At 69.2% G+C, this 57,671-nt stretch carries 45 protein-coding genes (2 of these 45 only partly in view); 27 read left to right on the forward strand and 18 right to left on the reverse strand.

Annotated elements, in window-relative coordinates; translation table 11 throughout:
- Together BM355_RS01085 and tsaB are read left to right on the forward strand one after the other, a co-directional pair.
- Window positions 1-912, forward strand: partial view of a hypothetical protein gene (locus BM355_RS01085; protein WP_091693001.1) — the 3' portion only. 63 nt of this gene lie to the left of the window's left edge; the window shows 912 of its 975 coding nt (coding positions 64-975); its start codon lies off the left edge, out of view; it ends in the stop codon at window positions 910-912.
- 71 nt (window positions 913-983) lie between these two features.
- Window positions 984-1,652: a tRNA (adenosine(37)-N6)-threonylcarbamoyltransferase complex dimerization subunit type 1 TsaB gene (gene tsaB, locus BM355_RS01090; RefSeq protein ID WP_281247549.1), complete on the forward strand. Its 669-nt coding sequence runs from the start codon at window positions 984-986 to the stop codon at window positions 1,650-1,652.
- Between the two features lie 13 nt (window positions 1,653-1,665).
- Here tsaB and BM355_RS01095 read toward each other — a convergent pair whose 3' ends face one another.
- The 3 genes from BM355_RS01095 to BM355_RS01105 are packed head-to-tail and all read right to left on the reverse strand — an operon-like array spanning window position 1,666 to window position 3,705.
- Window positions 1,666-2,427 carry a hypothetical protein gene (locus BM355_RS01095; protein WP_091693007.1) on the reverse strand — a complete coding sequence of 254 codons (762 nt, stop codon included), beginning with the start codon at window positions 2,425-2,427 and terminating at the stop codon, window positions 1,666-1,668.
- Window positions 2,424-3,329 carry an ABC transporter ATP-binding protein gene (locus tag BM355_RS01100; protein ID WP_091693010.1) on the reverse strand — a complete coding sequence of 302 codons (906 nt, stop codon included), beginning with the start codon at window positions 3,327-3,329 and terminating at the stop codon, window positions 2,424-2,426. Before BM355_RS01100 ends, BM355_RS01095 begins: the two co-directional genes overlap by 4 nt.
- A gap of 19 nt (window positions 3,330-3,348) precedes the next feature.
- Window positions 3,349-3,705, reverse strand: a complete 357-nt coding sequence (locus BM355_RS01105) for a GntR family transcriptional regulator (protein WP_091693013.1) — start codon at window positions 3,703-3,705, stop codon at window positions 3,349-3,351.
- A gap of 274 nt (window positions 3,706-3,979) precedes the next feature.
- Here BM355_RS01105 and BM355_RS01110 point away from each other — a divergent pair, with 274 nt between their 5' ends.
- The 3 genes from BM355_RS01110 to BM355_RS01120 all read left to right on the forward strand — a co-directional run bounded on the left by BM355_RS01110 (window position 3,980) and on the right by BM355_RS01120 (window position 7,125).
- Window positions 3,980-5,419 carry an AI-2E family transporter gene (locus tag BM355_RS01110; RefSeq protein WP_091693015.1) on the forward strand — a complete coding sequence of 480 codons (1,440 nt, stop codon included), beginning with the start codon at window positions 3,980-3,982 and terminating at the stop codon, window positions 5,417-5,419.
- Between the two features lie 44 nt (window positions 5,420-5,463).
- Complete coding sequence (locus BM355_RS01115) at window positions 5,464-6,024, forward strand: GNAT family N-acetyltransferase (RefSeq protein WP_091693852.1); 561 nt, start codon at window positions 5,464-5,466, stop codon at window positions 6,022-6,024.
- A gap of 261 nt (window positions 6,025-6,285) precedes the next feature.
- A complete protein-coding gene (locus BM355_RS01120; RefSeq protein ID WP_143109371.1) occupies window positions 6,286-7,125 on the forward strand; it encodes a hypothetical protein in 840 nt (279 codons plus the stop codon).
- Between the two features lie 76 nt (window positions 7,126-7,201).
- On the opposite strand, the gene BM355_RS01125 is transcribed toward BM355_RS01120, so the two are convergent.
- The gene (locus BM355_RS01125; protein WP_091693019.1) at window positions 7,202-8,413 is read right to left on the reverse strand and encodes a PucR family transcriptional regulator; all 1,212 of its coding nucleotides are present in this window, start codon (window positions 8,411-8,413) and stop codon (window positions 7,202-7,204) included.
- Window positions 8,414-8,497: 84 nt separating this feature from the next.
- Here BM355_RS01125 and BM355_RS01130 point away from each other — a divergent pair, with 84 nt between their 5' ends.
- The 7 genes from BM355_RS01130 to BM355_RS01165 all read left to right on the forward strand — a co-directional run bounded on the left by BM355_RS01130 (window position 8,498) and on the right by BM355_RS01165 (window position 19,151).
- Window positions 8,498-9,559 carry a ferredoxin reductase gene (locus tag BM355_RS01130; RefSeq protein WP_091693022.1) on the forward strand — a complete coding sequence of 354 codons (1,062 nt, stop codon included), beginning with the start codon at window positions 8,498-8,500 and terminating at the stop codon, window positions 9,557-9,559.
- Window positions 9,560-9,658: 99 nt separating this feature from the next.
- Window positions 9,659-11,011 (forward strand): fatty acid desaturase family protein, encoded by a 1,353-nt coding sequence (locus BM355_RS01135; protein WP_091693025.1) that lies wholly within the window; start codon window positions 9,659-9,661, stop codon window positions 11,009-11,011.
- A 790-nt stretch (window positions 11,012-11,801) separates the two neighbouring features.
- Window positions 11,802-14,483, forward strand: a complete 2,682-nt coding sequence (locus BM355_RS01145) for an excinuclease ABC subunit UvrA (protein WP_091693027.1) — start codon at window positions 11,802-11,804, stop codon at window positions 14,481-14,483.
- Between the two features lie 132 nt (window positions 14,484-14,615).
- Entirely contained in the window at window positions 14,616-15,761 is a 1,146-nt protein-coding gene (gene tsaD, locus BM355_RS01150) for a tRNA (adenosine(37)-N6)-threonylcarbamoyltransferase complex transferase subunit TsaD (RefSeq protein ID WP_091693030.1), read from the forward strand.
- A 113-nt stretch (window positions 15,762-15,874) separates the two neighbouring features.
- Window positions 15,875-16,348 (forward strand): hypothetical protein, encoded by a 474-nt coding sequence (locus BM355_RS01155; protein ID WP_091693033.1) that lies wholly within the window; start codon window positions 15,875-15,877, stop codon window positions 16,346-16,348.
- On the forward strand, window positions 16,348-17,826 hold the full coding sequence (locus BM355_RS01160) for a hypothetical protein (RefSeq protein WP_091693034.1): 1,479 nt from the start codon (window positions 16,348-16,350) through the stop codon (window positions 17,824-17,826). The genes BM355_RS01155 and BM355_RS01160 overlap by 1 nt, the downstream gene beginning before the upstream one ends.
- A 59-nt stretch (window positions 17,827-17,885) precedes the next feature.
- On the forward strand, window positions 17,886-19,151 hold the full coding sequence (locus BM355_RS01165) for a hypothetical protein (RefSeq protein WP_143109372.1): 1,266 nt from the start codon (window positions 17,886-17,888) through the stop codon (window positions 19,149-19,151).
- Between the two features lie 114 nt (window positions 19,152-19,265).
- On the opposite strand, the gene BM355_RS01170 is transcribed toward BM355_RS01165, so the two are convergent.
- Window positions 19,266-20,474: a glutamate--cysteine ligase gene (locus BM355_RS01170; protein ID WP_091693856.1), complete on the reverse strand. Its 1,209-nt coding sequence runs from the start codon at window positions 20,472-20,474 to the stop codon at window positions 19,266-19,268.
- Window positions 20,475-20,670: 196 nt separating this feature from the next.
- On the opposite strand from BM355_RS01170, the gene BM355_RS01175 reads away from it, so the two are divergent.
- Window positions 20,671-22,329 (forward strand): ABC1 kinase family protein, encoded by a 1,659-nt coding sequence (locus BM355_RS01175; RefSeq protein WP_091693040.1) that lies wholly within the window; start codon window positions 20,671-20,673, stop codon window positions 22,327-22,329.
- Window positions 22,330-22,363: 34 nt separating this feature from the next.
- The gene (locus BM355_RS01180; protein WP_342715171.1) at window positions 22,364-24,133 is read left to right on the forward strand and encodes a glycoside hydrolase family 3 N-terminal domain-containing protein; all 1,770 of its coding nucleotides are present in this window, start codon (window positions 22,364-22,366) and stop codon (window positions 24,131-24,133) included.
- A 170-nt stretch (window positions 24,134-24,303) separates the two neighbouring features.
- On the opposite strand, the gene BM355_RS01185 is transcribed toward BM355_RS01180, so the two are convergent.
- The 4 genes from BM355_RS01185 to BM355_RS01200 form a co-directional block, all read right to left on the reverse strand.
- Window positions 24,304-25,005 carry a Crp/Fnr family transcriptional regulator gene (locus tag BM355_RS01185; RefSeq protein WP_091693043.1) on the reverse strand — a complete coding sequence of 234 codons (702 nt, stop codon included), beginning with the start codon at window positions 25,003-25,005 and terminating at the stop codon, window positions 24,304-24,306.
- A gap of 46 nt (window positions 25,006-25,051) precedes the next feature.
- On the reverse strand, window positions 25,052-27,052 hold the full coding sequence (locus BM355_RS01190) for a heavy metal translocating P-type ATPase (RefSeq protein ID WP_091693045.1): 2,001 nt from the start codon (window positions 27,050-27,052) through the stop codon (window positions 25,052-25,054).
- An 85-nt stretch (window positions 27,053-27,137) separates the two neighbouring features.
- A complete protein-coding gene (locus BM355_RS01195) occupies window positions 27,138-27,368 on the reverse strand; it encodes a heavy-metal-associated domain-containing protein (protein ID WP_091693048.1) in 231 nt (76 codons plus the stop codon).
- Between the two features lie 251 nt (window positions 27,369-27,619).
- Window positions 27,620-28,993, reverse strand: a complete 1,374-nt coding sequence (locus BM355_RS01200; protein WP_245760507.1) for a class I SAM-dependent methyltransferase — start codon at window positions 28,991-28,993, stop codon at window positions 27,620-27,622.
- A 42-nt stretch (window positions 28,994-29,035) separates the two neighbouring features.
- Here BM355_RS01200 and BM355_RS01205 point away from each other — a divergent pair, with 42 nt between their 5' ends.
- From BM355_RS01205 to BM355_RS01215, 3 genes are all read left to right on the forward strand, one after another.
- Window positions 29,036-29,527, forward strand: coding sequence for a hypothetical protein (locus BM355_RS01205; RefSeq protein WP_091693051.1), 492 nt, complete (start codon window positions 29,036-29,038; stop codon window positions 29,525-29,527).
- 103 nt (window positions 29,528-29,630) lie between these two features.
- Window positions 29,631-31,037 carry a M28 family peptidase gene (locus tag BM355_RS01210; protein ID WP_091693054.1) on the forward strand — a complete coding sequence of 469 codons (1,407 nt, stop codon included), beginning with the start codon at window positions 29,631-29,633 and terminating at the stop codon, window positions 31,035-31,037.
- A gap of 151 nt (window positions 31,038-31,188) precedes the next feature.
- Window positions 31,189-32,277 carry a hypothetical protein gene (locus BM355_RS01215; protein WP_091693057.1) on the forward strand — a complete coding sequence of 363 codons (1,089 nt, stop codon included), beginning with the start codon at window positions 31,189-31,191 and terminating at the stop codon, window positions 32,275-32,277.
- 133 nt (window positions 32,278-32,410) lie between these two features.
- On the opposite strand, the gene BM355_RS01220 is transcribed toward BM355_RS01215, so the two are convergent.
- The 4 genes from BM355_RS01220 to BM355_RS01235 are packed head-to-tail and all read right to left on the reverse strand — an operon-like array spanning window position 32,411 to window position 36,766.
- The gene (locus tag BM355_RS01220) at window positions 32,411-33,313 is read right to left on the reverse strand and encodes an iron ABC transporter ATP-binding protein (protein ID WP_245760508.1); all 903 of its coding nucleotides are present in this window, start codon (window positions 33,311-33,313) and stop codon (window positions 32,411-32,413) included.
- Complete coding sequence (locus tag BM355_RS01225; protein ID WP_245760509.1) at window positions 33,313-34,455, reverse strand: iron chelate uptake ABC transporter family permease subunit; 1,143 nt, start codon at window positions 34,453-34,455, stop codon at window positions 33,313-33,315. The genes BM355_RS01220 and BM355_RS01225 overlap by 1 nt, the downstream gene beginning before the upstream one ends.
- A complete protein-coding gene (locus tag BM355_RS01230) occupies window positions 34,452-35,618 on the reverse strand; it encodes an ABC transporter permease (RefSeq protein ID WP_245760510.1) in 1,167 nt (388 codons plus the stop codon). The genes BM355_RS01225 and BM355_RS01230 overlap by 4 nt, the downstream gene beginning before the upstream one ends.
- Before the next feature lie 44 nt (window positions 35,619-35,662).
- The gene (locus BM355_RS01235; protein WP_245760511.1) at window positions 35,663-36,766 is read right to left on the reverse strand and encodes a siderophore ABC transporter substrate-binding protein; all 1,104 of its coding nucleotides are present in this window, start codon (window positions 36,764-36,766) and stop codon (window positions 35,663-35,665) included.
- Window positions 36,767-37,322: 556 nt separating this feature from the next.
- On the opposite strand from BM355_RS01235, the gene groES reads away from it, so the two are divergent.
- Both groES and groL read left to right on the forward strand, forming a co-directional pair.
- On the forward strand, window positions 37,323-37,619 hold the full coding sequence (gene groES, locus BM355_RS01240; protein WP_091693059.1) for a co-chaperone GroES: 297 nt from the start codon (window positions 37,323-37,325) through the stop codon (window positions 37,617-37,619).
- Window positions 37,620-37,784: 165 nt separating this feature from the next.
- Complete coding sequence (groL, locus tag BM355_RS01245) at window positions 37,785-39,380, forward strand: chaperonin GroEL (protein ID WP_091693061.1); 1,596 nt, start codon at window positions 37,785-37,787, stop codon at window positions 39,378-39,380.
- 215 nt (window positions 39,381-39,595) lie between these two features.
- Here groL and BM355_RS01250 read toward each other — a convergent pair whose 3' ends face one another.
- The 3 genes from BM355_RS01250 to BM355_RS01260 form a co-directional block, all read right to left on the reverse strand.
- Window positions 39,596-39,904, reverse strand: a complete 309-nt coding sequence (locus BM355_RS01250) for a DUF1990 family protein (protein WP_091693063.1) — start codon at window positions 39,902-39,904, stop codon at window positions 39,596-39,598.
- Window positions 39,905-39,951: 47 nt separating this feature from the next.
- Window positions 39,952-41,922 carry a BCCT family transporter gene (locus BM355_RS01255; RefSeq protein WP_091693065.1) on the reverse strand — a complete coding sequence of 657 codons (1,971 nt, stop codon included), beginning with the start codon at window positions 41,920-41,922 and terminating at the stop codon, window positions 39,952-39,954.
- Window positions 41,923-42,232: 310 nt separating this feature from the next.
- Window positions 42,233-43,681: a dicarboxylate/amino acid:cation symporter gene (locus BM355_RS01260; RefSeq protein WP_091693067.1), complete on the reverse strand. Its 1,449-nt coding sequence runs from the start codon at window positions 43,679-43,681 to the stop codon at window positions 42,233-42,235.
- Window positions 43,682-43,961: 280 nt separating this feature from the next.
- Here BM355_RS01260 and guaB point away from each other — a divergent pair, with 280 nt between their 5' ends.
- Window positions 43,962-45,506, forward strand: coding sequence for an IMP dehydrogenase (gene guaB, locus BM355_RS01265; RefSeq protein WP_091693070.1), 1,545 nt, complete (start codon window positions 43,962-43,964; stop codon window positions 45,504-45,506).
- Between the two features lie 108 nt (window positions 45,507-45,614).
- Here guaB and BM355_RS01270 read toward each other — a convergent pair whose 3' ends face one another.
- Entirely contained in the window at window positions 45,615-46,325 is a 711-nt protein-coding gene (locus BM355_RS01270; RefSeq protein ID WP_091693073.1) for a hypothetical protein, read from the reverse strand.
- A 272-nt stretch (window positions 46,326-46,597) separates the two neighbouring features.
- Between BM355_RS01270 and BM355_RS01275 the strand changes: the two genes are divergently transcribed.
- From BM355_RS01275 to BM355_RS01295, 5 genes are all read left to right on the forward strand, one after another.
- Complete coding sequence (locus BM355_RS01275) at window positions 46,598-48,724, forward strand: acyltransferase family protein (protein ID WP_177227788.1); 2,127 nt, start codon at window positions 46,598-46,600, stop codon at window positions 48,722-48,724.
- Between the two features lie 9 nt (window positions 48,725-48,733).
- Complete coding sequence (locus tag BM355_RS01280) at window positions 48,734-49,879, forward strand: GuaB3 family IMP dehydrogenase-related protein (protein WP_091693080.1); 1,146 nt, start codon at window positions 48,734-48,736, stop codon at window positions 49,877-49,879.
- Between the two features lie 25 nt (window positions 49,880-49,904).
- Window positions 49,905-51,917, forward strand: a complete 2,013-nt coding sequence (locus BM355_RS01285) for a glycerol-3-phosphate dehydrogenase/oxidase (RefSeq protein ID WP_091693084.1) — start codon at window positions 49,905-49,907, stop codon at window positions 51,915-51,917.
- A gap of 9 nt (window positions 51,918-51,926) precedes the next feature.
- Window positions 51,927-52,997, forward strand: coding sequence for an SURF1 family cytochrome oxidase biogenesis protein (locus BM355_RS01290; protein WP_091693088.1), 1,071 nt, complete (start codon window positions 51,927-51,929; stop codon window positions 52,995-52,997).
- Between the two features lie 116 nt (window positions 52,998-53,113).
- Window positions 53,114-53,617: a DUF3817 domain-containing protein gene (locus BM355_RS01295; protein WP_423794348.1), complete on the forward strand. Its 504-nt coding sequence runs from the start codon at window positions 53,114-53,116 to the stop codon at window positions 53,615-53,617.
- On the opposite strand, the gene BM355_RS01300 is transcribed toward BM355_RS01295, so the two are convergent.
- Complete coding sequence (locus tag BM355_RS01300; RefSeq protein ID WP_091693092.1) at window positions 53,604-54,962, reverse strand: MFS transporter; 1,359 nt, start codon at window positions 54,960-54,962, stop codon at window positions 53,604-53,606. The genes BM355_RS01295 and BM355_RS01300 overlap by 14 nt on opposite strands.
- Window positions 54,963-55,067: 105 nt before the next feature.
- Between BM355_RS01300 and guaA the strand changes: the two genes are divergently transcribed.
- On the forward strand, window positions 55,068-56,648 hold the full coding sequence (guaA, locus tag BM355_RS01305; RefSeq protein ID WP_091693885.1) for a glutamine-hydrolyzing GMP synthase: 1,581 nt from the start codon (window positions 55,068-55,070) through the stop codon (window positions 56,646-56,648).
- Window positions 56,649-56,736: 88 nt separating this feature from the next.
- Window positions 56,737-57,671, forward strand: the 5' portion of a protein-coding gene (locus BM355_RS01310) for a DEAD/DEAH box helicase (protein WP_143109373.1). The gene runs 3,073 nt beyond the window's last position; only the first 935 of its 4,008 coding nucleotides appear in the window; it begins with the start codon at window positions 56,737-56,739; its stop codon lies beyond the right edge, outside the window.

Below are 57,671 nucleotides of genomic sequence, written 5' to 3' on the forward strand. Positions count from 1 at the left end.
GTGGACACCCTGGCCCGGCTCGTGGCAGGGGAGAGCCGGCGGGCCACGGTCTCCCCGGAGGACCCAGCCCGCGCCGGTGCCGAGGACCTGGAGCTGCTGCAGCGCGTCCACGCCCTGGGGCCTCTGGGTCCGTTCGCCACCGTGCGGAACCGCGCCGCCGTGGGGCGTCTGGTGCGGGAAGGACTGCTCACCCTGGACGGGCTGCTGGCCTCCGCCGGGGAGGAGTTCATGCGGCCGATCTCCACGGCGCACGAGGTCCTGGCGGTGCGGGGCCGGTGCGGTGGGCGCCGGACCCTGCTCCAGGGGTGGATCAGCGGTTCGGACGTGGCGGTGGTGTCCGGCCCGGCTGGTCCGGACCTGATGGCCGCCGTGGATCGGCAGGACGGCAGGGAGTACGCCGTGATGAGCCTGGACCGGGGTTCGCTGGCCTCGCTGGTGTGCCAGTGGGCCGGGGTGCGGACCTTCCCGGCGGCGCTCCCACGGGACCTGCTGCTGCCCGAGGAGCTCTTCACACAGCGGGTGGCCGACGGGTGCGCCCCGGTGCCGGGTCCCGAACAGCTCGAGCCCGTGCCGGGTGAGGCCTCAGTGGACCATGACGCCGTGACGGGGTGGTGGGGCGCACCCTGGTTCACCTGGGAGGTCACCTCCGCCCGGCACGGGGTCAACCTCGGCCTGATCAGCGCCCAGCCGGCGGGGAACTACGTGTTCGGCGGCGACCCTGCGGCCTCCGAGCGCGCTGGGATGTCCATGGTCCGGGTGGCCCCGGTGAGCGCCCAGAGTGTGTGGGAGGCGCTGTGGCTGCTCACCCACGGCGGAGGAGCGGCCGGTGCGGCGGGCAGGCCGGTGCTGGGCGGGACACCCCGGCGCGGTCCGCTGGGCGAGGCGCCGGTCCTCCCACGCTCCGTAGACTGAGGAACGTGTCCGCTCCCACTGACCCCACCCCCGAGAACACCGTCCGCTCCGGCTGCCCGGACGGACCTCTCCTGGCCATCGACGCCTCCGCCACCGCCAGCGCCGCCGTGGTGCACCGGGGTCAGGTGCTCGCCCGATTCGCCAGCACCGAGACCAACACCCATGCCGAGGTGCTCACCCCCGCTGTGCAGCAGGTGCTGGCTGAAGCGAACGTGGAGGCGAGGGAACTGGCCGGTCTGGTGGCCGGCGTCGGGCCGGGGCCGTTCACCGGGCTGCGCGCCGGACTGGTCACCGCCCAGACGCTCGGTTTCGCCTGGAACCTGCCGGTCTTCGGGGTGATGAGCCTGGATGCGATCGCGCTGCCAGCGGCTGAGGATGCGTTCCGGGCCGGTGTGGAGGAGTTCGTGGTGGCCACCGACGCCCGCCGCAAGGAGGTCTACTGGGCGCACTACGTCAGCGTGGGCGGGCAGTTCCAGCGCCTGCACGGACCGTTCGTGACCGCCCCGTCGGACGTGACCCCGCTGCCGGCCTACGGTGCCGGTGCGGGCCTGTATGCGGACATCCTGCACGCCGTGGAGGGCTTCTCAGACGCGGTTCCCGACGCCGGCCAGTTGGGCCTGGTGGGCGAGCTTGCCCTGCGCAGGGGGCGGGGTCTGATGCCGGTGGTGCCGCTGTACCTGCGGGACTCCGACGCCAAGGTCCCCGGCCCCCGCAAGAGAGCAGGGACCGGGGCGCGCTGAGGTGGGATGAGCGTCAGGGGGTGGCGCGGCGGATCAGCCCGTAGCCCAGGGCGGTCAGGGCAGCTGCTGCAGCGACCAGCCAGGCGGACAGGGTCAGTGGAGTCTGCTCCACGATCCACTGCCAGAGAGTGGGCAGGGCGTCGTTCTGGATGACCAGCAGCAGGATGGCCGCCAGCACCACCACCAAGCCGAGGATGATCAGCCAGAGCTGCATCACCGAGACCCGCTTGTAGAGCATGGCGCTGACGAACCCCACGAGCATGACCACCAGGCAGACCAGGGTGGCGAAGACGCCGGCACCGACCGTTCCGTTCTGCATCAGGTAGGGCAGGGCGAAGTTGTAGGCATGGATGCCGAACCCGTCCGTGGCCTGCTCCAGGGCGGCGCCGATCCCGAACAGCAGCCCGAAGCCCGCGGAGACCGCCAGGAAGGCCAGCGCCGTGCCGGTCATGTACACCCGGCGGCTGTAGCTCAGGGCCAAGCCGAACGGGAAGGTGTGACTGGCCGCGTATGCCGCCATGAACGCCACCGTCCAGATGGCCGCCTGGGATGCCCCGGTGTAGATGGGGCTGCCGGCGTTGACGCCCTGGTCCAGGATGGAGCGCAGCCACGCGGCGATGCCCAGGGCGATGAGCCACGAGACGACGAAGACCACCAGGGGGACCCAGACCATCTGCCGAACGATGAACTGCAGCCGGAATGCGCTGAGGATGCGGGAGCGGCGGGCCGGTGCGGGGGCCGGTGCTGGGGCTGTGGGTGCGGTGGACGTGGTCATCGTGCCGCCTCCTCGTTCTGGGTCTGGCGCTGGTCCTCACGGGAGGTCAGGTGGACCACCAGCTGTTGGAGGGAGACCGGGACCAGGTCCAGGTCCAGTTCGGTCACGCGGCGGCGTTCGGCCTCGGTGAGCGGCCCGAGCACGGTGGCCCGGGCCATTCGGCCCATGGTCTCGCGGTGCAGCAGCTCCTTGCCGGCGGTCATCTCGGCCACCGAGTCGGCATGGCCCACCAGGGTGACGGCCTTGCCGCGCAGCTCGTCCACGGACTCGTCCAGCATGATCCGGCCGTGGTCGATCACCACCACGTTCTCGATCAGATGGGCGATCTCGTCGATCAGGTGCGAGGAGAGCACGATGGTGCGCGGATGCTCGGCGTAGTCCTGCAGCAGTCGGTCGTAGAAGAGCTGCCGGGCCACCGCATCCAGTCCCATATAGGGCTCATCGAAGAAGGTCACCTCAGCGCGGGAGGCCAGGCCGATGATCACCCCGACGGCGGACCGCTGCCCACGCGACATCTTCTTGATGCGGGTCTTCTCCGGGACGCGGAACTCTCGGATGAGCTGCTCGGCGAACTCCTGGTCCCAGTGGGGGAAGGCGTCCCGGGCAGCCTGGAAGGCGTGCTTGGCCAGGGCGTCGTCCATATAGCGCTGCTCCTCCCGCACGAAGCAGATCCGGGGCAGAACCTTCTCGTTCTCATGCGGGGTCTGTCCGAACACCTCGACCTGACCGGCACTGGGCCAGTCCTGGGCGGTGATGATGGACATCAGGGTGGTCTTGCCGGCGCCGTTGCGCCCCAGCAGTCCGTGGATGACGTCCTGCTCGAAGGCGACGGACACATCGTCCAGGGCCGTGGTGCTGCCGTAGCGCCGTGAGACACCCCGGACATCGATCGCGGTGGCCATCTGGCACTCTCCTCTCAGGTCAGTGATGCCCGCTAGTGCGGATCATCTCCATGACCTCGGGGATGGTCAGTCCCACAGCGTGGGCCTCCGAGAGCATGGGGTCGAGGTAGGTGCTGGCGAAGCGCTGACGACGTTCCGAGCGCAGGCTCTGATGCGCTCCCTCGGCGACGAACATGCCCAGGCCGCGGCGTTTGGTCAGGATCCCGCGGTCCACGAGCAGGTTGATGCCCTTGGCGGCCGTGGCTGGGTTGATGCGGTGGAAGGCGGCCAGCTCATTGGTGGACGGTGCCCGCTCACCTTCGGCGAGGGTCCCGTCCAGGATGGAGCCCTCGATCTGTTCGGCGATCTGCACGAACAGCGCCTTGCCTTCTTCCACTGCGTCACCTCCTGCTGGGGCCTGGCTCTGCCGGTTCTGTCTGTCCGTTAGACTAGCGACAACACCACCTCAGTGGTTCATTACTCGACTAATGAACCATGGAACTGGGTTGAGGGGCAAGTCCTGGCCGCCGCTCCATCTCGGATCACGTGAACGATGGGTGTGGGTTCCCTCGGCGTGTCCCTGTCTGCGGCGTGCACGTGATCCGGAGTGGGGGTGGCGCGCGTCTACAGTGGGATGAGCTTTTCCGACACCCAGCTTTGGAGCACCCCAGATGAGCCATTCCGCGCAGTACATCCCGGCACCCGAGGACGCTGAGAACCCCTCCGCGTCCGAAGCTGGTGTGCTGGTGGACCAGCAGGACGCCGACCACTCGAGCTCAGGCTCGGGTGGGACGGGCACGGAAGGTGCCGGCCGTCGTCGGGAATCTGCGGGGACAAAGGACCCAAGCCAGGGTCCGTGGCGCGATGCGCTGGGCAAGACAGGTGCGCGCGCGGCCCAGCTGCTGCTGATCGCCGCCGTGGCCGCAGTGCTGATCTGGCTGCTGCTGCGCGTGAAGGTGGTGCTGATCGCCCTGCTGGTGGCCCTGATCCTCGCCTCGGCCGTGGCGCCGTTGGTGCGCTGGCTGGTGCGCAAGGGGTGGTCGCAGATGTGGGCGACGATCGCGGCGTTCGTGGGGATCGTGGCCCTGGTGGGCGGCGTCATCACCGGCGTGGTCTTCGCCATCCGCGGGGAGTGGGACTCCCTGGTCTCCTCCGCCGAAGAGGGCTGGCAGGAGGCGCAGGGCTGGCTGACCAACGGGCCGCTGCCGGTGGACACCCAGATGATCGACGACGCCGTGAAGCAGGTGACCGACTTCGTCACCAGCGGCTCCTTCGCCAGCGGACTGGCCTCCAACACGTTGACCGGGATCTCCGCGGCCACCGAGTTCATCACCGGGCTGGTGCTGATGGTGGTCATCCTGTTCTTCTTCCTCAAGGACGGCGGGAAGATCACCAACTTCGCCCTGCGCTGGTTCCAGGGCGAGACCCGGGCCAAGGTGGCCGAGTCCGCCGACCGCTCCTCCGAGGTGCTCGGCGGCTACGTGCGCGGGACCGCCACGGTGGCCGCGGTGGATGCGGTGCTGATCGGCATCGGCCTGATGGTGGTGGGCGTGCCGTTGGCCCTGCCGCTGGCTGTGATCGTGTTCGTGGGCGGATTCATCCCGATCGTCGGCGCAACCGTGGCCGGCGTGCTCGCCGCCCTGGTGGCCCTGGTGACCGTGGGCTTCGTGGAGGCGCTGATCGTGGTGGCGATCGTGATCGCCGTGAACCAGATCGAGGGCAACCTGCTCCAGCCCGTGGTGATGGGACGCACGCTGAGCCTGCACGCGCTGATCGTGCTGCTCGCCCTGACCATCGGCACCCTGGTGGGCGGCATCTTCGGGGCCATCCTCGCCGTGCCCTACACGGCCGTGGCCTGGGCCGTCATCCAGGTATGGACGGACCGGTACCAGACCGGGCACGACCCCGTGCTCGGCGACGACCCGTTGGATGCCAAGGACCGTGCGCGCTCCAAGGCCACGCTCGGACAGCGGCTGCGCTACCGGCAGATGCGCGGACAGGCCGAGACCGGCGGGGAGCTCGGTGCCGTGGAGCACGACAGCCGGGGTGAGCGGCGCGCTGAGGAGAGGGCTGACGCCGAGCGTGCTGAGGCCGGTCAGCGCGACGCGTGATCGATGACGTGACCGAGGGGGCAGGTGAGGGTCCGGCTGCTCGGATGCCGGCCGGGTTCCTGCTGCGCCCGATGACCCCGTTCGACCTGCCGGACGTCCTGGAGTTGGAGCAGCGGCTGTTCCCCCTGGAGGCCTGGCCGCTGGAGTTCTACCTGGAGGAGCTGGCTCAGGCCGGACCTGCCGGGGGAGTGGACGTGCAGGGACGGCCTGCCACCCGGGACTACCGCGTGGTGGTGCGAGACAGCTCTGGGGGTGCTGGTGCTGGCGAGGCTGCCGAGCGCGACGGGGAGATCGTCGGCTACGGCGGGCTGATGGTGGTGGGTGACGTGGCCGATGTGCAGACGATCGGCGTGGTGCCCGGCGCTCGCGGTCTGGGCCTGGGCGGCGTGCAGCTGCAGTGGATGATCGATGAGGCCCGGCTGCGTGGAGCCGAGGCGCTGCTGCTGGAGGTCCGCGCAGACAACGTCGGCGCTCAGGCGCTCTATGCCAAGCACGGCTTCGAGCACATCCACACCCGCCGCGGGTACTACCCCGGGGAGCGGGATGCCGGCGGGCGCACCCAGTCCGTGGACGCCCTGATCATGCGCCTGCCCCTCACCGACTGACTCCAACCCGGATCATGTGTACAACGGATGCCGGGTTCCTCGGCGTGTCCCTGTCTGGATCGTTCACGTGATCAGACGGGAGTGTGAGGTTGTGGATAGTCGCGGACGGGCATCTGCGGTGTGCGCGACGCTGGGGGAATGGAACACTCAGCTGCCCCCGCGTCCATACTCGGCTCCGTGTTCTCCGTTGGCGACGCGCACAGGGCCGGAGTCACCCGCCATCAACTGCGGCGACCGGATCTGACCTCTCCGACTCCCGGCTTGCGGATGTGGGCCGACGCGGAGCCGTCCTGGCGGGACATGGCTGTGGCGCTGTGCCGACTGGGCGGAGGCCAACACCTGAGCCATGTCACGGCCGCGCAGCTGTGGGGGATCTGGCTGCCGATCTGGATGCAAGACGGTGAGCAGATCCATGTCACAGGCCGGAAGGGGTTCAGCGGTTCCATGCGCCGCCCCGGGGTGGTGGGCCACCGGGCGAAGCTGGACCCGGCCGACGTGGTGGAGGTGGAGGGACTGCGCCTGACCACGCCCGCAAGGACCTGGCTGGACCTGGCCCCGCTGCTGAACGACCCTCTGGACCTGGTGGCCGCAGGCGACGCCCTGCTCCAGCGCTCCGATGGACCGCCGCGTCCAGACGGGGTGTTGGGCGCCAACCCGCTGGCGACGCTCACAGAGATCGATGCTGCGATGAGGCGCCGCCGCAGCGTCAGGGGGATCCAGGCAGCCCGTGAGGCCCGACCGATGCTGCGTGAGGGGGTGGATTCTGCACCGGAATCCCGTATGCGCATGGTGGTGGTGAGTGCTGGACTGCCGGAACCGGTGGTGAATCCTGTGCTCGTGCTGGGGTCGGGTGTGCGTCGCCAGCCGGATCTGGCGCTGCTGGAGTGGAAGCTGGCGCTGCAGTATGACGGCGGTGGCCACGCTGAGCAGGCGCAGGTCAACCGGGACATCTGGCGTGACGACGACTTCGACCGGCATGACTGGCGCACGGTCAAGGCAGGGCGTGACCTCTACACCGCCTATGGAGAGCAGGCTTTCCTGGACCGCCTGCGCCGGGCGATGCGTGCGCAGGAACAGCGAGGATTCGGCCCCCACCACTGATCATGTGTACAACAGATGTCGAGTTCCTCGGCGTGTCCCTGTCTGGATCGTTCACGTGATCAGGAATGAGGGCCGCTCACCGACTGAGTGCTCTCCAGCGCAGGGCCAGCTCGAGGTCGAACCGTGCGGCAGGGTCCTCCAGCGCGTCCCCGAACAGCTCGCGCAGCCGCCCCAGCCGGTACCCCACGGTCTGCGGGTGGATGCCCAGTTCCTGCGCCACCGGCCCACGTTGCCCCCAATGGCTCAGCCAGCTCAGCAGCGTCTGCTCCAGCACCTCGCGCTTGGCTTCGGTCAGCTCACTCAGCGGCGCCAGCGCCCGCTCGGCCAGCTCGGCCATCACCAGTGGCTCCGCGCCCAGGACCACCGCCGCCAGGTGATCCTCGGCCATCAGAGGTGACTGGCCGTCGTCGGGCCCCGCGGAGCGCCGTTGCAGCGCCACCGTGCGCGCCATGCGGTACGAGTGCGGCACCCCACGCCAGTCCACGCTGGTCCCGATCACCGCTCCGGATCCCGCCAGCAGCCGCAGCATCCTGGCCCGTTGGCCGGGTCGTTCAGGCGCAGGGATGAGCGCTGTGGCCTCGGACTCGCGCTCCACCACCAGCCCGCTCACCCCCAGCGCGGCACGCACTGCAGGAGCTGAGGCCACGGGCATCACGACGACGGCCAGTCGCCGGGGCGGGCGCCAGTCAGCGGCCCCGGAGAGACGGTCCAGCTCGTCCTCCTCCACACCGCCGCGCACCAGAGCCCCCACCAGGTCGGCGCGACGCAGCTCCAGCACGCCGGCGCGGGCGGACTGCTCGAAGGCGTAGGCCTGGGCGCTCACGGAGGAGAGCTCGTCGATGTACGCCCAGATCGACTCGCCCAGATCCACCACCACGGACAGGTCCATCTGCTGACGGGCGCATTCCTCGGAGAGCCCACGGAACGCGATCCGGGCGCTGGTGCGGTAGGCGGCCAACAGCGCGTCCATGGAGCGGCCCTGGCGGAACTCGCCGGCCCCGAGGTCGGCCACCAGGGCACGGGACTCCGCGGTCAGGGCCGGCCGGGAGGTCCCGGGCAGCGCCAGCAGGTTGTCCAGCGCGGTGATCACGCCGAGGGTGAGCTTGTCCCCGTACCGCCCGTCACCACGAGCAGAGGCGTAGGCGGGGATCTGCCGGGGGACGGTCTCGATGATCTTCTCCACGATCCCCGGGACGGCCGGGGCCAGCGCCTCCGAGAGGTCCGAGGGCAGCGACTCCCACGGCGGACTCCAGTCCAAGGGTGTTGTGGGGGTGGGGATGATGGTCATTCTTGTCTCCCGGCGATAGGTTCCTGGGCGCAATCGTACGCCCGAGGCGGAGAAGTTGATCTGGCGAGCGCATAGGCTGACGGTATGGCAGGACTTTCACTGATCAAGCGCATGGCCGAGGCACTGCTGCACCCGATGACCCCTCAGGACGTGCTCTCCCTGCTCGATCCCGTCCACTCCTCGCGTCAGCTGCGCGGCGTGGTCACCAAGGTCACCCGCCCCATGCCCGGCAGTGTGACGATCTCCTTCCGCACCGGACCCGGCTGGCGTGCGCATGACGCCGGTCAGTGGGCCCGGATCGGCGTGGATGTGGACGGCGTGCGCCAGTGGCGTTCCTACTCCCTCTCCGCTCCCGCCGGCGCCGATCCGGAGATCACCGTGACGGACATCGGCAAGGTCTCCGGCACCCTGGTGCGCACCACCAAGGTCGGCGACGTCCTGTTCCTGGCCCGCCCCGAGGGGGACTTCGTGCTCCCCGAGGAGCCGCGTCCGCTGCTGATGCTCACCGCCGGATCCGGTCTGACCCCGGTCATGTCCATGATCCGCACCCTGGTCCCGCGCCGCCCGGACGCTGACGTGGTCCTGATCCACTCCGCCCGTACCCCGCAGACCGCCCTGTTCCGCGAGGAGCTGGAGGAGCTGGCCGATCAGTTCCCCGGCCTCACGGTCCACCACCACTTCACCTCCGAGTCCGGCCGGCTGGACCTGACGGACACCGCCACCCTGGACGCCCTCTGCCCCGACTGGCGTGACCGCGCGGCCTACGCCTGCGGCCCCTCCGGGTTCCTGGACGACGCCGAACACCTCTGGGCCACCCACGGACCCACCGGCCCCGGCGCCCTGCAGATGGAACGCTTCCAGGCCGACCTGACCGGCGGGGAGGCCGGCGCCGGCGGACTGGTGGTCTTCGAACAGTCCGACACCGAGGTCCAGGCCCCGGGCGACGTCCCCCTGCTGGAGGTCGCCGAGGACGCCGGACTGCCCGCCCCCAGCGGCTGCCGCATGGGCATCTGTCACGCCTGCCTGGTGCCCCTGCGTTCCGGCCAGGTCACCGATCTGCGCACCGGCGAGGTCCACGGCGACCCCGGCCAGCTGATCCAGACCTGCGTGAGCGCGGCCGCCGGGCCCGTCAGCCTGGGCCTCTAGCCCTCCACCTTCCCGACGACGGCCTCTCACCGAGGGCCTTCGCCTCCCGTTCCCCGTTTCCAGACTTCCGACGTCCATCCCCTCACTTCAGGAGGACCCTTGACTCAGACCCTGCATCCCACCACCACCGAGACAACCGCGACGAGCACCGAGGAGCGCCGCACCACCATCCGCCGCTCCAGCGACCGTGTCCTGCCGGCCGACCGCCCGAACACCGTCAGCTGGGCACCGCGCGAGGACCAGCAGGAGGGCGGCCCGGCCGCATCCGCCTCGACGGCCACTGTCCCGGCCCTTGCTGCCGACTCGTCACCTGACTCGACCCCAGCGTCCGCCGCCCGGGTGCGCCCGGGGTCCCTGGCCGCCGTCGGGAGCCCTGCCGTGCGGCCCCCGGCCGCCGCTCACCTCTCCGATGAGCAGGTGGCCGAGCTGGCCCGTGAGCTGGATGCCGTGCGGGATGACGTGCTCTCTCGCCGAGGCGCCTCGGACGCCGCCTACATCCGCCGGGTCATCCGCCTGCAACGTGTGCTGGAACTGGCCGGACGTGGCTGCCTGCTCAACGCCCAGAACAAGGTGGCCTGGGTGGCCGGCACTGCCATGCTCACGTTCGCCAAGATCATCGAGAACATGGAGATCGGGCACAACGTGCTGCACGGGCAGTGGGACTGGATGCGCGATCCGGACATCCACTCCACCACGTGGGAATGGGACTTCGTCACCCCCTCCACTGCCTGGCAGAACACCCACAACGATTTGCACCACCGTTGGACCAACGTGATCGGCAAGGACCGGGACGTGGGCTACAACGTGCTGCGCATGGACGAGGACGAGCAGTGGCAGCCCCGCCACATCCTCAACCCGGTGATCAACGCCGGGCTGGCACCGGTGTTCGAGTGGGGGATCGCCCTCTACGACCTCGAACTGGACCGAGTGAAGGCCGGAGAGAAGTCCCGTGAGGAACTGATGCGAGATCTGCGTTCGGTGGGTGTGAAGGCCGCCAAGCAGTTCGCCAAGGACTACGCCGCCACCCCGGTGGCCGCGGAGCTGCTGACCGGCTCCGGCAAGGCCGCGCTGATCGGCACCGTGGTGGCCAACGGGCTGCGCAATATCTGGGCGCACTCGGTGATCTTCTGCGGCCACTTCCCAGAGGGCGCGGAGACCTTCACCGAGGAGATGGTGGAGGGGGAGACCCGCGGCGACTGGTACGTGCGGCAGATGATCGGCTCGGCCAACATCGACGGCTCCAAGTTCATGCACTTCATGACCGGCAACCTCTCCCACCAGGTGGAGCATCACCTGTTCCCGGACCTGCCCTCCAACCGGTACGCCGAGGTGGCGCCAAAGGTCCGCGAGATCTGTGCCCGCTACGGACTGCCGTACACCACCGGCCCGCTGCTGAAGCAGGTCGGCTCCGCCTGGGCCAAGGTGTTCCGCCTGGCCCTGCCCGGGAAGTGAGGCTGTGGTGGGATTGGCCAACCAGCGGTAGTAGGGCTGGCGAGAGGGCTGCCTCTGTCCGTCAAGGACCTCGTTCTCCTGCGCCAGCAGCCGGATCCGTTTGAGCGCCTGCCGCAAGTCGGCGGCCGCAGTCCGAGACCGGCCCGGCTTGGCACCCTCCTCGATGTCGGCGTGAGGCAACCACGTGCGCAACGTCATCGGGTGGGCCCCACATCTTTAACGATCTACTCGATGGTCACGCCGGTCTCGCGATCTCGAGCAACACGAACCAGGCCGTCACCCAGCTCGCTCGGGTAGGGCTTGGGGACAGAACCCTTCTTCCAGGCTGCCCTCCCGGGCAAGCCAGATTGGGATGACCTGACCTATGGATCAGGATGTCACTTACTCATGCAGCAGTCCCCCCGACGTTCTTCATCGATGGTTGTCGGATGGTCGGCAGCTATGACGCGCGCTCATTGACCGAGATGCTGGAATCCAGCCGTCGCGGAGGCCGCACTCAGGCGGCTTAGACCTGAGACCGGCCTCCGAACCGGAAAAAGGTAGGTCCGCGGGCAGTGCAAGCGCCGTCCCGCTTTGCTCTTGAGCTCTTTCCAGCGGCTGACGACGGTGATGACGGAAGTGGGTTTCCTTTCGTTGACCTCGACTATCGCAGAGCTCGGGCCACCCAGGCTCCATCCTCCATAGCTGTGCGTACCACCGCTCCCACAATGCGCGTCACAGACGGGTGGACCGTCTAGGACAGGTGCCTGATCCGACGCAATCGATAGGCCCCGTTGCTAATCTTCTTGGCATGGTCAAAACACCCGCGCCCACGTCGCGGGATCCCTCGCCCGTTCAGCAAGACGTGCGTGTTCTCGGCGCGCGCGAGCATAACCTTCAGAACATCGACCTCACGGTGCCCCGCGACGCGCTGGTGGTGTTCACTGGGGTCTCCGGCTCGGGGAAGTCCTCTCTGGCGTTCGGAACCCTGTTCGCAGAGTCTCAGCGCCGCTACCTTGAGTCCGTCGCTCCGTACGCTCGTCGCCTGATCGACCAGGCCGGCGTCCCGGACGTTGACTCCATCACGGGCATGCCGCCGGCCGTTGCTCTTCAGCAGCAGCGTGGAGGCCGTAGCGCGCGGTCTTCGGTAGGCAGCATCACCACGCTCTCATCCCTGGTGCGGATGCTCTATTCCCGGGCTGGCCACTACCCTGATGATCAGCCGATGCTTTACGCCGAGGACTTCTCCGCCAACACAGTGCAGGGCGCATGTCCTGAGTGTCACGGCATCGGCCGGGTGTACGAGGTCACCGAGGACAAGATGGTGCCCGACCCTTCGCGGACGATCCGCGAGCGGGCTATCGCCTCGTGGCCCACGGCCTGGCACGGTCATCAGCTGCGCGATGTGCTCGTCGCCCTCGGCTACGACGTCGACGTCCCCTGGAAGGATCTGCCGAAGGAGGATCGGGACTGGATCCTCTACACCGAGGAGACGCCGTACGTCCCGGTCCACTCGCGGCTGACTCTCCCCGAGGCCCGGGCCGCGATCGAGGCTGGCGTCGAGCCAAGCTACTCCGGCACCTTCGTCGGTGCTCGCCGGTACGTGCTCGACACGTTCGCGAACACCAAGAGCGGGTCGATGAAGCGGCGCGTGGCGCAGTTCCTCACGGTCGCTCCCTGCACTGTCTGCCACGGCAAGCGGCTGAAGCCGGAGGCTCTGTCCGTGACGTTCGAAGGCCTCGATGTCGCAGAGCTCTCCGAGCTGCCGCTCGCGGAGCTTTCGACGTTGATCGAGGAGGCAGTTGAGCGGGCCACCGGCGATCTCGACGGGACCGAGACGGCGGGTCAGGCACTGGATGAGACAGCCCGGCGCGACGCTGTGCAGCAGCGCGTCGACGCCGGGGGTTCAGCCCATGCGGCCGCCCCCGACGTGCGCAAGACGCCGAACCACTCGGTGGAGAAGCTGGCCGCGACAGCGCGATTGGGCGCAGAACTCGTCAACAGACTACGGCCGATCATCGATCTCGGTCTGGGGTATCTCTCCCTGGGCCGCACCACCCCCACCCTTTCCGGCGGCGAGCTACAACGACTGCGACTCGCGACCCAGCTGACCTCCGAACTGTTCGGCGTGGTCTATGTGCTCGACGAGCCTTCCGCAGGGCTTCATCCGCAGGACGTCACTGCGCTGCTCGGCATCCTCGATGGGCTCAAGCGCCGAGGCAACAGCCTGTTCGTCGTGGAGCATTCGGTGGACGTGATGCGGCACGCGGACTGGCTGGTCGACATCGGCCCCGGCGCGGGCGAGCGCGGCGGACGCGTCATCTACAGCGGGCCCACCGATGGCCTCGCAGAGGTGGAGGAGTCCGTCACCCGCGGGTACGTTTTCGGGGGCAGCGGCCTACCCCGGCGGACGCCCCGAGAGCCGCAGGGGTGGTTGCAGCTCGAGCACGTAACTCGCAACAACCTGCGCGACGTGTCGATCTCACTTCCGCTCGGGGTGTTCACCGCTGTCACCGGAGTCTCGGGATCAGGCAAGTCGAGCCTGGTCAGCCAGGCATTACCTGCGCTGCTCGGCGAGCGGCGGGCACGAACTGTCCAAGCGGAGGACGCTGCCGCCCCCGAAGAAGACGAGCTCCTGCTGACGGACGAGCCCGAGGAGCTCGAGGGAACGGTCCGGGGAGACCTCTCCGGGGTGCGCCGCGTCGTCAGCATCGACCAGAAGCCCATCGGTCGCACCCCGCGCTCAAACGTCGCCACCTACACCGGTCTGTTCGACCACGTGAGACGGAGGTTCGCGGAGACGCCCGAGGCCCGCGCTCGGGGGTACAAGCCAGGCAGATTCTCCTTCAACGTCACCGGCGGTCGCTGCCCTACCTGCAAGGGCGAGGGATCAGTCATGGTGGAGCTGCTCTTCCTCCCCTCGGTCTACACCGAGTGCCCCGACTGCCACGGCACCCGCTACCAGTCCAGCACTTTGGAGATCATCTGGCGCGGCCGCGACATCGCGGAGATTCTCGCCATGAGCGTCGAGGAGGCCCACGATTTCTTCCACGGAGAGTTCGACATCATGCGGTCGCTCGCGGCACTCATCGACGTAGGTCTCGGGTACCTGCGTCTCGGACAGCCGGCTACCGAGCTGTCCGGAGGTGAGGCACAACGTGTCAAGCTCGCTACCGAGCTCCAACGATCCCAGCGCGGGGACACTCTCTACCTACTCGACGAACCGACGTCCGGTCTGCACTGCGCCGACTCCGACCGGCTCGTGGCGCATCTTCAGACCCTCGTGGATGCAGGCAATACCGTCGTCGCGGTAGAGCTCGACATGCGCGTCGTCGCCGCAGCCGACCACGTCGTCGACCTCGGACCCGGCGCGGGAGACGACGGCGGCACGGTGGTCACCTCAGGAACGCCCGCGCAAGTCGCCTCGTCCGGAGTCGGCGCGTCGGCACCGTACCTCGAGGCGGCGCTGCAGAAGGCCGCCTCCCTGGGGTGAGAGTCAGCAGGCTTCGTGGCTGGTGACCGGCCCGGCGGACAGGGAACCATGGTCAAGCTCACGCCCCTGGACGGGCTCGGTCTGTTCCACGCTGTGGACGAGCTGCTCAACCCCCGTTCCTAGAATGGGGGCATGTCCGTATCCCGCTCCACCGCTCCCACGCCCACCGCACCGCTCGTGTTGGGCATCGAGTCCTCGTGCGATGAGACCGGATTCGGGATCGTCCGCGGAACCGAGCTGCTGGCCAACGCTGTGGCCTCCTCCATGGAGGAGCACGTGCGCTTCGGCGGGGTGATCCCGGAGATCGCCGCCCGTGCCCACCTGGAGGAGTTCGTCCCCACCCTGCAGCAGGCCCTGGTCACCGCCGGCGTCACCCTGGCGGACCTCGACGCGATCGCTGTGACCTCCGGGCCCGGGCTGGCCGGGGCGCTGATGGTCGGGGTGGCCGGTGCCAAGGCCCTGTCCCTGGCCACCGGCAAACCCCTCTACGGCATCAATCACCTCGTCGCCCACGTGGGGGTCGGCGTACTGGACGAGGTGCTGGGAGGCGAGGCGTCCGTCGTCGGGAACAACCGCGCCACCCTGCCCGCATCCCTGGGCGCCCTGCTCGTCTCCGGTGGCCACACCGAGATCCTGCGGGTGAACCGGCTGACCTCGGATGTAGAACTGCTCGGCTCCACCATCGACGACGCCGCCGGCGAGGCCTATGACAAGGTCGCCCGACTGCTCGGTGCCGGCTATCCGGGCGGACCGGTGATCGACCGGCTGGCCCAGACCGGCGACCCCACCGCATTCCGATTCCCGCGCGGACTGAGCGCCCCGAAGTTCGTGGGCACGGCCGAGGAGCCCGGCAAGCACCGGCATGACTGGTCCTTCTCCGGCCTGAAGACCGCGGTGGCCCGGTGTGTGGAGCAGTTCGAGGCCGCGGGGGTGCCGGATGAGGAGATCCCGACGGCGGACATCGCCGCATCCTTCCAGGAGGCGGTCGCGGACGTGATCACCTCCAAGGCGGTGCGGGCCTGTCAGGAGCACGGTCTGGACCACCTGCTGCTGGGCGGGGGAGTGGCGGCGAACTCACGACTGCGCGGACTGCTGGCTGAGCGGTGCGCGGCGGCCGGGATCGAGCTGACGGTGCCCCCGGTGCGGCTGTGCACGGACAACGGGGCCATGGTGGCCGCGTTGGGGGCGCAGCTGATGGCTGACGGCGTGGAACCCTCGGGACTGGACTTCGCCGCTGACCCCGGCCAGCCCGTGGAGCGGGTGTCCCTGCAGGGGTGAGTCATGTGGGGTGGGGAGTTCTCCCCATGGTGACCGACTGGGCCTGGCGATAGCCTGAGTTGAAAGGTCCAGACTCTGGACCCGCTGCAGCCATCTTGGAGGAACGACCAACTATGACCGAGTTCTGGATCAAACCGGACGAGTGCCAACGCGTTCTGGACGAGGTCCGCGACGTGATGCGGGATCGCGACAGGTACTTCCAACATGCGGACAGCGACCTGAACATCGTGGATCGCAACAGCTACGTGGACGCCGAATCCAAGAGAGGCGATTACGAGGCGTCTGAACTGGATCAGGCGTACCGGCAGTTCTTCCATGAAGGACTGTCACCGCAGTTCGACAAGATCGTCCAGATGATCGAACGGCGCATCGGGATCATGCAGGACGTCATCGACTACTACGTGTCAGGTGATGCAGAAGTCCAACACCGTTCCCAGAAACAGGGCAAGGACATGCCAGTGATCCTCAACGCGGATGGGACCGCATGGGACAAGCCGCCGTCTGATGTCGACGGGTCGCTGCCGGGTGGCCACTACCAGGAGGCTCCGTACCAGTTCCTGGACACGAACACCCCGGAGGAGGGCTGATGGCGAACTTCACGGCGATCTCCTGGGAGAACGCAGACACGTTCCACCGTTCGGACGCGCACTATCAGGGGCACACGGCCTGGGCCATGGTGAGTCCCACGACTGGATCGGCCGTCATCGCGGCGGGGCAGCTGCTGGGGCGCGTGACCGATTCCGCGGCCCTGTTCAACGAGGTCTTCGCGATCTGGACCCAGTTCGAAGATGCCTATGGAGGCTCAGACGCCTCACAGGTCGTCACGGCGATGTCCGAAGTGGCCCGCGAACTCGAAGCGTTCCAGTCGGCGACCAAGATGTTCTATGACGGTGTCGTCGAGTATGACGCGGCCGTGCAGAAGCACGATGGCAAGAAGTCCGACTACGACACGTGGGCGACCGACTGGACCGACCGGTATTCCCAATTCCTGGTTGATCAGGACAGGCCGCTCGACGAGTTCATGACGAAGTACCGCGTCCCGAAGCTCGAGCTCCACAGCCGCCTGGAGGCAGAGCGAGCAGAGAACGAACCGACCGCACAGAACATCCAGCTGGACATCGCCACGGCACGTCAGACGCTGGCCGACACTCTGAACGCGATCGATTTCGACGATCTGACGGATCTGCGTTTCACCATCCACTCCGCTGGGCTGGACAGGGTCGACTCGACCGAGGAGATGGAGTTCATGCTGCTGAACAACCATCTGTTCGGGGATCAGCTCTCCGCCGCCGACGCGAAGCGTGTCGCCGCGGAGATCGACATCGAATCCCTCCCCTACAGCTATATCGACGAGAACGGTGTCAAATGGATCCGGACCAGCTCGGGGGAACTAGTGGTGGTCGGCAGTGCCATGGACCCCAACCTGCAGCTTCGAACACTGGAAGCTCTCGCGAACGATCCAGCGACGAAGGACATCACCGTTGACCCGGTGGGGGGATCCAGTGACACGGACAGAAACCGCACAGACGGGTTGTTGACGCTGTCCGAAATCTTCACGGAAACATCGAACTACTACCTCCTGGAACCTGAGATATCGGGCGCAGGCATTGTCTTAGGTACGGCCGGCGGGCTTGCCGTGGTGGCCTTCACCGTCGTCTCCTGGGGACAAGCGGGAAACCAGCATGCCGCTGTCATGTCGTCATCACACTTTCTGATGACCAACGATCAGATCGAGGAGGCAGCGCAGTGGGCGGTTGACCGAGAGATGACAATTACAGGTGTGTCCTTGGCTGCGAGCGTGGCCATTGCATTCATCCCGGGAATTGGAGCGGTGGCCTCCTTCGGTGCCAATTTCGTCGCAGGGAATGCGATCAGCTTGGCCATGGACGCAGCCTGGGATAACGCGCAGACTGAATCCGAGATGATGCAGGAAGTTGCTGTGAAGGGTCTGCCGAACGCCTACGATCCCGACGAGCACGCTCGACTGATCGATGAGCGCAACCGGAGGTTCGGCACAGGGGCCGGTGGGGGAGGCGGTCGACCGATGATGAGGTCCTCCCAGTGACCACAGGCCAACGGCTGTCCTACATCCCACCAGGCTGGTCAGCTGCATTCACTTCTGGGATGGACATCCTCAAGATGGGTGGTCCCGAAGGAACAGGGATGGTTCCGACCGTCACTATCCGTCGGTGGTCGGACCTGATGCCCGGTCAGCCTCAGGTGGATCCACGCCAGGCGATTGACGATGGAGTTCTCCTCGCCACCGACCGTTGGGTGGGTGATGAATGGTTCGGGCTGCGCTTCGTGATGCTGACCCCTCTCCTGGGTGGGATGTCCGCAGCGGTGGTGCGCTGGTTGCTGTGGCCTACCGCAGAGCCCGACGGGGTCGATCCTGACGAGTCTGTACCAGTGCTGGATGTTGTCGGGACGTGCAGTCTGAGGCTGTACTCCTCGTGCCGGGAGCTGATGGACATGGTGGTGGCCGGTATCCCTTCTGACTGGGGTCCGGCCACTGTTGCCGCTGCCGCAGACGACGGGTTCGCCCAAGCCGTCCGAGCGGCGCAGAACGCTCCTCGGCTTCGGTCTGAACCCGGTCCATGGGGTTACTGGCCACTCACGGATGTCTCATCCACCACCTGGAGTCGACTTGCCGACATGAATGCGGACGAATGGAGGAGCGGACCGGAGGACCTGCGCAAGGATCTCCTCGATCTCGAGTTCATCGACGATACGGGGGAGCTCACCACCCGCGGCAACATCGCTAGGCACATCCGATCCCGGGAAGCAATGCGCACTCACCTGGATGTGTGGACCGCGAACAGGCATGCGCGGCCACTGCTGATCGAGCATCGTGGCCTTTGCGCAGTGGTCCGCGCGGCCCCGGCAGGACCTGTGGACCCCGGGCCCCGACTTAACGACTCCCCGCGGACGTCCCTAGGGCTCATGCCCGCTGAAAGCGTCGCGGAGATGATCTGTCTCGGCCTGCGCACCAGCACTCGGACCATGCAGGTGCCCGCGTCAGAGCCGGTCCACCTGGAGACTCTGGTGACCCACGTCCTCAATGGACCCGGAGCCGAAGTCGAGGGGACCATGCTCACCTCGATGCGCCAGGCCAGTGCCGCAGTCCCTTGGACCCTGTGGAGACTCAGTCAGGACGCCGTGCGCAGCACACCACACGACACAGCCGGCGCACCGTTGAGCTTCACGATCCTGGACGCCGGTCCCGCCGGGGTTTTCCGGCTGTTCAGGCCTGAGGAGCCAACAGAGCAGGAGGACCATGTGGTGCTGGCGCCATGGCCCGGCAGCGAAGTCCTGGCCAGTCTTCTGGAATTCTTCGGATGTCCCGGCCCCCCCGCCCAGCGAACCGCAGAGTCGAATCGCATGAGGTGACCGGCCGTCGTCGGGAATCCTGAACACGATCACGCCAACTGCGGTTCCGCTCGGCGAGTCGCACCAGTTGGCGTGCACGTGATCAGTGGGGGAGTGGGTCCGGAGCGCCCAGCATCAGCGGGAGAGGGAGTCGCGGGTGCGCCCGACGGCGTCACGCACCACAGCACGCAGCGGCGCCGTGGGATCGGGCAGGGCAGGCAGATCGATCCCTGCCCCGACGGCCTGAGCGGCCTGGCGCACCGTCTGCGCCGCGACCTGGCGCTGACGTGCCGCCGCACCGCCGGACTCCAGCATGGCGTGGATCCCGTCCAGCTCCGCCGAACAGCCCAGCCGCTCGGCCACCGGTGCCAGACGCTCCAGCTCGGCGCGCAGGTGGTCCGAGACCAACTGCTCCTCACCGTTCGCGTCCAGGATGATGATGGCCTCCAACCCGTACCGGGCCGCGCGCCACTTGTTCTCCTGCACATGCCACGGCGGCATGGTGGGGATGCTCCCGCCCGCCTCCAGGGTGTCGCTGAAGTCCTGCACCAGGCACTGGGTCAGGGCGACGATGGAGCCGATCTCCTCCACTGTGGCCATGCCGTCGCACATGCGCATCTCCACAGTGCCCAGCCGCGGCACCGCGCGCACATCCCACCGGCACTCGGTCACGTCATCGATCACGCCGGTGTGCATCAGGTCCGCCACACAGGACTCGAACCCGGACCAGTCCTGGAACTGGAACGGCAGCCCCGCCGTGGGCAGCTGCTGGAACATCAGGGTGCGCTGGGACTGGTACCCGGTGTCCGCACCTGCCCAGAACGGGCTGGAGGCCGAGAGCGCCAGGACGTGCGGGAAGTAGTTGACCAGACCGTCCACCACGGGCATCGCCTTGCGGACGTCATCCAGACCCACGTGCACGTGGACCCCGTAGATCACCATCTGCCGGCCCCACCACTGGGTGCGGTCGATCATCTTGCCGTAGCGGTCCTTCTCGGTGACCGGCTCGTCCGTGGGCAGCGCGAAGGGATGCGAACCCTGCGAGTACAGCTCCAGGCCCAGCGGGTCCGTCACCGCCTGCACCTCACGGGCCACTGCGCGCAGCTGCTCCACGCCCTCATCCACCCGGTGGCAGACCCCCGTGACCAGCTCCACCGTGTTCTGCAGCAGCTCCTGGGTGATCCGCGGGTGGTCCGTGCCCGGGGCCAGGCCGGCATTGCGGGCCACCTCCCCGAGCACCGTGTCCGCGTCCGAGCGCAGTGCCCCGGTCCCGGCGTCCACCAGGGCCAGCTCCCATTCCAATCCCAGGGTGGACTGCTCAGAGGGGGCGAAGGGCAGGTGCAGCGTCACGCGGGGCTCCAGAAGGACGAGGGGCAGAGACGCGTTCATCCTACGGTCCCTGCCGCCGCCTGCGGCGAGGTGATGCGGGAGGTGAGAGGCCGTCGTCGGGACGAAGGAGGCGTGGCGGAGGCGGACACAGCCCCCGGGGCAGCACGTAGTGTGGAGAACGGCACCTGACCCGGAAGGAGCCCCACACCCCATGTTCCAGGAACGCGCCGTCCGCTACCGGCAGATCGTGGAGATCCTGCTGCGCCATGGACTCGGCTATCTGGTGGGCAACGCGCCCCTGCCCCGGCTCAAGCCGTTCGAGGCGCTCAAGGCCGAGGCCAACCGTGAGAAGTACAGCCCCCAGGAGCACCTGCGCCTGGCCCTGGAGGAGATGGGTCCGGTGGCGGTCAAGCTCGGGCAGACCCTGGCCACCCGTGAGGACCTGACCCCGGAGAGCTACCGCCGCGAACTGGCCAAGCTGCAGGACAGCACCGCCCCCGTGGACGGGGAGACGATCGTGCAGGTGGTCGAGTCCGAACTCGGCGCCGGCGTGGACACCCTCTTCGCCCGGTTCGACCGGACCCCGTTGGCCAGCGCCTCCCTGGGGCAGGCCCACGCCGCCGTGCTGCAGGACGGCCGCGAAGTGGTCCTGAAGATCCGCCGCCCCGGCGTGGTGGACCAGGTGGAGCAGGACCTGGAGATCCTGCAGAACCTGGCCGCCACGGCCTCGCGCAGTTCACGCACCCTGGCCACCGTGGACCTGGTGGGCCTGACCGACGAGTTCGCCACCACCCTGCGCTCCGAGCTGGACTACCTCAAAGAGGGACGCAGCGCCGAGCAGTTCGCCCAGAACTTCGCCGGCAACCCAGCCCTGCGCATCCCGGCCGTGCACTGGGAGAGCACCACCTCGCGCGTGCTGACCATGGAGCGTGTGGGCGGGATCAAGATCGACGACGTGGCCGCCCTGGACGCCGCGGGGATCGACCGTCCCGCGCTCGCCGTCCGTGCCACGCAGATGATCGCCCAGATGATCTTCGAGGACGGCTACTTCCACGCCGACCCGCACCCCGGCAACCTCTTCGTGGAGGAGGACGGGCGGATCGCGCTGATCGACTTCGGCATGGTCGGCACCCTGGACGCCCAGCTGCGCACGGACCTGGGCACCCTGCTGGGGGCCGTGGTGCGCAAGAGTCCGCGGAGGATCGCCCACGCCCTGGTGGAAGTGGCCCCGGGCCGTCAGCCGGTGGACATGGCCGCGCTCACCCGGAACATCGGGCCGATCGTGAACCTGTACGCCGGCAAGACGCTCGCCGAGTTCAAGATGGGCCCGCTGCTGATGCGCGTGTTCGGCGTGCTGCGCCGGCACCACCTGCAGCTGCCCCGCGAGATCGCCCTGCTGCTGCGCATGATCATGATGGCCGAGGGCATGGGCGTCACCCTGGACCAGGACTTCCAGCTCGGCACCGTGCTCAGCCCCTATGTGCGCGCCATGCTGATGGACCGCTACGCCCCCACCGCCGTCATGCGCCGCCTGGCCGAGACCGGCACCGGGCTACTGGAGCTGGCCGATGACCTGCCCGAGCAGTTCCGCCGCCTGCAGACCATGCTGGACACCGGCGGCCCCGAGGTCCACCTCCGCGCCGACGAGTTCGAACCGCTCGTGGACCGGGTGGGCGTGGCCGGACAGCGCTTCGGCGCCGCTCTGATCGGTGCGGCGATCGTCCGTGGCATGACCCAGGTGGCCACAGCGGAGCCGGAACGACGACGGCGCTGGCACCTTCCAGCCCTGGGCACCGGCTTGGCCGCCACCACGGTCTACAGCGGGTACCTGGGCTGGCTGGACTACCGACGCCGCCGCGCCGCGCGCTGAGCCGGCTGCCAGCGAGCGGACCTAGCATGGGGGCGTGACTCTGCCCCGCACTCGTGTGCTCTCCGCCCTCTCCCTGTCCACCCTGCTGCTGCTCACCGGCTGCACCGCACCGGGCGGGCAGAGTCCGTCCACCTCGGTGACCGGGGGGACCGGAAGCGCTGGGCAGAGTGGTGAGGGGCCGTCGTCGGGAAGCCTTGAGGAGGAGCCTCAGACCGAGCTGGAGCGTCTGCTGGCGGCCGGGCCGGACGAGGAGCTGCGCTCGCGGGCCGCTGAGGCCGTGGCGCAGATGAGCCTGGACCAGAAGGCCGGCCAGGTGCTGGTGGGCCAGCTCGGCGCCGCCGGGACGAGCCCGGAGGAGCTGGAGCGGCTGCACCTGGGCGGGGTGATCGTGATGGGCGACGCCGTCCCCACCTCTGGGGGAGAGGCTGATCTGGAGGCGCTCTCGGCCGAGCTGACCGCTGTTCAGGAGGCGCTGCAGGCCGGGCGTGACTGGTCCGGCGTGGTGGCCGTGGACCAGGAGGGTGGACTCGTGGCCCGGGTGAAGGCCCCGCTGACCGAGTGGCCCACCCCGATGAGCTACGGGGCGGCGCCGGCCGGTGCAGGGGAGGACGCCGAGCCTGGTGCGACCGCCGAGCTGACGCGAGACGGGCACCGGCTGATGGGCGCCGAGCTGGCCGAGCTGGGGTTCACCGTGGACTTCGCCCCAAGTGTGGACGTGACCGTGGGGGCGGCGGATCCGGCGATCGGGGCCCGGTCCTTCTCCTCCGACCCGGAGGCGGTGGCGGCGCTGGGTGCCGCCGGACAGCAGGGGCTGCTGCAGGCCGGTGTGCTCGCCTCGCCCAAGCACTTCCCCGGGCACGGCTCCGTGGAGGACGACTCCCACGTGACCATGCCGGAGCAGGTCCAGAGCGTGGACGAGCTGCTGAGCCGGGACTGGGCTCCCTTCCAAGATCTGATCGCCGCGAGCCACCGTGAGGAGCAGTACGCCCCGATGATGATGATGGGGCACCTGGATGTCCCGGAGCTGGACCCGGGCGTCCCCAGTTCGGTGTCGTCGGCGGCGTACCAGGCGCTGCGCGGACTGGGCGACGCCGACTACGACGGCGTGGTGGTGACCGACGCGCTGAACATGGGTGCCCTGGTGGAGCGGTTCGGTCCGAACGAGGCACCGGTGCGGGCGCTCGCCGCCGGCGCAGACCTGCTGCTGATGCCCTCGAACGTGGTGGGAGCGCACGGCGCCCTGGTGTCCGCTGTGCAGGACGGAGAGGTGCCGGAGGAACGGCTGACCGAGGCGGCCGAGCGCGTGGTGACCATGCTGATGTGGCGAGATGCCGTGGCCGGTGAGGTGGCGTCGTCGGGACCTGATGAGGCGGCCAGGGCGGACCAGGGCGCCGATGCCGCTGGGGTGAGCGAGCAGGTCTCCGCCTCGGCGATCACCGTGGTGGACGGGGTGTGCGGTGAGTCGATGGTGACCGACTCCCTGCAGATCCGCGGGGGAGACGAGACCGACCGGATGCGGCTGGCCGATGCCGCGCAGGAGGCGGGGCTGACGCTCGGCTCCGGCCCGGTGGTGACCCTGGTGGGCTCGGCGCGCGGGGCTGCCCACGGGGACGTGGTGGTGGCTCTGGACGCCCCGTTCGGTCTGGCGGAGTCCCGCGCGTCCGAGGACGGTGCCCTGGTGGCCCTGTACGGGCGGACCCCCGGAGCGTTCGCCGCGCTGGTGGACGTGCTGACGGGTGAGGCTGAGGCGCCGGGTGCCCTGCCGGTGCAGGTCGGCGACTGGCCCGCCGGCACCGGCTGCTGATGAGCCGCCGCGCTGACACCGTGCGGTGCCGGGTGCCGGTGCGGTGCTGGGATGGGACGTGCTGGACGGCAGAGCCATCCGAACCGTGATGCACCGTCCCGGTGCATCCTCCCGCGGGCGGCACACCCTCATGGGGCACGAGTGCCGGGGCCGGGCGTCCCGCAGCGGACTCAGGCCTGCGCCACCAGGGCATCCAGGCGGTCCGGGTCGAGCAGCACCACCCGATCGGCCTGGACCCGGACCAGGCCCTGGTCCTTCAGCCGGGTGAGGGCCCGGCTGAAGGACTCCGGCGTAGTGCCGATCAGCGAGGCGACGTCCTTCTTGGCCAGCGGCAGCCGGACTGTGCTGGAGCTGCCGCGCTCCAGAGGGAGATCGAGCAGGTAGTCGGCCAGCCGGACGTCCACGTCCACCGAGCTCAACGCCAGCCGCCGTTCGGCCTCGGCCATCCGCTCGCTCACGCTGCGCAGCATCTGCAGGACGATGCTGGGGTGCTCGTGCATCAGCCCCGCCAGGGCGGCGTGGGTGAAGACGCACATGCGCGTGTCCGTCAGGGCCTCGGCCTGGTCGGTGGCCCGAGCCCCGGTGAGGAAGGACTGCTCGCCGATGGTCTGCCCGGGACCGGACACGCGGATCAGTCGCCGGCGCCCCTGGGGAGACCCCCGGGTCAGCGCCACCTGCCCGGTGTGCACCACGCTCATGCCGGCCGGCTCGTCTCCATCGGCGTACAGCAGCTCACCGCGTTGCAGCAGGCGGGGCCGGGCCAGCCGTGCCACCGCCTGCTGCTGATCGGGGGTGAGTCCTGCGAAGATCGGCACCCGAGCCACGCAGTTGTCCTCGTCCCGGCGGATCTCCCGGAGGGGCAGGGTGCGCATGGCACCTGATTCTGCCCCACCGGGTCCGGCCGGGGCCGCCGAACCCTCAGACCGCATCGGCGACCACCGCCTGAGGCGCCATCCGCTGGGAGCGAGAGGCCCTCGTCGTGCCCTGCCGGGTGCGCAGCAGGCGCATGGCGTTGAGGATGACCACCAGCACCGAGGCCTCGTGGACCAGCATGCCGATCGACATGGTCACCCCGCCGCCGAACACTCCGGCGAGCAGCAGCACCACCGTCACCAGGGCGATCGTGATGTTCTGACGCATCACCGCCGCGGTCCGCCTGGCCAGACTGATGGCCTCCGGGAGCTTGAGCAGGTTGTCGCCCATCAGGGCGATGTCCGCCGTCTCCACGGCCACGGCTGATCCCGCCGCGCCCATGGCCACCCCGATGTCCGCCGTGGCCAGCGCCGGGGCGTCGTTCACGCCGTCGCCGACCATGGCGACCGTGTGGCCCTCGGTCTGCAGCCGGGCCACCGCCTCGAGCTTGTCCTCGGGGAGCAGGGAAGCGTGGATCTCCTCGATGCCCGTCACCTCACCCATGGCCTCGGCCACCAGGCGGGTGTCCCCGGTGAGCATGACCACCTTACGGACGCCGGCCTCGTGCAGACCCCGGACCATCGCGGCGGCGTCAGTACGGACCTGGTCGGCCACCGCCACCACGCCGATCACTGTGCCGCCCAGCGCGATGATCATGGGTGTCCGGCCCGCCGCGGCGAGCTCATGCGCCTGGCGGCCGGCGCCGACCTCGTCCACCACCCCGTACTGCTCCAGCAGGGCCGCGTTGCCGATGAGCACCCGCTGCCCGTCGACCACGGAGACGATGCCCTTGCCCGGCACCGGGGTGACGGAGCCCGGGAGGCCGACGGCTCCCACGCCCTCCGCGCGGGCGGTGTCCAGGATGGGCCGGGCGAGCGGGTGCTCGGATCCCGCCTCTGCGGCGGCGGCCCAGCGCAGGACGTCTCGGCGGTCCATGGTGGGGGAGAGGACGACGACGTCGGTCAGCTCCGGGCGTCCCTCCGTGAGAGTGCCGGTCTTGTCCACGGCGACGGCGCTGATCCGGGCCGCGGTCTCCAGGAACTCGCCGCCCTTGATGAGGATGCCGTTGCGGGCGGCCCGGCCGATGCCGGCCACGATCGCCACCGGGATGGAGATCACCAGGGCACCGGGGCAGCCGATGACCAGCAGGGTCAGTGCCAGGACCACGTCCTGGGTGACCAGCCCGGCCACCAGGGCCAACACCATCACCGCGGGGGTGTACCAGGACGAGAAGCGGTCGATGAACGCCTGCGTGCGGGCCTTGGCGTCCTGGGCCTCCTCCACACGGTGGATGATCCGGGCCAGGGTGGTGTCGGCACCGATGCCCGTGGCCGTCACCTGCAGGAAGCCGCCCCGGGAGACGGTGCCGGCGAAGACCTGGTCCTGTGCGGACTTCTCCACCGGGATGGACTCTCCGGTGATGGAGGCCTCCTCCAGGGCGCCGGTGCCGTCCAGCACGATCCCGTCCACGGGGACCTTGGCGCCGTTCTTGACGAGCACGGTCTCTCCTACCTGCACCTGGCCGGCCGGGACGTGCACCTGCGCTCCGTCCCGCAGCACCACGGCGGTGTCCGGGGCTACGGCCACCAGCTCGGCCAGAGCCGACCGGGTCTTGGTCAGGGTGGCCGACTCCAGGGCGTGGCCCACGGCGAACAGGAAGGTCACGGCCGCCGACTCCCAGAAGTTGCCGATGACCACGGCGCCGAGGGCGGCCACGGACACGAGCAGGTCGATCCCGATCACCCGGGCGGTCAGGGCCCGGGCGGCCTGGAGCAGGATCCGGTATCCGGCCACCGCGGCGGCGGCGAGCATGGCGACGTCGGCCAGGGTGAAGGTGCTGGCTGCTGTATGGGCGTGCTCTCCGGCGTCGATCCACCACTGGGGGGCGACGGCGGCGTTCCACGCCCCGCCGGCCAGGTGCTGGAGGGCGAAGGAGAGCAGGATGAGGACTCCCGACACCACGGGGACGGCCCAGGTGCCGCGAGCCCATGTCCGGAGCCTGGTCATGGCGGTACGACCTTTCGAGAGATGAGGAACGGGGAGGGGAAGAGGGGCGCTGGGCGGGAGACGCGCGGGGCGGCTCAGCCGCCGGTCAGAAGGTGGACGGAGCCGCGGCGTAGCCGGCCTTGGCCACGGCGGCCACGAGGTCGTCCACGGAGACGCGCTCGGCGTCGTGGTCGATCTCGATCCGGGCCGAGGCGAAGTGGACCTTCACGGCCTCCACGCCGGGGAGCCGGCCGACCTGCTTCTCGATCTTGTGGACGCAGGAGGGGCAGGAGAAGCCCTCGGCGCGCAGGACGGTGTGGGTGGTGGTGGCGGTCATGGTGAGACCCCTTCCGGTGGCGGTTCTTCAATGGTCCATCAGCAGTTCCCTGCTGATGTCCTCAACCTACGAACGAACCGCAGCCGGCACCTTGACGCGCGTCAAGCCCCGTGACGGGCGCACGAGGACGGGCGCTGGCACGGACGGGGGCCGGCGCGGGACCCGGAACACGTCGACACCGTTCCCAGGACAGGAATCGGCCCCACGACCCCCGAGATGTCCTGGGAACGGTGTCCACAGGCCCGGCACTCTCAGACGGGGCGGACCTCGATCGCCAGGCGCTCCTGGCCCACGCGGGTCAGCACCAGGGTGGTGTGCCGGCCTGCGCCTGCCCCCTTGCCCTTCTGCCCGCTCATCAGCAGCCGCCGCACCTCTTCCGGCGTCACCGCCATGCCGCGCTTCTTGATGTCCAGCCGCGTCACGCCGGTGTCCTTGACCCACCGCCGCAGACTCTTCACGTGGTAGGGCATCACGGTCAGCACCTCGTACGCCCGCGCGAACGGCGTCTCCACCTGCTCATCCGCACAGAAGTAGGCGATGTGCTCATCCAGCAGTCGCCCGCGCACACCGCCGAACTCGCGCGCCACCAGGTCCGCCACCAGCCCTGCACGGATCACGGCACCGTCCGGCTCATAGAGCCAGCCACCCACACCCCCGACGCCGGCCACCTCCGCCGCGTGCGAGTCGCCGAAGTCCTGGGGCGAGGTGATCTCCGCGGGGCTGGCCGGATCCGGTCCCGAGCCCAGCACCAGGGCCGCCCGGCGCACGTTGGGCCGTGCGACCGCGTTGAACCACAGCACGGCCTCGGTCACCTCGCCGCCCACGGACACCCACTGCGCCTCACAGCCCGCCGGGACCGCGCCGTGCGGGATGCCCGGGCCCATCTTCACGCCCACGGCCACTCCGGAGTCGGCCAGCTGTTCCACGAAGGACAGCGGGGGAGAGAACACCTCCGGATCGAACACCCGCGAGGACCCGGAGGAGGAGAGCACCCGCCGCGCCGGATCCAGCCAGAACCCGTCCGGCGCACCCTGCGCCCCACCCTCAGCGACCTCGCCTGCCTCAGGCGAGGGGCCGCCGTCGGGAAGCTCTGCCGGCAGCGCGCCTGCCTGCTGCGCCCACTGGACCGCGTCCGCGCACACCACCTGCGCGGTGGGGAAGGGCATCAGATTGACCGTGGCCGCCGCCGCCACCGTGGGGTCACGCTCCACCGCGGTGACCTGCAGATCCAGAGACGCCATGGCCATGGAGTCCGCCCCGAGGCCGCAGCCCAGATCGGCCACATGCCGCACGCCTGCCCCCGCGAACCGGCCCGCGTGCAGCGCCGCGACCTGCAGCCGCGTGGCCTGCTCCAGCCCCGCCTGAGTCAGCACCATCGACTCCGCGAACGGCCCGAACTTCGCCTCCGCCTTCCCACGCAGCCGCAGCTGGGTCAGCACCGCCGAGACCAGCTTCGGCGCGTGCCCGTCCTTGCGCAGCCGCGTGGAGAGGGACAGCGCATCGGCCTCGCGGTAGGAACCCTCTGCGCTCAGCCGGTTCAGCAGCGCCCACCCCTCCGGCGAGAGGACGGGGGAGAGGTCGGTGGGGTCCAGGGACGGCTGGTCTGAAGAGGTTTCGGCGGGCACCACTCCACGCTACCGCCGCCCCGGACGAACTAGGCTGGGGGCATGCCTCGCCGCCCCACTCCGCGCATCGCGCCGCTGGACACGAACCCGTCTCTCCAGCGCGCCACAGAGGAGCGTCCCGACGACGGCTCCCTCACCGAGCGCTCCGGCCGCGCCGCGGGCGAGGGGCAGGACTACGACCTGTTCGGGGAGTTCGACGAGTCGGACCAGGACGGCCAGTACGGGGAGCAGACCTGGGCCTCGCAGCAGGCCGCCGGTGCGCCGCGCTGGGCCAAGTGGCTGCTCTACGGCTCCATGGCGCTGGGACTGCTGGCCGCCGGACTGCTGATCGCCACCGTGGTGATCCAGTCGCTGGTCTCCGGCAGCCTGGCGGTGGGCGGTGCGAACCTGCTGGGCGACTCCCCGGAGAGCGCCGAACTTCGCCGCGAACTGCTCTGGGGCCCCGTGAGCCTGCCGTTGGTGGTGCTGGGCGTGGCGTTCGTGGGGCTGTGCATCGGCGGACTGACGATCTTCCGCTACCGCCGGGCCCGCTGACCGGCGTCACCGGGTGCGTCTGCGGGCCGGTGCGAGATGCCCCGAGCCGTGACAGGATGTGAGGATCGTCACAACGCCGTGGCGTCACCATGGAAGGGATCCCATGTCTCACTCACACCCCCAGTCCTCACCGCAGCTCTCGCGCCGCGCCTTGCTCGCCCTCGGCGGAGCCGGTGCCCTCAGCACCATCGCCTGGCCGAGCTGGGCTGCTGACGGCGCCCGTCCTGGTGCGGTCCGCGCTCCGAAGCTGACCTCCGGGGACCGGCAGATCATCAACCAGCTGCGCCCCGAGAATGCCATCGAGCACCTGACCCACCTGACCGAGGGGATCGGCCAGCGCTACAGCGGGACACCCCAGGAGAAGGCGGCGGCCGACTACATCGCCGGCGTGCTGGACTCCTACGGGTATGACGTCCAGCTCCAGGAGTTCACCGTCCCGGACCGTCGAGTCGGCGAGCTCAGTGGACCTGCACTGGACACCAGCATCGCCTGGGGCGTGGGCTCGGCTGCCCGGGCCGCCCAGGACACCACCGTGCGCGGAACGCTCACCGTGGCTCCGTCCGGCTCTCTCGCCGACCTGCCACCGGACCTGCGCGGGCAGATCCTGATGCGCGTGGTCACCGTCACCGAGGACATCACGCCCCTGGCCGTGGCCGCGGCTGCCCGTGGTGCCGAGGCCGTGATCGCCACCCGTGTCGATGCTGCCTACCCTCGGCAGGCCTCCGCCTTCGCACCCACCCTGACGGCCGACGTCGGGATTCCTGTGGTGGGTGTGGGGCAGGTGCAGAAGCATGCGCTGCTGACTGCCCTGTCTCGGGGGCCGGTGACGTTGAGCCTGACCACCGTGCAGTACCTGAGCCCCACCAGCCAGAACGTGCTGGCCCGGCGTGCCGGGAAGAAGGGCGGTCCGCCCAGCAGATCGCGCCAGGAGGTCATGCTGTGCGCCCACTACGACTCGGTGATCGGCGCCCGGGGTGCCAACGACGACGGCTCGGGAACCGTGCTCTGCCTGGAGCTGGCCCGGACCATGCGCAACCTGCCCACCTCGTCCGACCTCTCGTTCTCGCTCTGGGGGTCAGAGGAGGTCGGCCTAGTCGGTTCCCGCCTCTACGCCCGTGGTCTGGACGCTGCGCAGAAGGCACGGCTGGCCGGCGTGTTCAACAATGACATGGTGGGCACCAGCTGGGATCCGGCCGAGAAGTACTGGGTGTTGGACTACTTCGGTGAGTCCAATCCGGTCAACGCCCAGGTGCTGGCTGCCGGTGAGCGGCTGGGCTACCGCGCGCAGATGAGTGACGTGACTCCGCGTGGGTCCAGTGACCACCAGTCCTTCTCCGAGGTGGGCGTGCACAGCGGGAACTTCTCCTGGCGCGGCGTGGAGACCCCCGCCCTGCTGGAGCCCGAGTACCACTCCGCCGATGACACGATCGCCGCGAACATCTCCGTGGAGCGGCTGACCATCTCCATGGAGATCCAGGGGGCGGCGGCACTGGCCCTGGCCCGTTCCTGATGCTCTGACCCCCTTCTCGGGACAGTCAGTGGGCCGGAGGGCTCGACACTGTCCCGAGAAGGGGGTCCCAGGGGTCCGCTGAGGCTGGATGTTGTCCACAGGTCGGTGAGCGGCTCGAGCGAGAAGCCGGTGACTTCACCAGACTGGCCGCATGCCCTCGCTCGTCACCGACATCCATGATCCCGCGCTGCTGATCGTGGACCATCATGATCGTCCGGCGGCGGCACGGGCGCTCTCCCGCGGGGCCCAGCGGGGCAATCTGGTGCGACTGGCCAGTGGGGTCTACACGGAGACCGACCGCTGGCTGACCACTCCAGCGTGGGACAGGTACCGGATGGCCATCGCCGCGCACGCGGCCTCACGGCGAGGCCAGGCCGTCTTCTGTCATCTGACCGGGGCGGACCTGTTCGGAATGTCATTGCTGGAGGTCCCCACGGACCTGCACGTCCGGGCCAGCACGCCGAGCAAGTCAGGAACTGTTGAACCCACTTCTCCCTACGTCAATCCCGAGGCCGTGCGGGCAGCGGCTGATCGCCTCAGCACCGATCCGCGGCACAGGCGCCTGCGCCACACTCTGCCGGCTCTGCCTCCCGTCCGCCGGTACGCCAACCTCCTGGGATGTGGCACGGGCCGGGACCAGTCGGTCCGGATCCCTGTCAGTCTCAGCGACGGCACCTACCTGCTGGATGTTCGGACGGATCCGCTTCCGACCGTTCTCGCGAGTGTTCTGTCCCAAGAGTCATTGCGGCAGGCGGTGCCGTCGGCGGATGACCTGGCCCGGCGGATGGGGCGTTCGTTCGAGCAGCTGGCGGCTCAGGCCCGCGAGATCCAGCCGCGGAAGAACGCCACGCGGCGATTCGACTGTGCCGTCGACTTCGCCGATGGACGGTCCGAATCCGTGGGTGAGTCCCTCAGCAGGGTGATCATCCATGAACTCGGGTTCGTGCTGCCGGAGCTGCAGGTCGAGTTCCGCTCGCCGAGCGGAGAGTTCCTGGGGCGTCCAGACTTCTGGTGGAAGCAGGTCCAGCTGATCGGTGAGTTCGACGGCATGACCAAGTACACCGGTGCCGTTGAACGGAACGGTCGCACGGCCGAGGAGGTGCTGGTGGCTGAACGCCGCCGGGAGCTCAAGCTGGCCGGTGCGGACCGGAGGGTGATCCGCTGGATGTGGAAGGACCTGATGAACGAGCGGGCGTTCGAGGCGCAGCTGCTCGAAGCCGGAGTGCCGCGGGCTCGTTGAGGGGTGCCGACTCGCATTCACCCCCTTCTCGGGACAGAACATCCTCTGAAGGGGGCGAGAGATGTCCCGGGAAGGGGGTGGGAGCAGGCCAGGTCAGGTCGGCGGCACTGCGCGGCCGGCCGAGCGCCCCGCATCAGCTGAAGTAGATGCCGATCTTCTTGCCGCGGATCTCCTCGACCAGGATGTCCACGTCGTAGATGTCCTTGAGCGTCTCCGAGCACATCAGCTGATCCGGGCGGCCCTGGTGCACCAGCCGACCGGACTTCATGGCCAGGATGGTGTCCGAGTAGCAGGAGGCGAAGTTGATGTCGTGGATGACGATCACCACGGTCTTGCCCAGCTCGTCGGCCATCCGCCGGATCAGGCGCATCATCTCCACGGCGTGCTTCATGTCCAGGTTGTTCAGCGGCTCATCCAGCAGCAGCACGTCGGTGTCCTGGGCCAGCACCATGGCGATGTACGCGCGCTGCCGCTGACCGCCGGAGAGCTCGTCCAGGTACCGCCCGGCGAAGGAGTGCAGGTCCATGTACCCCAGGGCCTGGCTGACCAGACGCTCATCATCCGTGCCGGGGCGTCCGCCGTGGTGCGGGAAGCGTCCGAAGGAGACCAGGTCCCACACGGTCAGGCGCACGGTGGTGGTGTTCTCCTGACGCAGCACGGCCAGCTTGCGGGCCAACGCGCGGGTGTCGGAGTCGAACACGTCCTGGCCGCCCACGGCGATCGTCCCGCCGTCGGCCTGCAGCAGGCGTCCGATCATGGAGAGCAGCGTGGACTTGCCGGCGCCGTTGGGCCCGATGATCGAGGTGACGCCGCCGGCGGGGATCTGGGCGGTGACCTCGTCCACCACGCGGGTGCGGTCATAGGCCTTCACCACGCCCTGCAGGTCGATCGCCGGAACGCCGGGCACCGGGGGATCGGCATGGATCGAGTGGCTGCCGTTCGCGGCTGGGGCATCCGGCGTCTGACGTCCCGACTGCGGCGAATCCATGCCGTCCAGCGTACCGGCGGTCAGCTCATACTCGGTCTGCACTGCCATCAGCGCACCTTTCCTCTCAACAGCATGGCCAGGAACACGATCCCGCCCGCGAACTCGATGATGATGCTCAGCGCCGTGTTGAAGCCGAACACGTGCTGCAGGACCATCTGCCCGCCGGCCAGCAGCACGATCCCCAGGAACACTGCCGCCGGCAGCACCCAGCGGTGCCGGAACGCACCCACCTGGTAGGCCAGGTTGGCCACCAGCAGGCCGAAGAACGTCACCGGTCCCACCAGGGCGGTGGACACGGCCACCATCACGGCGGCGATCACCAGGATCTGCATGGTCCGGGCACGGTGGTCCACGCCCAGGGAGACGGCGGACTGCCGACCCAGGGCCAGCACGTCCAGCTCATGGCGCATCCGCCACACGGGGATGCTCGCCAGCGCCAGCATCACCGCCGCCAGTCCCAGCAGCTGCGGATCCACCATGCCGAAGGAGGCGAAGAACAGGTCCTGCAGGATGGTGAACTCCGAGGGCTCCATCAGCTTCTGCAGCAGAGCGGAGATGCCCCGGAACAGGGTGGCGAACACGATCCCGATCAGCAGCACCAGGTGCAGCGACTGGTGCGCCCCGGTGAACAGCCACCGGTACAGGGCCACCGCGAACACCACCATCACCACGGTCTCGGCCAGGAACCGCACCGCTGGCGGGAACCCCAGGAACGACTGCGCCGTGAACACCCACACCATCACGGTCTGGATCAGCACGTACAGCGCGTCGAAGCCCATGATGGACGGGGTCAGGATGCGGTTCCCGGTCACCGTCTGGAACAGCACGGTGGACACGCCCACGGCGTAGGCCACCAGCACCATGGCCCCCACGGTGGTCAGCCGCCGCGGCAGGATGTACTCCACCGCGCCGGTCAGCCCCACGAACACGAAGGCCAGCACGCTCGCCAGCGCCAGTGCGCCCAGCACGGCCACGATGATCCAGGCCCGGCGGGATTCCCGACGACGGCCCCCACCTTCTCCCGGCCCGGCACCGGGGGTGCCGGGAGGCTGGGAGGAGGCGGCGTCGTCGGGAAGGTCTGTGCTGGAACCGGACCCACGGGATCCGGTGAACAGGCCGATCAGCCCGCGCCCGGACTCCATGGTCCGGCGGGACTCCGGGGTGGGGGAGGAGGTGAGATCCGTGGTCATGAGCGGGCTCCCCGGCGGCGGGTCTGCAGCAGCAGGACCAGGAAGATGGCCGCGCCCACCACGGAGATGATGGTGCCGACCGGGATCTCATAGGGGTAGCGGATGGTGCGGCCCACGATGTCGCAGAGCAGCACGAAGCCGGCGCCGAAGATCGCGGTCCAGGGCACGGCGGTGCGGGCGTTGTCTCCGAACACCATGGAGACCAGGTTGGGCACCACCAGTCCCAGGAAGGGCAGGGCGCCCACGGTGACCACCACGACGGCCGAGATCACCGAGACCAGTCCCAGCCCCAGCGCCATGACCTGTTGGTACTTCAGGCCCAGGTTCGTGGCCACGTCCTGACCCATGCCGGCCACGGTGAAGCGGTCCGCAGCCAGGAAGCCGAGAAGCGTGAGGGCGCCGACCAGCCAGAGCAGTTCGTAGCGGCCGGAGACCACACCGGAGAAGTCGCCGATCATCCAGGTGTTCAGGGTCTGGAGCAGGTCCACGCGGTAGGCGAAGAACGTGGTGATGGCGGCGATGACACCACCGAGCATGATGCCCACCAGGGGCACCAGCAGGGTGGAGCGTGCGGGGACGCGGCGGATGATCGCCAGGAAGATCGCGGTGCCGGCCAGGGCGAAGATCGCAGCGATGCCCATCTTGCCCATCAGCGGCAGCGCCGGCAGGAAGACGGTGGCCACCAGGATGCCGGCCGTGGCGGACTCGACGGTGCCGGCGGTGGAGGGCTCCACGAAGCGGTTGCGGACCATCAGCTGCATGATCAGTCCGGCCACCGCCATGGCCAGGCCGGAGAGCAGCACGGCGGCGGTGCGGGGCAGGCGCGAGACGGTCAGGATGTGCCAGGCCTCGGGGTCGCCGGAGAGCACGGCGGGCAGGCTCACATTGGTGACGCCCACGAACATGGACACCACGGCCAGGATCAGGATGGCGGCCACGCCCAGCCACAGGGCGGTGCGGGTGTTCCGGAACCGGGTGAACTGCCGCGAGGTGATGCAGTGGTCCTCGGGGTGCGCGCGCATGGCCCGGATGTCCACCAGGGTGCGGGCGTCGGTGACGGTGACCGGTGGAGCGGTGGGAGTGCGGACACGGGCCAGCCCGCCCGGGGGCACTCCCGGGCGGGCTGGTGGTGCAGACGGCGCATTGGCCGTGGTGTCTGACATCAGGGGATCAGCGGTTCCTTGTGTGTGGACTGCGGTGTCTGGGGTCAGCTGTCCGAGGTGGCGTCGGTGCCGCCGGTGGTGGACTCGGTGACCACGCCGTTGACGACCTGGTTGATCATCTGCGGCAGGCTGTTCAGTCCGTAGCCGACGACGTACCAGTTGGTCGGATCCAGCTGGATGATGTCCCCGTTGCGGGCGGCGTTGGTGCCGTTGACCAGATCGTTGTCCAGGACAGCGTCGGCGGCCTGACCGCCCTCGCCGGTGGCGGCATCGCGGTCGATCACGAACAGCAGATCCGGGTTGGTCTCGGCGATGTACTCGAAGGAGATGGACTCACCGTGGGCGCCTTCGGCCTTGACGTCGGCGGCGGTGGGGACGCCCAGCAGGTCGTGGATCAGACCGAAGCGGGAGCCGGCACCGTAGGCGGTGACCTCACCGGCGGAGGTGAGCACGATCAGGCCGCTGCCCTTGCCGGCCTCCTTGAGGGTGGCCTTGGCGTCCTCGATCTTGCCCTCGATGCCCCTGAGCTTGCCTTCCACGGCCTCGGTCTTGCCGAAGATGGTGCCGATGACCTTGGCGTTGGCCTCGAAGGACTCCAGGGGGTCGGTCATGTCCACGGCCAGATTCACGGTGGGGGCGATCTTGGAGAGCTCCCCGTAGGCCTCAGCAGTGCGGCCCGAGGTGATGATCAGGTCCGGGCCGGCGGTGGCGATGGTCTCGAAGTCCGGCTCCTTCATGGCGCCGATCTTCTCTGCACCCTCAGCGATCCCCTGCAGGGACTCCGAGTACTGGGCCTCGGGGACGCCAGCCGGCTGCACGCCGATCGCGTTCATGGTGTCCATCACGCCCAGGTCGAAGACGAAGACTTTCTCCGGGTTGGCCGGGACCTCGGTGGTGCCCTGAGAGTGCTGGACGGTGATGGTGCCGTCGCCGTTGTCCGTGGCGGTCACTGGCCCGCCGGTGTTCGACGAGCCGGAGCTGGTCGAGGACGGGGTGTCGCCAGGGGTGGTGGCGCCGCCCGAACCGTTGGAGGTGGCCCCGCCGCAGGCGGACAGGGTGACCAGCGCGGTCAGACCGAGGAAGGCCATCAGCATCATGCGCCAGCGGGCGAAGCGGCCCACGGGGGCAGAGGTGCGGGTGAAGGACACGGGGTCTCCAGTCGAGTCGGGGAGCAGGCGCTCCGTGTGCTCACCGGACACAGTCCTCCACGCACCGAGTGCACCGGTGCTGCGCTGGGGGTCTGGCCGAATAAGCGAACGAGTGTGTTGCGTTATTGAAGCCTCGAGGTCTCAGCGTAGAGGTAAGCCTTACCTAACCGCAAGCGAAAGGGCTCAATACGAACATATTTTGTGCGCTAATGACGCACGGCTTGGCGCGCGGTGATGAGGAGCCGGGCACCGTCGCCGTCCGTCAGTGGGGCAGGTGCGGCCAGATGGCCACCAGGATCGAGAAAGACGAATGACGACGCGAGGAGCGATCCGGGGCGTCACGCCACACCTCTGGCACTCACCTTGACCGAGTGCTAATCGCGCGCCTAGAGTCATTTCTGGCACTCCGGGCGACCGGGTGCCAAGCCTGAAGGACCTGCCATCCGGCACCCGCGACGACGGTTGGTCAGCCTCCGGCGCACAACAGATTCCCAGTTCTCCGGTCCGCCCCGCACGCCTGGGCGGCCGGCCATCAGATACGAAGGAGAGCGCAGCCATGTCTGTCTCCATCAAGCCCCTCGAGGATCGCATTGTTGTCCGTCCGCTGGAAGCCGAGCAGACCACCGCTTCCGGCCTGGTCATCCCGGACACCGCCAAGGAGAAGCCCCAGGAGGGCCAGGTCGTGGCCGTGGGCCCCGGCCGCGTCGATGACAACGGCAACCGCGTCCCCGTGGATGTCTCCGAGGGCGACGTGGTCCTTTACTCCAAGTACGGCGGCACCGAGGTGAAGGTCTCCGGCGAGGAGTACCTGGTCCTCTCCGCCCGCGACGTGCTGGCCATCGTCACCAAGTGACCCCGGTCTCTGACCGCACCTGACGCTCCAGGCCCGGCCGGCCATCTCACTGGCCGGGCCTGCGCGCGTCTCCCGCCGTCGTCGGGACGCCTGTGCTGAACAGCGTTGACGACGACGGCCCCCCACACCTGAACTTTTCATCTCACCGAGAGGAGCGTCGAGACTATGGCCAAGCAGTTGGCATTCAACGACGACGCACGCCGGGCCCTGCAGGCCGGCATCGACAAGCTGGCGGACACCGTCAAGGTCACCCTGGGCCCCAAGGGCCGCAACGTGGTCCTGGACAAGGCCTGGGGCGCACCCACCATCACCAACGACGGTGTGACCATCGCCCGTGACATCGAGCTGGACGATCCGTACGAGAACATGGGCGCTCAGCTGGCCAAGGAAGTGGCCACCAAGACCAACGACGTGGCCGGCGACGGCACCACCACCGCCACCGTGCTGGCCCAGGCCCTGGTCAACGAGGGCATGCGCCTGGTGGCCGCCGGTGCAGCCCCCAGCGAGGTCAAGAAGGGCATCGAGGTGGCCGTGGCCGCCGTTGAGCGCCGCCTGGGCGAGAACGCCCGCGACGTCGAGGGCCAGCAGGTCGCCCACGTGGCCGCCATCTCCGCCCAGTCCGACGAGGTCGGAGAGCTGCTCGCCCGCGCCTTCGACACCGTGGGCACCGACGGCGTGATCACCATCGAGGAGTCCTCCACCACCAGCACCGAGCTGGAGGTCACCGAGGGCATGCAGTTCGACAAGGGCTACCTCTCCCCGTACATGGTCACCGACGCCGAGCGTCAGGAGGCTGTGCTGGAGAACCCCTACATCCTGCTGAACTCCGGCAAGATCTCCTCCGTGCAGGAGTTCCTGCCGCTGCTGGAGAAGGTCCTGCAGGAGTCCAAGCCGCTGTTCATCATCGCTGAGGACGTGGAGGGCGAGGCGCTGTCCACCCTGGTGGTCAACAAGATCCGCGGCACCCTGTCCGCCGTGGCCGTGAAGGCACCGGGCTTCGGCGACCGCCGCAAGGCCATGATGCAGGACATCGCCGTGCTCACCGGTGCACAGGTGGTCTCCCCGGACCTGGGCATGAAGCTGGACCAGGTGGGCCTGGAGGTCCTGGGCACCGCACGCCGCGTGACCATCACCAAGGACTCCACCACGATCGTGGAGGGCGCCGGCTCGGCCGACGAGGTCGCCGCCCGCGTCTCCCAGATCAAGGCCGAGTCCGAGGCCACCGACTCCGAGTGGGACCGCGAGAAGCTGCAGGAGCGCCTGGCCAAGCTGGCCGGCGGTGTGGGCGTCATCAAGGTCGGCGCCGCCACCGAGGTGGAGCTCAAGGAGCGCAAGCACCGCATCGAGGACGCCGTCTCCTCCACGCGTGCCGCACTGGAGGAGGGCATCGTGGCCGGTGGTGGCACCGCGCTGATCAACGCCCTGTCCGTGCTGGACGAGGACTCCGACGTGCAGGCCCTCCAGGGCGATGCCGCAGCAGCCGTGGGCGTGGTCCGCAAGGCCCTGGTCCAGCCGCTGCGCTGGATCGCCCAGAACGCCGGCGAGGACGGCTACGTGGTGGCCGAGAAGGTCAAGGGCATGGAGGCCAACCACGGCTTCAACGCCAAGACCGGCGTGTACGGTGACCTGCTCGCCGACGGCGTGATCGACCCCGTCAAGGTCACCCGCTCCGCGCTGGCCAACGCCGCCTCGATCGCCGCCCTGGTCCTGACCACCGAGACCCTGGTGGCAGACAAGAAGGACGACGAGGACGAGGACTGACGGGACTGATCGGTTGAGCTCGGCTGAGCTGAGCTGAGACCGTCCGAAGGCCCCGGCCCCTGCGACTGTGCAGGGGACCGGGGCCTTCGTCCTGTTGGGACTGTCCTGATGTTGATCCAGAAACAGTGGTGAGCATCAGAGCTGAAGGTCGCCACTGCTTCTGGCTGACGACGGCGTGGCCGGGAATGGGTTGCAGGAGTCGTCGAGCATTGGAACTAGGTTGCACGAATTGGCGTACAGACGGCTCGGGAGCGACAGGTGATGCCACAGAGACTGTAGATCCGACGAATGGTGCGACTCAGTCCGGATCGGGCCAGGGCGCTGAGGTACTTCTCAGTGATCCGACGCTGGGCCAGCCGCGCTACGGGAGAGCCGAGCCGGGACCACCAGGTGGCCGGACGGGAGAACGCCGTGATGGACAGCTCCACGGTGCCGTCCGGGTGCAGCTCCAGCCATCCTCGCCCCGGCCCAACTCCCGCACGCTCGGGTTGCCCCCATGGCGAGCCAGAAGCAGTGGTGGCCATCGTGGCTGATGGTCACCGCTGCTTCTGGTTCAACGAGAAACCCGGCCTCAGGCCCGGGGCGAGGCGTCAGGCTCGGGGGAGGGGCCGTCGTCGGGAAGGCCGGTGTGTCCCTCGCCCACGTACTCACCCGTGGCGTAGTCATACTCCACCGGGTTGCCGTCCTCGTCCGTGCGGGTGTACCACTCGGTGACCTCCTCCGCGGTGGAGTCGAAGTCCGCACCCGTGGCGAACTCGCTGTTCTCGTGCGTGGGGACGATCGCCAGGGCGAAGTTGTCGCCCTCCTGGGCCACGCCACGCTTCACCGCCTTCTCCAGCGCCCACTTCTCGTACTGGTCGCGGATGGCCAGGGGGTCGTTGCGCAGCTCCTTCACCAGGGCGATGCACATCAGCAGGATGATCACCGCGAACGGCAGTGCCGTCACCGTGATCAGGTTCTGCAGGCCCTGCAGGGAGGAGTCACCGCCGGTCAGCAGCATCACCACGGCGATACCGGCCATGCAGATCGCCCAGAACGCGGTGACCAGACGGTTGGGGTTCGGGTTGCCGCCCTGGGAGAGCTGGGAGTTGACCAGTGAGGCGGAGTCGGCGGTGGTGATGAAGAAGATGGCCAGGATCCCGATCACCAGCGGGGCGATGATGTTCGCGCCGGGCAGCAGGTCCAGCACCGCGTAGAAGATCTCGGCCGGGGCCGGCAGGGAGTTCGCCGTGCCGTCCGGGGCGAGCTGGCCGGTCTGCTGCTGCAGCCAGATGGCGGTGCCGCCGAGCATGGTGAAGGCCAGGATGATGATGGTCGAGGGGATGAACAGCACGCCGAGCACGAACTGCTTGATGGTGCGCCCGCGCGAGATCTTGGCCACGAACACGCCTACGAACGGCGCCCAGCTCACCCACCAGGCCCAGTAGAAGGTCGTCCAGGAGGAGAGGAATGCCTGCATCTCCTCGCCCTGGGCCATGTTGGCGCTGAGCATCTCCGGCATGGAGCTGACGTAGTCCATGATCACGCCCGGCACCACGTTCATCAGGAACGCCGTGGGGCCGACCACGAAGAAGAACACGGCCAGGCCCACCGAGAGCACCATGTTGATGTTGGAGAGCTTGCGGATGCCCTTGGCCACCCCGGACACCGCCGAGATGATGGTGCCGATGGTCAGCACCACGATGATCACGATCGCCACGGTGTTGCCCGTGGGCGTCCAGCCTGAGACGATCTCCACGCCGCGTCCGATCTGCAGCGCGCCGATCCCCAGCGAAGAGGCCGTGCCGAACAGGGTGGCGATGATGGCCAGGCCGTCGATGGTGCGCGCGCCCAGCGAGGTGGACTTGCCGCCGAACAGTGGTGCCAGGATCGAGCTCATCAGCGGCACCCGGCCGCGGCGGTAGGACACGTACGCCACCGCCAGCCCGACGATCGCGTAGAACGCCCACGCGTTGAAGCCCCAGTGCATGGCGGCCTGGGCCATCGCGCCCGTGATCGCCTCCATGGACGCCGGCTCATACGCACCCGGCCGCGGGGAGAGATAGTAGGTGAGCGGCTCGAACGGGCCGAAGAAGATGATGCCGATGCCGATCCCCGCCGCGAACAGCATGGCCGCCCACGAAGCGGTGGAGTACTCCGGCTTCTCATCGTCCAGTCCCAGCGGGATCCGCCCGTAGCGCGAGAACGCCAGGATCAGCAGCAGCACGATCAGCCCCGCCGCCATGGACGTGAAGATCCACCCGAGGTTGGTCATCACCCAGGTCAGCGCTGCTGAGGAGACCTCGAGCACGGTGTCCGGCTGGGTGACACCCCAGATCACGAAGCCGATGATCAGCAGCCCGACGACGGCCACGATCGGCACGTCGATGCGGTACCTGACCTTCTGGTCCTCGATGGAGACGCCCGGAACCAGTGCGGGGTGGATGTCATGCGGGTAGTTGACCTCGCGGATGAACCTGCGCAGCCGGGTCTGGCCCTGAGCGCGGGTGGATCCTGATCCGGGCGAGGTGGACTCTGATGAGGACGGCGGTGGGGTGCTCATGCTCACCCACTATGACCCGACCTGCGAGGATGCGCCACTTGAACCGGGCGGGAGCTGCGGCGGCTTCGACACCGTTCGTGTGACAGATCCACGGGCGTGCGGGACTGATGCGGTCACACGAACAGGGACGAGAGATCCCGGCTGTCACACGAAGGGTGACCGGCCTCCCGGCGAGGGGTGGAGCGCCCGCAGATGCGACGACCCCCTTCCCGGGACAGCTCACTGCTCCGGAGAGCGGGAGAGTGTCCCGAGAAGGGGGTCGATGCGCAGGGCGACTGCGCCGAGTCGGCCGGACGAGCCGGCCTCGGGGTCAGCGCCGGGTGGAGTCCACCGACTCGCGGTCGGCGTCGGCGTCCGGACCCGTGGCCGAAGCGACCGTGTCCGCGGCGGTGCGGGAGGCGTCGTCGTAGGCCTGGTCCGGGGTGGAGGACTCCACGGTGCCCAGCCGCTCGTCCATCTCCTCCGGGGAGATCGCCATCAGGTCCTCGGTGCGCTCGGCGTGGTACCGGTCCACGTCCAGGATGCCCTCCTGCTTGGACACCAGTGTGGGGACCAGTGCCTGGCCGGCCACGTTCACGGCGGTGCGGCCCATGTCCACGATCGGGTCCACGGCCAGCAGCAGGCCCACGCCCTCCAGGGGCAGACCCAGGGTGGACAGGGTCAGGGTGAGCATCACGGTGGCGCCGGTGGTGCCCGCGGTGGCGGCCGAGCCCAGCACCGAGACCATGATGATCAGCAGGTAGTCGCCGATCGAGAGGTCGATCCCGAAGAACTGGGCCACGAACATCGCCGCGATGGCCGGGTAGATCGCCGCGCAGCCGTCCATCTTGGTGGTGGCGCCCAGCGGGACGGCGAAGGCCGCGTAGCCGCGGGGCACACCGAAGCTGTACTCGGTCACACGCTGGGTGACCGGCAGGGTGCCGATCGACGAGCGGGAGACGAAGCCGAGCTGGAACGCCGGCCAGATGCCGGAGAAGAACTTGCGGACGGACAGGCCGTGCAGGCGGGCCAGCAGCGGGTAGACCACCAGGAACACCAGGGCCAGGCCCACGTAGATGGCCACCACGAACTTGGCCAGCGAACCCATGGTGGTCCAGCCGTAGGAGGCCACGGCGTTGCCCAGCAGACCCACGGTGCCGATCGGGGCGATCCGGATGATCCACCACAGCACCTTCTGGATGACCTCCAGGGCCGAGCGGGAGAAGCTCAGGAACGGCTCGGCCTTGGCGCCCACCTTCAGAGCGGCGACGCCGATGGCGATCGAGATGACCAGGACCTGCAGCACGTTGAACGAGACCGAGGTGGAGGCCGAGCCGTCCTCCAGGGTGGTGGAGGCGGACAGGCCCAGGAAGTTGGAGGGGACCAGGCCCTGGATGAACGCCAGCCAGTCGCCGGTGCGGCCCTCATAGGCGCCCGGGGCCTCCTGTCCGGTGCCCACGCCGGGCTGGAACACCGCGCCCAGTCCGATGCCGATCAGCACGGCGATCAGCGAGGTGATGGCGAACCACAGCAGGGTCTTCCACGCCAGACGGGCAGCGTTGGTCACCTGCGCCAGGTTCGCGATCGAGGCCACCACCGCGAAGAACACCAGCGGGATCACCGCGGCGCGCAGCAGGGAGACGTAGGAGGAGCCGATGATCTGCAGCGTGGTGCCCAGGCCGTTCGGGGTCTCCGAGGTGTGCCCGGTGTTCCGGGCCACCAGGCCCAGGATCACGCCGAGCACCAGGGCGATCAGGATCTGCACGCCGAAGTTCGTCATCCACGCTGGGAGGCGCCGCTCGGAGCGGGAGGAGGGGGCCGTCGTCGGGCTGGAGGGAGCCGGGGAGGCACCTGAGGTGCGGTTGGTAGAAGTCACCCGGAGACTGTAGAAGTGCAATACCACGACGGCGGAATCAGGTTTCGCAGTGTGACGCGGCTGTGACGTGGGGCATGTGATGTGGGTCGTCGTGGGGGAGAGGGCCCGGACGTAGACTGTCTGCACCCCCGATGCACTGATGTCGCACTGCGGTGCACTGTGACGCACTGAAAGGTCTCCGCCTGTGAGCGCTCCGAACAACGGCCCCTCCACCGAGCCTGTGGCCACCTCCCATGATCCCTTCGGCTTCACCGGCCTGACCTATGACGATGTCCTGCTGCTGCCCAACGCCACGGACGTGATCCCCGCCGACGCGGACACCGCCACCCAGTTCACCCGCCGGATCCGGCTGAACATCCCCGTGGTCTCGGCGGCCATGGACACCGTGACGGAGGCCCCGCTGGCGATCGCCCTGGCCCGTCAGGGCGGCATGGGCATCATCCACCGCAACCTCTCGATCGAGGACCAGGCGGCGGAGGTGGACCGGGTCAAGCGCTCCGAGTCCGGCATGATCTCCGACCCGGTGACCATCAGCCCGGACGCCACCCTGGCCGAGCTGGACGAGCTGTGCGCCACCTACCGGGTCTCCGGACTGCCCGTGGTGGACGAGCAGATGACCCTGCTGGGCATCATCACCAACCGCGACACCCGCTTCATCCCGCACGAGGAGTGGGCCACCCGCACCGTGCACTCGGCCATGACCCCCATGCCGTTGATCACCGGACGCGAGGGGATCTCCCGTGAGGAGACGGTGGAGCTGTTCTCGAAGCACCGGATCGAGAAGCTGCCCCTGGTGGACCGCAAGAACCGGCTCAAGGGCCTGATCACGGTCAAGGACTTCGACAAGGCGGAGAAGTACCCTGAGGCGGCCAAGGACGAGGAGGGTCGCCTGCGCGTGGGCGGTGCGGTGGGCTTCTTCGGCGACGGCTGGGAGCGGGCCATGCAGCTGGTCGAGGCCGGCGTGGACGTGCTGGTGGTGGACACCGCCAACGGGCACACGCACGGCGTGCTGGACATGATCGCCCGGCTGAAGAAGGAGAAGCTGGCCAAGCACGTGGATGTGATCGGCGGCCAGGCAGCCACCTATGCCGGTGCCAAGGCGATCGTGGACGCCGGTGCCGACGCCGTGAAGGTGGGCGTGGGACCGGGTTCGATCTGCACCACCCGAGTGGTGGCCGGTGTGGGTGTTCCGCAGATCACCGCGATCTACGAGTCGGCCAAGGCCACCATTCCGGCCGGCATCCCGCTGATCGCCGACGGCGGCCTGCAGCACTCCGGCGACATCGGCAAGGCGCTGGTGGCCGGTGCCGACTCCGTGATGCTCGGCTCCCTGCTGGCCGGCACCGCCGAGTCCCCGGGTGATCTGGTCTTCTACCAGGGCAAGCAGTTCAAGGCCTACCGCGGCATGGGCTCCCTGGGCGCCATGCAGACCCGCAACGGACAGCGCTCCTTCTCCAAGGACCGCTACTTCCAGGCCGATGTGCCCAGCGAGGACAAGCTGATCCCGGAGGGGATCGAGGGCCAGGTGCCCTACCGCGGTCCGGTGGCCTCGGTGGTGCACCAGCTGGTGGGCGGGCTGCGCCAGACCATGTTCTACACGGGAGCGCCGACCATCGCGGACCTCAAGCAGAACGGCCGTTTCGTGCGCATCACCCCGGCCGGGCTGAAGGAGTCCCACCCGCACGACATCATGATGACCGTGGAGGCTCCGAACTACCGGAGCCGCTGACCGCGCCCAAGGGCACGGACCCCGCAGCACAGCAGAGCACTCGGCCAGGACAGTCCTGGCCGAGCGCTCTGCTGTAGGCCTCCGGGTGAGGTCAGAGGCGGCTCGGGGTCAGAGGCGGCGGCACTGGCCTTCCTTGGAGGAGGCGATGTTGTTGCCGCCCTTGGGAACGTAGCGGTTCTCCTTGCACTGCAGGGCGCCGTCGATCCGGTTGCCCTCCACGTACAGGGAGCTGCGGTTCTTCTCGATCTGGACGTTGCCGCCCACGGTGTTGCGGCCCACGGCGGCGATGCCGTACTCCTTGACCTGGATGTCACCGTCCACCCGCGCCGCGCGGATCAGCACGCGCTTGGCCGGAGACTTCTCGGCCTGGTAGTTCCCGCCGATCCGGCCCCAGGACATGGACGCGGTGCCGGACATCTCGGTGAACTGGGCATCCCCGCCCAGGGTCACGCGGGCCGTGGTCACGGTGCCGCCGTACTTCACCTGCAGGTCTCCGCCCACCGTGGTGGCGGTCATCCGGATCAGCCGCTGGCGCTCGGCCTGGATGTTGCCGGTCACCCGTCCGCCGGCGGTCTGCAGGGTGGCGCCGCGGGCCACCTTCACGTCCCCCTTGACGGTCACATAGTTCAGCGTGCAGCTCTTGCCGGCCGGGACGTAGAGGTCGTCATTGACCACGGTCTTGGACAGCGTGCCGGAGCAGGCTCGGTCCGCCGCGGCGGGCTGGGCCGAGACGCCGAACCCGACGGCGAGGGTGGAGGCCATCAGTGCAGAGGCACCGAGGCCGGCCAGCGTGCGGGCGAGGGGGGTCTTCTTCGTCATGATGTCTCCTGGTCTGGTGCCCGCTGAGGATCGGTGGGCGTGTGATGAGGCTGTGGTGAAGGGCTGTCCCTTCGTGGTCCATACAACTCCTCCCAGGTAAGAGGGCGATGAGCCCAGGATGAGACGACGATGAGAGTCTCGGCGGTAGGATCACCCAGTGGCGCCCACGGCCGCCTCCACCACCCGTCGAGACCATCAGGGGGACCATGTCATCGGGAATGACGGCACCGGCGCGCCCCGTGTCCGCGCCGGCTGCCCAGCAGCCTGCGCGCGTGTTCCGCGCCGACATCCAGGGGCTGCGGGCCTTCGCGGTGATCGCGGTGATCGTCAACCACATGGTCGGCTGGCCGGTCGGCGGGTTCGTGGGCGTGGACATCTTCTTCGTGATCTCCGGATATCTCATCACCGGGCACCTGATGAAGGAGTGGGAGCGCACGGGGCGGATCAGCTTCGTGCAGTTCTACCGGCGCCGGATCAAGCGCATCCTCCCGGCCTCCACGCTGGCCCTGGTGGTCACGGTGGCCGCCGGGTTCGTGCTCTTCCCGGCCGCACGCGCGTGGTCGACCTTCTGGGACGGCGTCTGGGCCCTGTTCTTCGTGGGCAACTGGCGGTTCGCGGCCGAGGGGACGGACTACTTCGCCGCGGACGGCCCGGTCTCTCCGCTCCAGCACTACTGGTCCCTGGGCGTGGAGGAGCAGTTCTACTTCGTCTGGCCCTGGGTCATGCTGCTGGCCCTGGTGGTGGTGGCTCGTCGTCGTCCGCAGGTGAGTCCGCGCCTGGTGGCGTCCCTGGTGATCGGCGCACTGAGCGTGCTCTCCTTCCTCTGGGCTCTCCAGGAGACCGTCAGCGCCCCCACGGTGGCGTACTTCTCCACGCTCTCCCGGGCGTGGGAACTGGGCATCGGCGCGCTGCTGGCCCTGGCGGCCCCGCTGATCGCCCGGGTCCGGGAGCAGGCCCGCCCGCTGATGGCCTGGATCGGCATCGCGGGGATGGTCCTGTCCCTGTTCCTGGTCGCGGAGACCTCGTCCTTCCCGGCACCGGTGGCCCTGCTGCCGGTGCTCTCCTGCGCGCTGGTGATCGCCGCCGGTGAGAACGGCGGCCAACGGCACATCGGTCTGCTGACCAACCGGGTGGCCGGCTACATCGGTGACATCTCGTTCAGTCTCTACCTGTGGCACATGCCCGTCATCATCCTCACCGCGTCCCTGTTCGTGGCGGACACCGTGGCCGAACGCCTGGTGCAGATCCTGCTGATGGCGGCCCTGTCCATGGCGGCCTACCACGTGTGGGAGGACCCGATCCGCCGTAGCGGCTGGCTCAGCGGACCCCGGCACGGCCGGGCGCCCCGCCGGGCCGGCCGTGCCGAACGGCTCGGCGCCACCTCCAGCGTGGCCCTGGTCCTGGTGGCGGCCCTCCTCACCTCCCTCACGGTGTCCGCCGAGCGCCAGCAGGCCCAGGCCCATCAGGAGCAGCAGGCAGCCGTCCTGGAACGTGAGCTGCGTGCCGGCTCCGAGGAGGGGGCACAGGCCCCGGTGCCCCCGGGCATGCCGGCCGTCGCGGCGGTGCACGGTGAGGTGGAGCAGGCCCTGCGTCTGACCTCCTGGGGGGACGCCGAGGCGGACCTCGAGGCGGCGATCGGGGACCACACCCGGATGGACGAGACCGTGCGCGCCTGCTCAGACGGGAAGCTGGAGCGCAGCCACTGCCGCCTGGGACCTGAGGACGCCCAGACGAGTGTCATGCTGGTGGGCGACTCGATCGGCCGCGCGTTCGTCCCCTCGGTGCGGGGGAACCTGGAGCAGCTGGACTGGCGGCTGGAACTGCGCGTGAACCCGGGCTGCTCGTTCATCCCGATCACCCGCGAGTTCCCCACGGCCCAGGCCCGCCAGCGCTGCGTGGACCACCGGGAGAGCGTGCTGGAGGACATCCGGGCGGAGCAGCCGGACATCGTGCTGATCTCCAACAGCGTGATCGCCACCGAGGATGAGGACGGCACACCTGTCACACCCCAGATGTGGCAGGAGGGGCTGCAGGAGTACCTGGCCGTGATCGAGGACCATTCCGAGGCCGTGGTGATCACCGGGCCGCCGGCGGACAAGACCCCGGCCAGCTGCCATGTCCGCGGGGGAGTCCCCCTGGACTGCCTGGGCACCATCACCGATCTGCGTCAGGCCACCACTCAGGCCGAACAGGCGGCCGCGGAGGCCACCGGGGCGGCCCTGGCGGACACCACGCCCCTGTTCTGCGCCCTGGGCCGCTGTCCGGCGGTGGTGGACGGGGTTCCGGTGAAGATCGACCGGACCCACATCACCGTGGAGTACGCCGAGCACATCGCCCCGGCCATGGGCGAGCTGCTGACAGGTGCGTTGGAGAGCCAGACCTCCGCAGCGCTGGACTAGGCTGGACAGGTGAGCATGCAGATCGAGATCGGCCGCGGCAAGCGGGCACGGCAGGCGTACGCCTTGGACGACATCGCCGTGGTCCCCACCCGGCGCACCCGTGACCCGGAAGACGTGTCCCTGTCCTGGCAGATCGACGCCTTCACCTTCGACGCCCCCGTGATCGGGGCGCCCATGGACTCGGTGATGAGCCCGGACACGGCCATCGCGCTGGGCCGGATGGGCGGCATGGGCGTGCTGAACCTCGAGGGCCTCTGGACCCGGTATGAGGATCCCTCACCCCTGCTGGAGGAGATCGCTCATCTGGAGTCGGCGAACTACTCCCCGGAGAACACCCGGCGACTGCAGGAGATCTACTCCGCACCGGTGCAGGCCGAGCTGATCACCGAGCGCCTGGCCCAGATCCGGGAGGCCGGTGTGGTGGTGGCCGGTGCCCTGACCCCGCAGCACACCCAGCAGTTCTACAAGACCGTGCTGGCCGCTGGCGTGGACATGTTCGTCATCCGCGGCACCACTGTCTCCGCCGAGCACGTCTCGGAGACCCAGGAGCCCCTGGACCTGAAGAAGTTCATCTACGAGCTCGATGTCCCGGTGATCGTGGGCGGCGCGGCTGGCTACACTCCGGCGCTGCACCTGATGCGCACCGGTGCAGCCGGCGTTCTGGTCGGCTTCGGCGGCGGCGCCTCCTCCACCACGCGCCGAGCCCTGGGCATCCGCGTCCCCATGGCCACGGCCATCTCGGACATCGCCGAGGCCCGGCGGGACTACATGGACGAGTCCGGCGGACGCTATGTGCACGTGATCGCCGACGGCGGCCTGGGCACCTCGGGGGACATCATCAAGGCCCTGGCCATGGGTGCCGACGCCGTCATGCTCGGCGCTGCCCTGGCCCGCGCGGAAGAGGCCCCGGGCAGGGGCTGGCACTGGGGTGGCGAGGCAGCACACCCGGAGATGCCCCGCGGCGACCGCACCTACGTGGGCACCGTCGGCAGCATGCAGGAGGTCATGTGGGGCCCTGGCCACCACACCAACGGCGCTTCCAACCTGATGGGTGCACTGAAGCGGGCCATGGCCACCACCGGCTACACCGACGTCAAGGACTTCCAGAAGGTCGAGGTCCTGGTGGCCCCTGACTCACGGTCCCACCGAGCCTGACCCCGAACCGGAGCAGCACCGCCCCATGAGCCAGCCTCACCCCAGCACCACGCATCACCTCGAGGCGCCGGGGTCGCTGAGCCCGGCCTCCCGCCGCCGCGCCCTGGAGCGGCTGCGCGCCACCACCCAGGAGCATCCCCTGGACGTGCTGGTGATCGGTGGAGGAGTGGTCGGGGCCGGAGCGGCCCTGGACGCCACCACACGGGGGCTCTCCACTGCGCTGGTGGAGGCCACCGACTACGGCTGGGGCACCTCCTCACGGTCCTCCAAGCTGGTCCACGGCGGCCTGCGCTACCTGGAGATGCTGGACTTCCCCCTGGTCCACGAGGCCCTGCAGGAGCGTGGCCGACTCATCGAGGTCATCGCCCCGCACCTGGTCGGCGCCGTCCCCTTCCTGTACCCGCTCACCAAGGCGTGGGAGCGTCCTTACGTGGGGGCCGGCGTCGCGCTGTACGACTCCCTGGCCGTGGGCCGCACCGGACATCTGCCCCTGCACAAGCACCTGGGCCGCGGAGCCGTGGCCAGGATCGCGCCGGGCCTGAAGCCGGACGCCTTCCTCGGCGCCGTCCGCTATTTCGACGCCCAGGTGGACGACGCCCGCCTGGTGATCGAACTGGTCCGCACCGCCGCCTCCCACGGAGCCTGGTGCGCCTCGCGGGCAGAGGTGACCGCGTACCTGGGCACCGGCGCGGGCGGCCGGGACGGTGTGACCGGAGTGGAGGTCAGGGACCGTGAGACGGGGGAGCTGATCACCGTCCACGCGCGGCAGGTCATCAACGCCACCGGGGCGTGGACCGGCAGGATCCCGCTGCGCGGGCCCCACGGAGATGACGCCCCGCTGACCGAGGGCATGCCGCATGTCACCGCCGCCAAGGGCATCCACGTGGTGGTCCGCCGCGAGCGGTTCGCCTCGGAGGCCGGTCTGATCCTGCGCACGGAGAAATCGGTGCTCTTCGTCATCCCGTGGGGCCGGCACTGGATCGTGGGCACCACGGACACGCCGTGGCAGTACGGGCCGGACCGCCCGGCGGCCACCTCCGAAGACATCGACTACCTGCTCGAACGCGTCAACACCGTGCTGCGCGAGCCCCTGCGTCGCGAGGACATCGTGGGCGTGTACGCCGGCCTGCGTCCTCTGGTCACTCCTTCCCAGTCCACTCAGAAGGACCGTCCCGACGACGGCCACGCGCCGTCCGCGGCGGCGGCACCGACGACGGAGGACGAGGGAGAGGGGGAGAGCGAGTCCGGAGATGCCGAGGACCGCGGCGAACAGCCTGCCACCGCCACCGCCAAGGTCTCCCGTGAGCACGTGGTCGTCCATCCGCTGCCGGGGCTGACGGTGGTGGCCGGCGGCAAGCTCACCACCTACCGGGTGATGGCCGCTGATGCGGTGGACGGTGCGGTGGGGCATCGGACGGCCCCTGGCATGGGCGTGCTCACCGGTCAGGAGCAGTCCGGTGCGGAGTCCGGGATCCCCGAGTCCTGCACGGCAGAGCTGCCGCTGCACGGCGCCCAGGGATGGACCCCCACACGCCATCGGCGCCGTGTGCTGGCCGCCGAGCACGGACTGGGTCTGGACACGGTGGACGCGCTGCTGCATCGGTACGGCTCCGAGGCACCCGAGGTGATGGCGCTGGCCGCGGCGGATGATGCTCTGCGTGCTGGACTGCCGGGGCTGGACGGTCACCTGGGAGCCGAAGTGGTCCATGCCGTGTCCCGGGAGGGTGCTCGGACCGTGCAGGACGTGCTGGCCCGTCGGATCCGCGCGGTGTTCGAGGCCGACGACTCCGGTGAGGCCGCCGCCCCGCACGTCGCCCGCCTGATGGCGCCTCTGCTGGGATGGGACGACGAACGCGAAGCCGCTGAGGTGCGTCGGTTCCAGCGGTACTCCCAGGCCCAGCGCCGCACCCTGGACGCCGTCACCGATGCCCAGGCCCACCGACTGCTCGTCGAGGCCGCCGAGACCTCCGTGCGGGACGTGCAGCGAGGCGGACTGCCCACCGAGGCCAGTTCTACGCCCCGTAGAGAAACCACGTAGGCTGGACCGGTGCTTCGTACCGCTCTGAAACCCGTGTGGCTGCTGGCTCTGCTGTTCGCGCTGGCTGTCTCTGCGGTGTTCGTGGGGCTGAGCAAATGGCAGTTCGACGCCGCCGAGTCCACCGCGCCTCCACCCCTGACCCAGACCGAGACCCCCGTCGCACTCACCGAGCACTTCGCGCCCGAACGCCCCATGATGGGCACCGAGGCTGACCAGGTGGTGGTGGCCACGGGGCAGTTCCTGGCCGACCGTGAGGTGTTTGTGCAGGACCGGCTGCGGGAGGGCGCGAACGGCTACTGGGTGGTCACCGCCCTCACCGTGGACGGCGCACCGGGCGGGGAGGTCATCCCGGTGGTGCGCGGCTGGACCCAGGACCTGGGCCGCAGCGATCCCGCGCCGGAGGGGACCGTGGAGGTCACCGGGCGCCTGCTGCCGGCCGAGGGGCCCTTCGCCGGAGGAACGCACACCCAGGACGGGCGCACCGTCACCACCACCGTGGCGACCTCCGAACTGATCAATCTCTGGGACGCCCCGGCCTACTCCGGCTTCGTCTCGGCCTTCACCGTGGTGCCCGCCGCACAGTTCTCCACCCTCGAGCAGGTGGCGGCCGGGACTCCGGCGGAGCAGATCGCCGAGGCCCGTCAGGCGCAGGACATCGGCGCCCATGCGGACGGGGCCCAGCTGGAGCCGGTCTGGGTGGGACCGCAGCCTCAGGAGACCGAGGTCGTGTGGATGAACATCTTCTACGCGATCGAGTGGGTGGTCTTCGCCGCCTTCGCCCTCTACCTGTGGTGGCGGTTCGTCCGAGATGACTTCCTGCGCGAGCAGCGCGAACGGGAACTGGACCGTGAGTGGGCCGAACGGTGGCGCGACGAGGAGCTGGCGCGCCGCCGCGAGCAGGCCCGGCAGGAGAAGGAGCGGGCACTCGCCGAGTTCGAGCGGTTCCACCGGCGCCGTGAACGAGAGGCCGTCGTCGCCGCTCGGCGGGCCCATGTGGCCGAGACCAGAGACACCCAGACCAGCGCCGGCAGCGGTTCAGCCGGACCGACCACCCCGCCCGCCCCCGAGGAGGACGCGTGACCCAGCAGCCCCATCAGCCCCAGCAGCCCGACGGCTCCGAGCAGCGGATCACCCTGAACGGTGAGGACATCCCCGCCGAGGCTGGCAGCACGCGCCCGCCTGTGGACCCGGAGACCCTGCCGGACCCGGAGGACATCACCGAGGCGGACCTGCCGGCGCCTCCACCGCGGCCGGGCCGGGAGAAGCGTCGTTTCGCCGGAACCCACGCCCAGATCCGCGGGGCCCTGGGCTTCTTCAAGGTGGCCGCGTGGGTCACCGGCATCATGCTGCTGCTGCTGGTGATCGAGATGATTGCCAAGTACGGCTTCGGCAATGAGCTCTACGCCGGCGGCACCACGGCCACCGGCGCGGAGAACACCCTGTCCTTCCAGCCGGAGGACTCCGTGCTGGACGGCTTCAACCTCTCGATCGCCGTGCTGATCGCCCACGGCTGGATGTATGTGGTGTACCTGGTGGCCGCGTTCCGTCTCTGGACCCTGATGCGCTGGCCGGCCATGAAGCTGTTCGTGATCGCCCTGGGCGGAGTGGTCCCGTTCCTGTCCTTCATCGTGGAGCACCGCGTGCACCGCCAGACCCTGCAGGAGCTGGCTGAGCATCCGGAGGCCGTCAGACGGTACTGACCGAGGACTCCGGCGGCCCCGGGCGATCCGGGGTCCGCTGACGGCCCAGCCGCAGTGCGGCCAGCAGCGCCACGATCACCACGGCGGCCAGCAGCACCGAGAGCCCGGCATAGCCCAGGGTCCCCATGATGACCCCGGCCACCACCGAGGTCAGGGCACCGGACAGGGACATCACCGCGTCCGAGAATCCCTGGGCCGGAACGCGGTCCTGTGGTTCCAGGGCCGCCACCAGGAGGGTGGAGCCGGCCACGGTCACCGCGGACCAGCCCAGCCCGAGCAGGATCAGCCCCGCCACCACAGCGGCGTGGAACTGAGGGAGCAGCGCGGTCAACCCGGTCGCCGCCAGCAGCAGGGACAGCCCCCCGACGACGGTCCTCACCGCGCCCCATCGGTCCGCCAGGGTTCCCATCACGGGGGAGAGGGCGTACATCCCAGCCACGTGCAGGGACAGGGTGAACCCGATCAGCACCACCACATCAGGGTGGGCGTGCAGCTGCTGACTGGTCAGCCCAGCCTCGTGCTGGATGTGCAGCGGGGTCATGGACATCAGCCCCACCATCACGCCGTGGGCGGCCACCACGCTGAGCACGGCGGCCACCGCCCGGGGATGCGAACGCACGGCGGCCCAACCCTCTCCCCACCGGTCGATCCCGAAGGGGAGCCGGCGCCGTGGTGCACCGCCCACCGGATGATCCACCCCGGACTGACGGTCCAGGTCCCGGCGCACCAGCAACGGATCCGGACGCAGGCCGATCAGGATGATCAGCCAGCCCACCAGCATGCCGACCGCCGAGATCAGGAACGGTCCTGCGTGGGTGGGGATGCCCAGGGCAGTGGACAGGACCGCTCCCGGTCCCACCAGGTTCGGTCCCAGCACGGCGCCCACGGTGACCGCCCAGACCACCACGGACAGGGCCCGCCCGCGATGCTCGGGCTCGGCCAGATCGGTCACGGCGAAGCGCGCCTGCAGGTTCACGGCCGCGCCGAAGCCCACCAGGAACGCCCCCACCAGCAGCAGGGGGAAGACCCGGGTGAAGACAGCGGTCACCATCACCGCCTGGCCGACCAGTCCGGCGGCGAGGCCCGCCGAGAGGGAGACCCGCCGCCCCCGGTCCAGGGCCAGCTGGGCCAGGGGGATGGAGATCAGGGCCGAGCCCAGGGTCATCGCGGTGTTCACCAGTCCGGCCGTGGCCTCGGTCCCGGAGAGGTCCACCGCCAGGATCGACCCGAGGGAGAGCGTCGCGCCGTTGCCCAGCCCGGAGAACACCTGCGCCGTCCCGAGCACTCGCACCGCGCGGGACTGGACCTGGCGGGAGGTGAGGTCACGGGGAGGGTGAGAGGCCATGCTCGGGATCGTACCGTCGTCGGGCCGCTGGGCGATCTGGACTATTCTTGGCAGGTGACTTCCACCTCCCCTGAGCAGGCCGCTGAGACCGCCGACAACCCGCAGATCGCCGCTGACTTCCCCACCGTGCTGGTGGTGGACTTCGGGGCGCAGTACGCCCAGCTGATCGCCCGCCGGGTCCGCGAGGCGGACGTGTACTCCGAGGTGGTCCCGCACACCCTCTCCGCGGAGGAGATCCTGGCTCGCAACCCGGCCGCGCTGATCCTCTCCGGCGGCCCGTCCTCGGTGTACTCCGAGGACGCGCCTCGACTGGACCCGGCACTGCTGGAGGCCGGCGTGCCCGTGCTGGGCCTGTGCTACGGCTTCCAGTCGATCGCCCAGGCACTGGGCGGCACGGTGGCCCGCACCGGTTCCCGCGAGTATGGCTCCACTCGGCTGGAGGCCATCGACTCCACCTGCACCCTGTTCGCCGGTCAGGACGTGGACCAGGTGGTGTGGATGAGCCACGGGGACGCCGTGACCGACGCCCCGGAGGGCTTCGCCGTCACCGCCAGCACCCCGGGTGCTCCCGTCGCCGCCTTCGAGGACCCTGAGCGCCGGATCTTCGGCGTGCAGTGGCACCCGGAGGTGGGCCACTCCCAGCACGGCCAGCGCGTGATCGAGCGGTTCCTGCGCGAGGGCGCCGGACTGGACCGCAGCTGGACCACCGCCAATGTGATCGAGGAGCAGGTCGCACTGATCCGTGAGCAGATCGGCCAGCACCGGGCCATCTGCGGCCTCTCCGGCGGCGTGGACTCCGCGGTGGCCGCGGCGCTGGTCCAGCGGGCCGTCGGGGACCAGCTGACCTGTGTGTACGTCAACCACGGACTGATGCGTCAGGACGAGTCCGAGGAGATCGAAAAGGCCTTCGGCAAGGCCACCGGCGGCGCCCGGCTGGTCATGGTGGACGCCGAGGACGTGTTCCTGGAGGCGCTGGCCGGGGTGACCGACCCGGAGACCAAGCGCAAGATCATCGGCGAGAAGTTCATCCGCACCTTCGAGAAGGCCCAGGCGGACATCGTCGCCGAGTCCCGCAATGACCCGAACGCCCAGGATGTGAAGTTCCTGGTGCAGGGCACCCTCTACCCGGACGTCGTGGAGTCCGGCGGGGGCGAGGGCACCGCGAACATCAAGAGCCACCACAATGTGGGCGGGCTCCCGGAGGACATCGAGTTCGAGCTCTGCGAGCCCCTGCGTGCCCTGTTCAAGGACGAGGTCCGTGCGGTGGGCGCCCAGCTGGGCCTGCCGGAGGAGATCGTCCAGCGCCAGCCCTTCCCCGGCCCCGGTCTGGGCATCCGCATCATCGGCGAGGTGACCAAGGAGCGCCTGGACCTGCTGCGCCAGGCCGACGCCATCGTGCGCGCCGAGCTCACCTCGGCCGGACTGGACCGGGAGATCTGGCAGTGCCCCGTGGTGCTGCTCGCCGATGTCCGCTCGGTGGGCGTCCAGGGCGATGGTCGCACCTATGGCCACCCCGTGGTGCTGCGGCCCGTGACCAGTGAGGATGCCATGACCGCCGACTGGGCCAAGGTGCCCTATGACGTGCTCTCGCGCATCTCCAACCGGATCACCAATGAGGTGGACGGGATCAACCGGGTGGTGCTGGACGTGACCAGCAAGCCCCCGGGAACCATCGAGTGGGAGTGACTCCACGGTGTTCGTGTGCCCCTGGCCTGGCCTTGGGTAGCGTGATGACCACGTGTGTGCGGCGTCAGCCGCAGAGGAAAGGACAGCTGTGACCGATCAGGAGCGCACCTCGGCGGACGAGCGAGCTGAGGGCCGTGAGCCGGACCGAGGACGGCAGGCGGGTCGGCCGCAGAGCACCTCGGCGGATGTCCTGACCGATCTGAGCGACCCCCAGGGTCCCGACGACGGCGCCTCCACCCTGCACCGTCCCAGCTTCTCTGCGTGGCTGGGTTCGCTGGGTTCGGGCTCGGAGAACGACACGATGCTGCGGTTCGCCCCGTCGGTGGCCAACAGCGTGGACATCAGCCACGCGCATCCCTCCGGTCTGGTGCAGTTCATGGCCGGTCGGCGCACCCGCCTGTCCACCCTGCTGCGGACCCCTGAGGGGTTCGCCGCCTCCCGGGGCACCGCCCGCCAGCTGCGCGGCAAGATCCAGGAGCTGGCTGAGGACCGTGGCGTGGACGTGGGCTACGTGGCGGCCGGTCTGGCCACCTGGCGGATCGTCGAGGAGGGACGCTCCACTCAGTTCTCGGCACCGGTGCTGCTGGCTCGGATCTCCTTGACCCTGCGCCGGGAACAGGACGACTACGAACTCCAGATGAGCGAGCGCGCCCGGCTCAATCCCGCGCTGGTCCGCTTCTTCCGGGACCGGTTCGGGATTGCCTTGGATCCCGTGGACTACCGTAACGCCGCCTACGCCACGGCCAAGTTCGAGCCGATGCCGGCGCTGGAGCTGCTGCGCCACCAGGGCCAGGAGGTCCGCGGACTCGTCGTGGAGAACCGGCTGCTGGTCTCCACCTTCGCCGACCTGGCGGACACCGCCTCGGTGGATGTGGTGGACTCCACGCACCCGGTGGTCTCGGCGCTGTATGACGCCCACACCGGGATGGTGCCCCGCCGGGAGGAGCTGGTCGAGACCGGCCTGCCGCCCCTGGACGAGCGCCATCCGCGGGACGAGACCTTGGTGCTGGACGCCGATGCCAC

The organism is Micrococcus terreus (genome assembly GCF_900116905.1).
Taxonomy (GTDB): domain Bacteria; phylum Actinomycetota; class Actinomycetes; order Actinomycetales; family Micrococcaceae; genus Citricoccus; species Citricoccus terreus.

Bases quoted from the DNA above. Each gene is read 5' to 3' on its own strand.
- BM355_RS01255 (WP_091693065.1), bottom strand. From the start codon at position 41,922: ATGAGCACCCCACCGCCGTCCTCATCAGAGTCCACCTCGCCCGGATCA.
- BM355_RS01225 (WP_245760509.1), bottom strand. From the start codon at position 34,455: ATGACCACGGATCTCACCTCCTCCCCCACCCCGGAGTCCCGCCGGACC.
- BM355_RS01125 (WP_091693019.1), bottom strand. From the start codon at position 8,413: ATGACCATCATCCCCACCCCCACAACACCCTTGGACTGGAGTCCGCCG.
- BM355_RS01190 (WP_091693045.1), bottom strand. From the start codon at position 27,052: ATGACCAGGCTCCGGACATGGGCTCGCGGCACCTGGGCCGTCCCCGTG.
- BM355_RS01300 (WP_091693092.1), bottom strand. From the start codon at position 54,962: ATGGCCTCTCACCCTCCCCGTGACCTCACCTCCCGCCAGGTCCAGTCC.
- BM355_RS01220 (WP_245760508.1), bottom strand. From the start codon at position 33,313: ATGGCAGTGCAGACCGAGTATGAGCTGACCGCCGGTACGCTGGACGGC.
- BM355_RS01110 (WP_091693015.1), top strand. From the start codon at position 3,980: ATGAGCCATTCCGCGCAGTACATCCCGGCACCCGAGGACGCTGAGAAC.
- BM355_RS01285 (WP_091693084.1), top strand. From the start codon at position 49,905: ATGAGCCAGCCTCACCCCAGCACCACGCATCACCTCGAGGCGCCGGGG.
- BM355_RS01230 (WP_245760510.1), bottom strand. From the start codon at position 35,618: ATGTCAGACACCACGGCCAATGCGCCGTCTGCACCACCAGCCCGCCCG.
- BM355_RS01160 (WP_091693034.1), top strand. From the start codon at position 16,348: ATGGCGAACTTCACGGCGATCTCCTGGGAGAACGCAGACACGTTCCAC.
- BM355_RS01145 (WP_091693027.1), top strand. From the start codon at position 11,802: ATGGTCAAAACACCCGCGCCCACGTCGCGGGATCCCTCGCCCGTTCAG.
- BM355_RS01260 (WP_091693067.1), bottom strand. From the start codon at position 43,681: ATGACGAACTTCGGCGTGCAGATCCTGATCGCCCTGGTGCTCGGCGTG.
- BM355_RS01250 (WP_091693063.1), bottom strand. From the start codon at position 39,904: ATGGCCACCACTGCTTCTGGCTCGCCATGGGGGCAACCCGAGCGTGCG.
- BM355_RS01100 (WP_091693010.1), bottom strand. From the start codon at position 3,329: ATGGCCACCGCGATCGATGTCCGGGGTGTCTCACGGCGCTACGGCAGC.
- BM355_RS01210 (WP_091693054.1), top strand. From the start codon at position 29,631: ATGTCTCACTCACACCCCCAGTCCTCACCGCAGCTCTCGCGCCGCGCC.
- BM355_RS01165 (WP_143109372.1), top strand. From the start codon at position 17,886: ATGGACATCCTCAAGATGGGTGGTCCCGAAGGAACAGGGATGGTTCCG.
- tsaD (WP_091693030.1), top strand. From the start codon at position 14,616: ATGTCCGTATCCCGCTCCACCGCTCCCACGCCCACCGCACCGCTCGTG.
- BM355_RS01205 (WP_091693051.1), top strand. From the start codon at position 29,036: ATGCCTCGCCGCCCCACTCCGCGCATCGCGCCGCTGGACACGAACCCG.
- BM355_RS01130 (WP_091693022.1), top strand. From the start codon at position 8,498: ATGGCAGGACTTTCACTGATCAAGCGCATGGCCGAGGCACTGCTGCAC.
- BM355_RS01175 (WP_091693040.1), top strand. From the start codon at position 20,671: ATGTTCCAGGAACGCGCCGTCCGCTACCGGCAGATCGTGGAGATCCTG.
- BM355_RS01270 (WP_091693073.1), bottom strand. From the start codon at position 46,325: ATGACGAAGAAGACCCCCCTCGCCCGCACGCTGGCCGGCCTCGGTGCC.
- BM355_RS01155 (WP_091693033.1), top strand. From the start codon at position 15,875: ATGACCGAGTTCTGGATCAAACCGGACGAGTGCCAACGCGTTCTGGAC.
- groL (WP_091693061.1), top strand. From the start codon at position 37,785: ATGGCCAAGCAGTTGGCATTCAACGACGACGCACGCCGGGCCCTGCAG.
- BM355_RS01195 (WP_091693048.1), bottom strand. From the start codon at position 27,368: ATGACCGCCACCACCACCCACACCGTCCTGCGCGCCGAGGGCTTCTCC.
- BM355_RS01215 (WP_091693057.1), top strand. From the start codon at position 31,189: ATGCCCTCGCTCGTCACCGACATCCATGATCCCGCGCTGCTGATCGTG.
- BM355_RS01115 (WP_091693852.1), top strand. From the start codon at position 5,464: ATGCCGGCCGGGTTCCTGCTGCGCCCGATGACCCCGTTCGACCTGCCG.
- BM355_RS01095 (WP_091693007.1), bottom strand. From the start codon at position 2,427: ATGACCACGTCCACCGCACCCACAGCCCCAGCACCGGCCCCCGCACCG.
- groES (WP_091693059.1), top strand. From the start codon at position 37,323: ATGTCTGTCTCCATCAAGCCCCTCGAGGATCGCATTGTTGTCCGTCCG.
- BM355_RS01185 (WP_091693043.1), bottom strand. From the start codon at position 25,005: ATGCGCACCCTGCCCCTCCGGGAGATCCGCCGGGACGAGGACAACTGC.